The 55,944-nt window shown below is 45.5% G+C and carries 51 protein-coding genes, 21 tRNA genes, 3 rRNA genes and 2 riboswitches (2 of these 77 only partly in view); of the genes, 58 read left to right on the top strand and 17 right to left on the bottom strand.

The genetic code is table 11. From position 1 onward, the window contains the following. On the top strand, positions 1-264 hold the 3' portion of the coding sequence (locus AC0OMA_RS15685; protein ID WP_100505744.1) for an MOSC domain-containing protein. It extends 315 nt beyond the left edge of the window; only the last 264 of its 579 coding nucleotides appear in the window; its start codon lies beyond the left edge, outside the window; its stop codon occupies positions 262-264. A 5-nt stretch (positions 265-269) separates the two neighbouring features. On the opposite strand, the gene AC0OMA_RS15680 is transcribed toward AC0OMA_RS15685, so the two are convergent. Beyond that, on the bottom strand, positions 270-758 hold the full coding sequence (locus AC0OMA_RS15680) for a DinB family protein (RefSeq protein WP_003242867.1): 489 nt from the start codon (positions 756-758) through the stop codon (positions 270-272). A gap of 167 nt (positions 759-925) precedes the next feature. On the opposite strand from AC0OMA_RS15680, the gene AC0OMA_RS15675 reads away from it, so the two are divergent. From AC0OMA_RS15675 to AC0OMA_RS15665, 3 genes are read left to right on the top strand one after another with little or no spacing between them, the layout of a single operon-like run. Further along, entirely contained in the window at positions 926-1,450 is a 525-nt protein-coding gene (locus tag AC0OMA_RS15675; protein ID WP_015251368.1) for an NfeD family membrane protein, read from the top strand. 20 nt (positions 1,451-1,470) lie between these two features. Beyond that, positions 1,471-3,000, top strand: coding sequence for a flotillin lipid rafts scaffold protein FloT (gene floT / locus AC0OMA_RS15670; protein WP_015384468.1), 1,530 nt, complete (start codon positions 1,471-1,473; stop codon positions 2,998-3,000). A gap of 17 nt (positions 3,001-3,017) precedes the next feature. Beyond that, positions 3,018-3,539: an N-acetyltransferase family protein gene (locus tag AC0OMA_RS15665; RefSeq protein WP_474222243.1), complete on the top strand. Its 522-nt coding sequence runs from the start codon at positions 3,018-3,020 to the stop codon at positions 3,537-3,539. Between the two features lie 41 nt (positions 3,540-3,580). On the opposite strand, the gene thiT is transcribed toward AC0OMA_RS15665, so the two are convergent. Then, a complete protein-coding gene (thiT, locus tag AC0OMA_RS15660; RefSeq protein WP_003228966.1) occupies positions 3,581-4,159 on the bottom strand; it encodes an energy-coupled thiamine transporter ThiT in 579 nt (192 codons plus the stop codon). A gap of 99 nt (positions 4,160-4,258) precedes the next feature. Further along, positions 4,259-4,360: riboswitch (TPP riboswitch) on the bottom strand. 464 nt (positions 4,361-4,824) lie between these two features. Here thiT and AC0OMA_RS15655 point away from each other — a divergent pair. The 29 genes from AC0OMA_RS15655 (at position 4,825) to glgP (ending at position 19,729) form a co-directional block, all read left to right on the top strand. Further along, a 16S ribosomal RNA gene (locus tag AC0OMA_RS15655) occupies positions 4,825-6,374 on the top strand. A gap of 170 nt (positions 6,375-6,544) precedes the next feature. Next, positions 6,545-9,471 (top strand): 23S ribosomal RNA (locus tag AC0OMA_RS15650). A 55-nt stretch (positions 9,472-9,526) separates the two neighbouring features. Beyond that, positions 9,527-9,642 (top strand): 5S ribosomal RNA (rrf, locus tag AC0OMA_RS15645). The 16S, 23S and 5S rRNA genes sit together here with 21 tRNA genes alongside, the layout of an rRNA operon. A 22-nt stretch (positions 9,643-9,664) precedes the next feature. Further along, positions 9,665-9,740, top strand: a tRNA-Val gene (locus AC0OMA_RS15640). A gap of 32 nt (positions 9,741-9,772) precedes the next feature. Then, positions 9,773-9,848 (top strand) — tRNA-Thr (locus tag AC0OMA_RS15635). A 37-nt stretch (positions 9,849-9,885) separates the two neighbouring features. After that, positions 9,886-9,961 (top strand) — tRNA-Lys (locus tag AC0OMA_RS15630). 10 nt (positions 9,962-9,971) lie between these two features. After that, positions 9,972-10,058, top strand: a tRNA-Leu gene (locus AC0OMA_RS15625). Between the two features lie 5 nt (positions 10,059-10,063). Next, positions 10,064-10,138, top strand: a tRNA-Gly gene (locus AC0OMA_RS15620). Between the two features lie 14 nt (positions 10,139-10,152). Then, a tRNA-Leu gene (locus AC0OMA_RS15615) sits at positions 10,153-10,238 on the top strand. A 9-nt stretch (positions 10,239-10,247) separates the two neighbouring features. After that, positions 10,248-10,324: transfer RNA gene (locus AC0OMA_RS15610), tRNA-Arg, on the top strand. A gap of 15 nt (positions 10,325-10,339) precedes the next feature. Further along, a tRNA-Pro gene (locus AC0OMA_RS15605) sits at positions 10,340-10,416 on the top strand. Positions 10,417-10,421: 5 nt separating this feature from the next. Continuing rightward, positions 10,422-10,494, top strand: a tRNA-Ala gene (locus AC0OMA_RS15600). Positions 10,495-10,514: 20 nt separating this feature from the next. Then, a tRNA-Met gene (locus tag AC0OMA_RS15595) sits at positions 10,515-10,591 on the top strand. A gap of 2 nt (positions 10,592-10,593) precedes the next feature. Continuing rightward, positions 10,594-10,670 (top strand) — tRNA-Ile (locus AC0OMA_RS15590). A 6-nt stretch (positions 10,671-10,676) separates the two neighbouring features. Further along, a tRNA-Ser gene (locus tag AC0OMA_RS15585) sits at positions 10,677-10,769 on the top strand. Positions 10,770-10,786: 17 nt separating this feature from the next. Beyond that, positions 10,787-10,863 (top strand) — tRNA-Met (locus AC0OMA_RS15580). An 11-nt stretch (positions 10,864-10,874) separates the two neighbouring features. After that, positions 10,875-10,951, top strand: a tRNA-Asp gene (locus AC0OMA_RS15575). 12 nt (positions 10,952-10,963) lie between these two features. Beyond that, positions 10,964-11,039: transfer RNA gene (locus tag AC0OMA_RS15570), tRNA-Phe, on the top strand. 17 nt (positions 11,040-11,056) lie between these two features. After that, positions 11,057-11,132, top strand: a tRNA-His gene (locus AC0OMA_RS15565). Positions 11,133-11,142: 10 nt separating this feature from the next. Next, positions 11,143-11,216, top strand: a tRNA-Gly gene (locus AC0OMA_RS15560). A 15-nt stretch (positions 11,217-11,231) separates the two neighbouring features. Further along, a tRNA-Ile gene (locus AC0OMA_RS15555) sits at positions 11,232-11,308 on the top strand. 12 nt (positions 11,309-11,320) lie between these two features. Beyond that, positions 11,321-11,395 (top strand) — tRNA-Asn (locus tag AC0OMA_RS15550). Between the two features lie 3 nt (positions 11,396-11,398). Continuing rightward, a tRNA-Ser gene (locus AC0OMA_RS15545) sits at positions 11,399-11,489 on the top strand. Between the two features lie 25 nt (positions 11,490-11,514). After that, positions 11,515-11,586 (top strand) — tRNA-Glu (locus tag AC0OMA_RS15540). A 231-nt stretch (positions 11,587-11,817) separates the two neighbouring features. Continuing rightward, positions 11,818-13,701 carry a 1,4-alpha-glucan branching enzyme gene (gene glgB, locus AC0OMA_RS15535; protein ID WP_047183080.1) on the top strand — a complete coding sequence of 628 codons (1,884 nt, stop codon included), beginning with the start codon at positions 11,818-11,820 and terminating at the stop codon, positions 13,699-13,701. Further along, on the top strand, positions 13,698-14,840 hold the full coding sequence (locus AC0OMA_RS15530) for a glucose-1-phosphate adenylyltransferase (protein ID WP_003229018.1): 1,143 nt from the start codon (positions 13,698-13,700) through the stop codon (positions 14,838-14,840). Before glgB ends, AC0OMA_RS15530 begins: the two co-directional genes overlap by 4 nt. Before the next feature lie 23 nt (positions 14,841-14,863). Further along, positions 14,864-15,895 (top strand): glucose-1-phosphate adenylyltransferase subunit GlgD, encoded by a 1,032-nt coding sequence (gene glgD / locus AC0OMA_RS15525; RefSeq protein ID WP_004398841.1) that lies wholly within the window; start codon positions 14,864-14,866, stop codon positions 15,893-15,895. Further along, positions 15,892-17,346 (top strand): glycogen synthase GlgA, encoded by a 1,455-nt coding sequence (gene glgA, locus AC0OMA_RS15520; protein ID WP_474222242.1) that lies wholly within the window; start codon positions 15,892-15,894, stop codon positions 17,344-17,346. Before glgD ends, glgA begins: the two co-directional genes overlap by 4 nt. Continuing rightward, positions 17,333-19,729: a glycogen phosphorylase GlgP gene (glgP, locus tag AC0OMA_RS15515; RefSeq protein ID WP_474222241.1), complete on the top strand. Its 2,397-nt coding sequence runs from the start codon at positions 17,333-17,335 to the stop codon at positions 19,727-19,729. Before glgA ends, glgP begins: the two co-directional genes overlap by 14 nt. Before the next feature lie 29 nt (positions 19,730-19,758). On the opposite strand, the gene AC0OMA_RS15510 is transcribed toward glgP, so the two are convergent. Both AC0OMA_RS15510 and cotI read right to left on the bottom strand, forming a co-directional pair. Beyond that, positions 19,759-20,226: a TspO/MBR family protein gene (locus AC0OMA_RS15510; protein WP_474222240.1), complete on the bottom strand. Its 468-nt coding sequence runs from the start codon at positions 20,224-20,226 to the stop codon at positions 19,759-19,761. A gap of 79 nt (positions 20,227-20,305) precedes the next feature. Next, positions 20,306-21,379 (bottom strand): spore coat kinase CotI, encoded by a 1,074-nt coding sequence (cotI, locus tag AC0OMA_RS15505; RefSeq protein ID WP_080030688.1) that lies wholly within the window; start codon positions 21,377-21,379, stop codon positions 20,306-20,308. A gap of 189 nt (positions 21,380-21,568) precedes the next feature. Between cotI and cotSA the strand changes: the two genes are divergently transcribed. Genes cotSA through AC0OMA_RS15490 form a run of 3 tightly spaced genes read left to right on the top strand, consistent with a single transcriptional unit; the run spans position 21,569 to position 24,211 of the window. Then, the gene (gene cotSA, locus AC0OMA_RS15500; RefSeq protein WP_474222239.1) at positions 21,569-22,702 is read left to right on the top strand and encodes a spore coat protein CotSA; all 1,134 of its coding nucleotides are present in this window, start codon (positions 21,569-21,571) and stop codon (positions 22,700-22,702) included. A gap of 14 nt (positions 22,703-22,716) precedes the next feature. Then, positions 22,717-23,772, top strand: a complete 1,056-nt coding sequence (gene cotS, locus AC0OMA_RS15495) for a spore coat putative kinase CotS (protein WP_015384458.1) — start codon at positions 22,717-22,719, stop codon at positions 23,770-23,772. A 1-nt stretch (position 23,773) separates the two neighbouring features. Continuing rightward, entirely contained in the window at positions 23,774-24,211 is a 438-nt protein-coding gene (locus AC0OMA_RS15490) for a hypothetical protein (RefSeq protein ID WP_063335741.1), read from the top strand. Positions 24,212-24,284: 73 nt separating this feature from the next. Here the strand turns inward: AC0OMA_RS15490 and AC0OMA_RS15485 are convergent, their stop codons facing one another. The 3 genes from AC0OMA_RS15485 to AC0OMA_RS15475 are packed head-to-tail and all read right to left on the bottom strand — an operon-like array spanning position 24,285 to position 27,744. Beyond that, positions 24,285-25,508, bottom strand: coding sequence for a glycosyltransferase family 4 protein (locus AC0OMA_RS15485; RefSeq protein WP_474222238.1), 1,224 nt, complete (start codon positions 25,506-25,508; stop codon positions 24,285-24,287). A gap of 2 nt (positions 25,509-25,510) precedes the next feature. Continuing rightward, positions 25,511-26,461, bottom strand: coding sequence for an NAD-dependent epimerase/dehydratase family protein (locus AC0OMA_RS15480; RefSeq protein ID WP_063335742.1), 951 nt, complete (start codon positions 26,459-26,461; stop codon positions 25,511-25,513). Then, complete coding sequence (locus tag AC0OMA_RS15475; protein ID WP_474222237.1) at positions 26,458-27,744, bottom strand: UDP-glucose dehydrogenase family protein; 1,287 nt, start codon at positions 27,742-27,744, stop codon at positions 26,458-26,460. Before AC0OMA_RS15475 ends, AC0OMA_RS15480 begins: the two co-directional genes overlap by 4 nt. A 171-nt stretch (positions 27,745-27,915) precedes the next feature. On the opposite strand from AC0OMA_RS15475, the gene AC0OMA_RS15470 reads away from it, so the two are divergent. After that, positions 27,916-28,734 carry a UTP--glucose-1-phosphate uridylyltransferase gene (locus tag AC0OMA_RS15470; protein WP_474222236.1) on the top strand — a complete coding sequence of 273 codons (819 nt, stop codon included), beginning with the start codon at positions 27,916-27,918 and terminating at the stop codon, positions 28,732-28,734. Positions 28,735-28,742: 8 nt separating this feature from the next. On the opposite strand, the gene AC0OMA_RS15465 is transcribed toward AC0OMA_RS15470, so the two are convergent. Continuing rightward, positions 28,743-29,462, bottom strand: coding sequence for a yteA family sporulation protein (locus AC0OMA_RS15465; RefSeq protein ID WP_003229046.1), 720 nt, complete (start codon positions 29,460-29,462; stop codon positions 28,743-28,745). Between the two features lie 290 nt (positions 29,463-29,752). Here AC0OMA_RS15465 and AC0OMA_RS15460 point away from each other — a divergent pair, with 290 nt between their 5' ends. The 10 genes from AC0OMA_RS15460 (at position 29,753) to mntD (ending at position 41,392) form a co-directional block, all read left to right on the top strand. Next, positions 29,753-31,168, top strand: a complete 1,416-nt coding sequence (locus AC0OMA_RS15460) for an isochorismate synthase (RefSeq protein WP_100506412.1) — start codon at positions 29,753-29,755, stop codon at positions 31,166-31,168. Next, positions 31,165-32,907, top strand: coding sequence for a 2-succinyl-5-enolpyruvyl-6-hydroxy-3-cyclohexene-1-carboxylic-acid synthase (menD, locus tag AC0OMA_RS15455; protein ID WP_474222235.1), 1,743 nt, complete (start codon positions 31,165-31,167; stop codon positions 32,905-32,907). Before AC0OMA_RS15460 ends, menD begins: the two co-directional genes overlap by 4 nt. Continuing rightward, positions 32,895-33,719, top strand: a complete 825-nt coding sequence (menH, locus tag AC0OMA_RS15450; RefSeq protein WP_181220063.1) for a 2-succinyl-6-hydroxy-2,4-cyclohexadiene-1-carboxylate synthase — start codon at positions 32,895-32,897, stop codon at positions 33,717-33,719. The genes menD and menH overlap by 13 nt, the downstream gene beginning before the upstream one ends. 34 nt (positions 33,720-33,753) lie before the next feature. Continuing rightward, positions 33,754-34,569: a 1,4-dihydroxy-2-naphthoyl-CoA synthase gene (gene menB, locus AC0OMA_RS15445; RefSeq protein ID WP_003229054.1), complete on the top strand. Its 816-nt coding sequence runs from the start codon at positions 33,754-33,756 to the stop codon at positions 34,567-34,569. Positions 34,570-34,659: 90 nt separating this feature from the next. Beyond that, a complete protein-coding gene (locus AC0OMA_RS15440) occupies positions 34,660-36,120 on the top strand; it encodes an o-succinylbenzoate--CoA ligase (RefSeq protein ID WP_181220062.1) in 1,461 nt (486 codons plus the stop codon). Then, the gene (gene menC, locus AC0OMA_RS15435; protein ID WP_063335749.1) at positions 36,117-37,232 is read left to right on the top strand and encodes an o-succinylbenzoate synthase; all 1,116 of its coding nucleotides are present in this window, start codon (positions 36,117-36,119) and stop codon (positions 37,230-37,232) included. The genes AC0OMA_RS15440 and menC overlap by 4 nt, the downstream gene beginning before the upstream one ends. Positions 37,233-37,510: 278 nt before the next feature. Then, the gene (mntA, locus tag AC0OMA_RS15430; protein ID WP_024572069.1) at positions 37,511-38,431 is read left to right on the top strand and encodes a manganese ABC transporter substrate-binding protein/adhesin MntA; all 921 of its coding nucleotides are present in this window, start codon (positions 37,511-37,513) and stop codon (positions 38,429-38,431) included. 18 nt (positions 38,432-38,449) lie between these two features. Further along, on the top strand, positions 38,450-39,202 hold the full coding sequence (gene mntB / locus AC0OMA_RS15425; RefSeq protein ID WP_014480635.1) for a manganese ABC transporter ATP-binding protein MntB: 753 nt from the start codon (positions 38,450-38,452) through the stop codon (positions 39,200-39,202). A gap of 5 nt (positions 39,203-39,207) precedes the next feature. After that, positions 39,208-40,515 (top strand): manganese ABC transporter permease MntC, encoded by a 1,308-nt coding sequence (mntC, locus tag AC0OMA_RS15420; protein WP_322839778.1) that lies wholly within the window; start codon positions 39,208-39,210, stop codon positions 40,513-40,515. Further along, a complete protein-coding gene (mntD, locus tag AC0OMA_RS15415; protein ID WP_033884531.1) occupies positions 40,505-41,392 on the top strand; it encodes a manganese ABC transporter permease MntD in 888 nt (295 codons plus the stop codon). Before mntC ends, mntD begins: the two co-directional genes overlap by 11 nt. 18 nt (positions 41,393-41,410) lie before the next feature. Here mntD and AC0OMA_RS15410 read toward each other — a convergent pair whose 3' ends face one another. Genes AC0OMA_RS15410 through AC0OMA_RS15400 form a run of 3 tightly spaced genes read right to left on the bottom strand, consistent with a single transcriptional unit; the run spans position 41,411 to position 44,038 of the window. Further along, positions 41,411-41,569 carry a DUF1540 domain-containing protein gene (locus AC0OMA_RS15410; protein ID WP_003229069.1) on the bottom strand — a complete coding sequence of 53 codons (159 nt, stop codon included), beginning with the start codon at positions 41,567-41,569 and terminating at the stop codon, positions 41,411-41,413. 53 nt (positions 41,570-41,622) lie between these two features. After that, positions 41,623-42,663, bottom strand: a complete 1,041-nt coding sequence (locus AC0OMA_RS15405) for a cytochrome d ubiquinol oxidase subunit II (RefSeq protein ID WP_015384444.1) — start codon at positions 42,661-42,663, stop codon at positions 41,623-41,625. A 43-nt stretch (positions 42,664-42,706) separates the two neighbouring features. Beyond that, positions 42,707-44,038 carry a cytochrome ubiquinol oxidase subunit I gene (locus AC0OMA_RS15400; RefSeq protein ID WP_003229073.1) on the bottom strand — a complete coding sequence of 444 codons (1,332 nt, stop codon included), beginning with the start codon at positions 44,036-44,038 and terminating at the stop codon, positions 42,707-42,709. Positions 44,039-44,243: 205 nt separating this feature from the next. Between AC0OMA_RS15400 and AC0OMA_RS15395 the strand changes: the two genes are divergently transcribed. Both AC0OMA_RS15395 and AC0OMA_RS15390 read left to right on the top strand, forming a co-directional pair. After that, the gene (locus tag AC0OMA_RS15395) at positions 44,244-44,492 is read left to right on the top strand and encodes a type B 50S ribosomal protein L31 (RefSeq protein WP_003219346.1); all 249 of its coding nucleotides are present in this window, start codon (positions 44,244-44,246) and stop codon (positions 44,490-44,492) included. Between the two features lie 93 nt (positions 44,493-44,585). Continuing rightward, on the top strand, positions 44,586-45,149 hold the full coding sequence (locus AC0OMA_RS15390) for a beta-class carbonic anhydrase (RefSeq protein WP_014477744.1): 564 nt from the start codon (positions 44,586-44,588) through the stop codon (positions 45,147-45,149). Here AC0OMA_RS15390 and yidD read toward each other — a convergent pair. Next, complete coding sequence (gene yidD, locus AC0OMA_RS15385; protein WP_003229076.1) at positions 45,146-45,373, bottom strand: membrane protein insertion efficiency factor YidD; 228 nt, start codon at positions 45,371-45,373, stop codon at positions 45,146-45,148. The genes AC0OMA_RS15390 and yidD overlap by 4 nt on opposite strands. Before the next feature lie 128 nt (positions 45,374-45,501). Between yidD and AC0OMA_RS15380 the strand changes: the two genes are divergently transcribed. Further along, positions 45,502-45,975 (top strand): S-ribosylhomocysteine lyase, encoded by a 474-nt coding sequence (locus AC0OMA_RS15380; protein WP_003219361.1) that lies wholly within the window; start codon positions 45,502-45,504, stop codon positions 45,973-45,975. A gap of 119 nt (positions 45,976-46,094) precedes the next feature. Then, a complete protein-coding gene (locus AC0OMA_RS15375) occupies positions 46,095-46,532 on the top strand; it encodes a FixH family protein (protein WP_015384442.1) in 438 nt (145 codons plus the stop codon). On the opposite strand, the gene ytzI is transcribed toward AC0OMA_RS15375, so the two are convergent. Continuing rightward, a complete protein-coding gene (ytzI, locus tag AC0OMA_RS15370) occupies positions 46,526-46,666 on the bottom strand; it encodes a YtzI protein (RefSeq protein ID WP_003229081.1) in 141 nt (46 codons plus the stop codon). The two genes, AC0OMA_RS15375 and ytzI, sit on opposite strands and share 7 nt — an antisense overlap. 128 nt (positions 46,667-46,794) lie before the next feature. Here ytzI and AC0OMA_RS15365 point away from each other — a divergent pair, with 128 nt between their 5' ends. The 3 genes from AC0OMA_RS15365 (at position 46,795) to ytkD (ending at position 48,487) form a co-directional block, all read left to right on the top strand. After that, entirely contained in the window at positions 46,795-47,232 is a 438-nt protein-coding gene (locus AC0OMA_RS15365; protein ID WP_003229083.1) for a Dps family protein, read from the top strand. Between the two features lie 165 nt (positions 47,233-47,397). Further along, positions 47,398-47,802, top strand: a complete 405-nt coding sequence (locus AC0OMA_RS15360; protein ID WP_014477741.1) for a phage holin family protein — start codon at positions 47,398-47,400, stop codon at positions 47,800-47,802. Positions 47,803-48,010: 208 nt separating this feature from the next. Continuing rightward, positions 48,011-48,487 carry an RNA deprotection pyrophosphohydrolase gene (gene ytkD / locus AC0OMA_RS15355; RefSeq protein WP_003229087.1) on the top strand — a complete coding sequence of 159 codons (477 nt, stop codon included), beginning with the start codon at positions 48,011-48,013 and terminating at the stop codon, positions 48,485-48,487. 26 nt (positions 48,488-48,513) lie between these two features. Here ytkD and AC0OMA_RS15350 read toward each other — a convergent pair whose 3' ends face one another. Genes AC0OMA_RS15350 through AC0OMA_RS15340 form a run of 3 tightly spaced genes read right to left on the bottom strand, consistent with a single transcriptional unit; the run spans position 48,514 to position 51,100 of the window. Beyond that, positions 48,514-49,326 (bottom strand): ABC transporter permease, encoded by an 813-nt coding sequence (locus AC0OMA_RS15350; protein ID WP_015384439.1) that lies wholly within the window; start codon positions 49,324-49,326, stop codon positions 48,514-48,516. Further along, positions 49,301-50,083: an ABC transporter ATP-binding protein gene (locus tag AC0OMA_RS15345; protein ID WP_003229092.1), complete on the bottom strand. Its 783-nt coding sequence runs from the start codon at positions 50,081-50,083 to the stop codon at positions 49,301-49,303. The genes AC0OMA_RS15350 and AC0OMA_RS15345 overlap by 26 nt, the downstream gene beginning before the upstream one ends. A 12-nt stretch (positions 50,084-50,095) precedes the next feature. Beyond that, complete coding sequence (locus AC0OMA_RS15340) at positions 50,096-51,100, bottom strand: ABC transporter substrate-binding protein (protein WP_047183069.1); 1,005 nt, start codon at positions 51,098-51,100, stop codon at positions 50,096-50,098. A 151-nt stretch (positions 51,101-51,251) separates the two neighbouring features. Here AC0OMA_RS15340 and AC0OMA_RS15335 point away from each other — a divergent pair, with 151 nt between their 5' ends. Continuing rightward, on the top strand, positions 51,252-52,025 hold the full coding sequence (locus AC0OMA_RS15335) for an alpha/beta hydrolase family protein (RefSeq protein WP_003246204.1): 774 nt from the start codon (positions 51,252-51,254) through the stop codon (positions 52,023-52,025). Between the two features lie 51 nt (positions 52,026-52,076). Beyond that, positions 52,077-52,319 (top strand): DUF2584 domain-containing protein, encoded by a 243-nt coding sequence (locus AC0OMA_RS15330; protein WP_004398611.1) that lies wholly within the window; start codon positions 52,077-52,079, stop codon positions 52,317-52,319. Between the two features lie 38 nt (positions 52,320-52,357). Here the strand turns inward: AC0OMA_RS15330 and pckA are convergent, their stop codons facing one another. Continuing rightward, a complete protein-coding gene (gene pckA / locus AC0OMA_RS15325; protein ID WP_015384436.1) occupies positions 52,358-53,941 on the bottom strand; it encodes a phosphoenolpyruvate carboxykinase (ATP) in 1,584 nt (527 codons plus the stop codon). A 196-nt stretch (positions 53,942-54,137) separates the two neighbouring features. Then, positions 54,138-54,276: riboswitch (SAM riboswitch) on the top strand. Positions 54,277-54,443: 167 nt separating this feature from the next. On the opposite strand from pckA, the gene metK reads away from it, so the two are divergent. Both metK and asnB read left to right on the top strand, forming a co-directional pair. Next, the gene (gene metK / locus AC0OMA_RS15320; protein WP_003229102.1) at positions 54,444-55,646 is read left to right on the top strand and encodes a methionine adenosyltransferase; all 1,203 of its coding nucleotides are present in this window, start codon (positions 54,444-54,446) and stop codon (positions 55,644-55,646) included. A gap of 149 nt (positions 55,647-55,795) precedes the next feature. Beyond that, positions 55,796-55,944 carry the beginning of an asparagine synthase (glutamine-hydrolyzing) gene (asnB, locus tag AC0OMA_RS15315; RefSeq protein WP_046340259.1) on the top strand. 1,750 nt of this gene lie beyond the right edge of the window, so 149 of the gene's 1,899 nt are visible here — the first part of the coding sequence; it begins with the start codon at positions 55,796-55,798; its stop codon lies off the right edge, out of view.

The following is a 55,944-nucleotide window of genomic DNA, read 5'->3' as shown; positions in this document are numbered from 1 at the left end:
TTAAAAGAAGGAAGCCGGATTATTTTTCCGAGCGGAGCGGCTCTGCTGTGTGAGGGCGAAAATGATCCGTGTATCCAGCCGGGAGAAGTCATTCAGTCTTATTATCCGGACCAACCGAAGCTGGCGCCGGCTTTCGTCCGCCACGCACTGGGCATTAGAGGGATTGTCTGTATTGTGGAAAGACCTGGTGCTGTTTACACAGGTGATGAAATAGAAGTTCATTCCTATCAGCGAAAAGTCAAACGAAAAGCAGAAAGGGTCTGATGAAATCAGGCCCTTTCTATCTTTTCTTTAATTTCTTTCATTTGGCTGAGGTGCCGTTTTTCATGATGGCCGATAAAATCGATCCACTGTCTGACAGTCAGCTCTTGAAACACAGGATGCGGAAGCACTCTTTCAAAATCTTCTTCTTTCAGAGAGGCAATCGCAGCAGTCAGCTGCTCTCTTACCACATCAAGCTCACGTTTCATTTGGCTGCCTGAAATAAAATCATGCGCAGGCTCAAGATGACTCGGGGCTTTCCGTTTATTATTTCTGTCCTGTGCTACCTCAAGCGGTTTTTCTTCAATTTCTTTAATCGGAGCGTCCTTTACACGTTCCTTCAACATTTTTTGTGCGGTCATATCGATTTTTTTCAAATGGTCAAGAACTTCCCGTATGCTCCATTCTTCAGCAGAAGGCTTTTGGTTCAGCTTTTCGTCAGAAAGTCCTTTCAATTCGTTCCACGTTTCTAATCTGGCTTCATTAAAGATACTCATCATATCTCCTCCTAAAATGACATTACCATATATATAAGCAATTATCATTTATAAAGCACTTCAAATGGGTTATTTGTCTTAAAATTTTGAAACTTTTCCCGTGGTGTCTCGTATAAATGGTAACGGCAGCCGTTCATCAATGCATTGATGAAGAAAGGATGAGGAAATTGGAGTTATTTGGAGTACCTATACAAACAATTTATCTTTATACGCTTATTATTGCGGGCAGCCTTACGCTGTTATTTCTGTTTTTCGGAGATGTATTTGCAGGGCTGCCGGAAGGCATTCCGTTTCTTAATCCGACATTAGTGCTCTCATTTTTCACATGTTTTTCAGCGGGCGGATATATAGGTGAACTCGTATTGCCTCTGTCAAGCTTGCTGATTGCGCTTTTATCTTGCATCCTTTCAATCATGCTGGTGGTATTGCTTCACATCTTTGTACTGGTACCATTATCATCTGCAGAAGAATCATTGGCATATAGAGAAGATGATCTCAGAGGAAGACTCGGTAAAGTGATTACAGCTGTTCCGGTTGACGGGTTTGGTGAAGTGGTCATAGAAGGGATAGGAGGCACCATTTCAAAGTCAGCGGTCAGTTTTGATAATCAGCAGATCAGTTACGGGACAACGGTGTTAGTCGTAGATATTAACAACGGAGTTCTTTCGGTTACTCCGCATGAACCCATTTAACATAAAAGGAGGAATTTGATATGACAATGCCGATTATAATGATCATCGGAGTTGTATTCTTTTTATTAATTGCACTAATAGCTGTGTTTATTACGAAGTATCGTACAGCAGGGCCTGATGAAGCGTTAATTGTAACAGGGAGCTATCTGGGGAATAAAAATGTTCATGTCGATGAAGGCGGCAACCGTATTAAAATCGTCCGCGGCGGAGGAACCTTTGTCCTTCCCGTCTTCCAGCAGGCAGAGCCGCTAAGCTTATTATCAAGCAAACTCGATGTTTCGACACCTGAAGTCTATACAGAACAAGGAGTGCCAGTAATGGCCGATGGAACTGCGATTATTAAAATCGGCGGTTCTATAGGAGAAATCGCTACAGCGGCCGAACAATTTTTAGGGAAATCAAAAGACGACCGTGAGCAGGAAGCGCGGGAGGTTTTAGAAGGCCACCTTCGTTCCATTCTCGGCTCAATGACAGTAGAAGAAATCTATAAAAACAGAGAAAAATTCTCTCAAGAGGTGCAGCGTGTCGCTTCACAGGATCTCGCGAAAATGGGGCTTGTAATCGTCTCGTTTACCATTAAAGATGTTCGTGATAAAAACGGTTATCTTGAATCATTAGGGAAACCGAGAATTGCCCAAGTAAAACGCGATGCTGATATCGCAACAGCAGAGGCTGATAAAGAAACACGAATTAAGCGGGCAGAAGCCGATAAAGACGCAAAAAAATCAGAACTTGAACGGGCGACGGAAATCGCTGAAGCTGAAAAACTCAATCAGCTCAAAATGGCTGAATTCCGCAGAGAACAAGATACGGCAAAAGCGAATGCCGACCAAGCATATGATTTAGAGACTGCCAGAGCGCGCCAGCAAGTCACAGAGCAGGAAATGCAGGTTAAAATTATCGAACGCCAAAAACAAATAGAACTAGAAGAAAAAGAAATTCTTCGCCGTGAACGTCAATACGACTCAGAGGTAAAGAAAAAAGCCGATGCAGACCGTTATTCTGTTGAGCAGTCCGCAGCAGCAGAGAAAGCCAAACAGCTCGCGGAAGCCGATGCCAAGAAGTACAGTATTGAAGCAATGGCAAAGGCTGAGGCGGAAAAAGTAAGAATTGACGGGCTAGCAAAAGCAGAAGCGGAAAAAGCGAAAGGAGAGACAGAGGCAGAGGTTATCCGCCTGAAAGGTCTTGCAGAAGCGGAAGCAAAAGAGAAAATTGCGGCTGCCTTTGAACAGTACGGGCAGGCGGCGATTTTCGATATGATTGTCAAAATGCTTCCGGAATACGCGAAACAAGCAGCGGCACCTCTTTCAAATATTGATAAAATCACCGTTGTCGATACAGGAGGAAGCGGTGAATCAAGCGGAGCAAACAAAGTAACCAGCTATGCGACGAACTTAATGTCAAGTCTGCAAGAAAGTTTAAAAGCATCCTCAGGAATTGATGTAAAAGAAATGCTTGAGAACTTTTCAGGAAAAGGAAACGTAAAACAAAGCATTAATGAATTAACAAATGAAATCAAAGAAGCCAAAACGATCCAAAAATCAGAGTAAGGAAAGGGCAGAACCGTATGGTAACTGTACGTGAAGCGAAGTTAGAGGATATAAAGGACATTGCAAAAGTGCATGTAGACAGCTGGAGGACAACATACCACGAAATTATCCCGATTGATTATTTAAACAGCCTGAACTATAAGGAATTTGAAGACAAATGGAAAAGTCGCTCGTTAAAGGGAGTATTTGTTGCTCAGGACGAAATGGGTTCAGTATTCGGCTTTGCTTCATTTGGACCTATTCGATCTGAACAAGAAGGCTATGACGGCGAGTTATACGCTATTTATCTTGTGGAAGAGCGCCAGCGGCAAGGTGCAGGCAGGGCGCTCTTAGCAAAAGGAGCGGAGTTTTTGCTTCAACATGGTTTTTCAAGTATGTTTGTTTGGGTTATTGAGCAGAATCCCTCGATTATATTTTATCAGGCCTATTCACCTGAAAGAGTAGCGGAGGACAACTTTGAAATTGACGGAGTAAGGCTGAAAGAAGTAGGTCTTGGCTGGCCGGATCTTTCAGCTTTAAAAACACTTCTTAACAGATAACGAACAATCCCCCAGCGGAATTCGCTGGGGGATTGTCACTTTTACGCTTTGTCACTTTTAAGCAAACGGGGTGCTGTCATAAATAATAAACATAGGACAATTGCACAAATAATGAATGAAGGAACCATGTAAGTCGCATTATAAGTTAAAGAATAAATCCATACCGGCGTTCCTTTTGGAGCAAAGCTGCCGAAAAACACAGCTCCTGAAATGACATGCGCGGCATAGCGCAGCAAACTGCCGATGAAAACTGCGCTGACCACTGAAACAATCAATTTCCCTTTTGTTTTTGATACAGCGGCTTTACGGACAGAAGAAGCGAAACAGCCGCTTATGCCGATTGCTGCGAAAGCGACAATGTAATCTAACAATAGCTGTACAGGATGTTGAGCAAACAAGTTTCCGATTGCTATTTGTACTAGACCTGTCAACAAACCTGTAGTAAGACCTGCTTTGACACCCCAGCGAAACGAAATTAAAAAGATCGGAATCATCATGATGGAGACCGAGCCTCCTTGAGGCATGCTAAGAAACATTCCTGAGACAATGTCTAAAATAACGGCTGCTGCTGTCATAATGGCAATTTCAATAAGGCGAACCAGTTGCTTAGATTGATTCATATCTATCTCCTTCCATTGACAGACAACCAAAAGGACAACAAAAAAGCAGCACGCGGAAGGATGAGAAAAGTTCCACGCACTGCTTTACGATCTGCAATTCATTTGACTTTGCCACATCCCTACGCCAGCGTTAACTAACAGGTTCAAAGGGTCAGAACGAAACCGCTCACTCTCAGCTTTAATGCTCCCCTTGTGGTCATCAGTATTTAGTTCGTTTCTACTATACAAGAAAACAAAAAAAACAACAAGATCACATGACTGATGTATATGTTCTTTTAAGAAAGTTATATGATACACACGCTTTAGAAATCATGGCGAGGATTATAGTTTATTTGTTTTATAGATTTTTTAAAAAAACTATTGCAATAAATAAATACAGGTGTTATATTATTAAACGTCGCTGATGCACAGCGGACACAAACTAGATGCTTCAAAACAACTTGAAAAAAGTTGTTGACAAAAAAGAAGCTGAATGTTATATTAGTAAAGCTGCTTCATTGAGAAGTAACGAAATGATCTTTGAAAACTAAACAAGATAAAACGTACCTGTTAATTCATTTTTATAAATCGCACAGCGATGTGCGTAGTCAGTCAAACTAGGACCTGCACGACGCAGGTCACACAGGTGTCGCCGCAGGATGCGGTGAACTTAACCTGTGATCCATTTATCGGAGAGTTTGATCCTGGCTCAGGACGAACGCTGGCGGCGTGCCTAATACATGCAAGTCGAGCGGACAGATGGGAGCTTGCTCCCTGATGTTAGCGGCGGACGGGTGAGTAACACGTGGGTAACCTGCCTGTAAGACTGGGATAACTCCGGGAAACCGGGGCTAATACCGGATGCTTGTTTGAACCGCATGGTTCAAACATAAAAGGTGGCTTCGGCTACCACTTACAGATGGACCCGCGGCGCATTAGCTAGTTGGTGAGGTAACGGCTCACCAAGGCGACGATGCGTAGCCGACCTGAGAGGGTGATCGGCCACACTGGGACTGAGACACGGCCCAGACTCCTACGGGAGGCAGCAGTAGGGAATCTTCCGCAATGGACGAAAGTCTGACGGAGCAACGCCGCGTGAGTGATGAAGGTTTTCGGATCGTAAAGCTCTGTTGTTAGGGAAGAACAAGTACCGTTCAAATAGGGCGGTACCTTGACGGTACCTAACCAGAAAGCCACGGCTAACTACGTGCCAGCAGCCGCGGTAATACGTAGGTGGCAAGCGTTGTCCGGAATTATTGGGCGTAAAGGGCTCGCAGGCGGTTTCTTAAGTCTGATGTGAAAGCCCCCGGCTCAACCGGGGAGGGTCATTGGAAACTGGGGAACTTGAGTGCAGAAGAGGAGAGTGGAATTCCACGTGTAGCGGTGAAATGCGTAGAGATGTGGAGGAACACCAGTGGCGAAGGCGACTCTCTGGTCTGTAACTGACGCTGAGGAGCGAAAGCGTGGGGAGCGAACAGGATTAGATACCCTGGTAGTCCACGCCGTAAACGATGAGTGCTAAGTGTTAGGGGGTTTCCGCCCCTTAGTGCTGCAGCTAACGCATTAAGCACTCCGCCTGGGGAGTACGGTCGCAAGACTGAAACTCAAAGGAATTGACGGGGGCCCGCACAAGCGGTGGAGCATGTGGTTTAATTCGAAGCAACGCGAAGAACCTTACCAGGTCTTGACATCCTCTGGCAATCCTAGAGATAGGACGTCCCCTTCGGGGGCAGAGTGACAGGTGGTGCATGGTTGTCGTCAGCTCGTGTCGTGAGATGTTGGGTTAAGTCCCGCAACGAGCGCAACCCTTGATCTTAGTTGCCAGCATTCAGTTGGGCACTCTAAGGTGACTGCCGGTGACAAACCGGAGGAAGGTGGGGATGACGTCAAATCATCATGCCCCTTATGACCTGGGCTACACACGTGCTACAATGGACAGAACAAAGGGCAGCGAAACCGCGAGGTTAAGCCAATCCCACAAATCTGTTCTCAGTTCGGATCGCAGTCTGCAACTCGACTGCGTGAAGCTGGAATCGCTAGTAATCGCGGATCAGCATGCCGCGGTGAATACGTTCCCGGGCCTTGTACACACCGCCCGTCACACCACGAGAGTTTGTAACACCCGAAGTCGGTGAGGTAACCTTTTAGGAGCCAGCCGCCGAAGGTGGGACAGATGATTGGGGTGAAGTCGTAACAAGGTAGCCGTATCGGAAGGTGCGGCTGGATCACCTCCTTTCTAAGGATATTATACGGAATATAAGACCTTGGGTCTTATAAACAGAACGTTCCCTGTCTTGTTTAGTTTTGAAGGATCATTCCTTCGAAACGTGTTCTTTGAAAACTAGATAACAGTAGACATCACATTCAATTAGTAACACAAGATATCACATAGTGATTCTTTTTAACGGTTAAGTTAGAAAGGGCGCACGGTGGATGCCTTGGCACTAGGAGCCGATGAAGGACGGGACGAACACCGATATGCTTCGGGGAGCTGTAAGCAAGCTTTGATCCGGAGATTTCCGAATGGGGAAACCCACCACTCGTAATGGAGTGGTATCCATATCTGAATTCATAGGATATGAGAAGGCAGACCCGGGGAACTGAAACATCTAAGTACCCGGAGGAAGAGAAAGCAAATGCGATTCCCTGAGTAGCGGCGAGCGAAACGGGATCAGCCCAAACCAAGAGGCTTGCCTCTTGGGGTTGTAGGACACTCTGTACGGAGTTACAAAAGAACGAGGTAGATGAAGAGGTCTGGAAAGGCCCGCCATAGGAGGTAACAGCCCTGTAGTCAAAACTTCGTTCTCTCCTGAGTGGATCCTGAGTACGGCGGAACACGTGAAATTCCGTCGGAATCCGGGAGGACCATCTCCCAAGGCTAAATACTCCCTAGTGACCGATAGTGAACCAGTACCGTGAGGGAAAGGTGAAAAGCACCCCGGAAGGGGAGTGAAAGAGATCCTGAAACCGTGTGCCTACAAGTAGTCAGAGCCCGTTAACGGGTGATGGCGTGCCTTTTGTAGAATGAACCGGCGAGTTACGATCCCGTGCAAGGTTAAGCAGAAGATGCGGAGCCGCAGCGAAAGCGAGTCTGAATAGGGCGCATGAGTACGTGGTCGTAGACCCGAAACCAGGTGATCTACCCATGTCCAGGGTGAAGTTCAGGTAACACTGAATGGAGGCCCGAACCCACGCACGTTGAAAAGTGCGGGGATGAGGTGTGGGTAGGGGTGAAATGCCAATCGAACCTGGAGATAGCTGGTTCTCTCCGAAATAGCTTTAGGGCTAGCCTCAAGGTAAGAGTCTTGGAGGTAGAGCACTGATTGGACTAGGCGCCCTACCGGGTTACCGAATTCAGTCAAACTCCGAATGCCAATGACTTATCCTTGGGAGTCAGACTGCGAGTGATAAGATCCGTAGTCGAAAGGGAAACAGCCCAGACCGCCAGCTAAGGTCCCAAAGTATACGTTAAGTGGAAAAGGATGTGGAGTTGCTTAGACAACCAGGATGTTGGCTTAGAAGCAGCCACCATTTAAAGAGTGCGTAATAGCTCACTGGTCGAGTGACTCTGCGCCGAAAATGTACCGGGGCTAAACGTATCACCGAAGCTGCGGACTGTTCTTCGAACAGTGGTAGGAGAGCGTTCTAAGGGCTGTGAAGCCAGACCGGAAGGACTGGTGGAGCGCTTAGAAGTGAGAATGCCGGTATGAGTAGCGAAAGAGGGGTGAGAATCCCCTCCACCGAATGCCTAAGGTTTCCTGAGGAAGGCTCGTCCGCTCAGGGTTAGTCGGGACCTAAGCCGAGGCCGAAAGGCGTAGGCGATGGACAACAGGTTGATATTCCTGTACCACCTCCTCACCATTTGAGCAATGGGGGGACGCAGGAGGATAGGGTAAGCGCGGTATTGGATATCCGCGTCCAAGCAGTTAGGCTGGGAAATAGGCAAATCCGTTTCCCATAAGGCTGAGCTGTGATGGCGAGCGAAATATAGTAGCGAAGTTCCTGATTCCACACTGCCAAGAAAAGCCTCTAGCGAGGTGAGAGGTGCCCGTACCGCAAACCGACACAGGTAGGCGAGGAGAGAATCCTAAGGTGATCGAGAGAACTCTCGTTAAGGAACTCGGCAAAATGACCCCGTAACTTCGGGAGAAGGGGTGCTCTGTTAGGGTGCAAGCCCGAGAGAGCCGCAGTGAATAGGCCCAGGCGACTGTTTAGCAAAAACACAGGTCTCTGCGAAGCCGTAAGGCGAAGTATAGGGGCTGACGCCTGCCCGGTGCTGGAAGGTTAAGAGGAGCGCTTAGCGTAAGCGAAGGTGCGAATTGAAGCCCCAGTAAACGGCGGCCGTAACTATAACGGTCCTAAGGTAGCGAAATTCCTTGTCGGGTAAGTTCCGACCCGCACGAAAGGCGCAACGATCTGGGCACTGTCTCAACGAGAGACTCGGTGAAATTATAGTACCTGTGAAGATGCAGGTTACCCGCGACAGGACGGAAAGACCCCGTGGAGCTTTACTGCAGCCTGATATTGAATGTTGGTACAGCTTGTACAGGATAGGTAGGAGCCTTGGAAACCGGAGCGCCAGCTTCGGTGGAGGCATCGGTGGGATACTACCCTGGCTGTATTGACCTTCTAACCCGCCGCCCTTATCGGGCGGGGAGACAGTGTCAGGTGGGCAGTTTGACTGGGGCGGTCGCCTCCTAAAAGGTAACGGAGGCGCCCAAAGGTTCCCTCAGAATGGTTGGAAATCATTCGCAGAGTGTAAAGGCACAAGGGAGCTTGACTGCGAGACCTACAAGTCGAGCAGGGACGAAAGTCGGGCTTAGTGATCCGGTGGTTCCGCATGGAAGGGCCATCGCTCAACGGATAAAAGCTACCCCGGGGATAACAGGCTTATCTCCCCCAAGAGTCCACATCGACGGGGAGGTTTGGCACCTCGATGTCGGCTCATCGCATCCTGGGGCTGTAGTCGGTCCCAAGGGTTGGGCTGTTCGCCCATTAAAGCGGTACGCGAGCTGGGTTCAGAACGTCGTGAGACAGTTCGGTCCCTATCCGTCGCGGGCGCAGGAAATTTGAGAGGAGCTGTCCTTAGTACGAGAGGACCGGGATGGACGCACCGCTGGTGTACCAGTTGTTCTGCCAAGGGCATCGCTGGGTAGCTATGTGCGGACGGGATAAGTGCTGAAAGCATCTAAGCATGAAGCCCCCCTCAAGATGAGATTTCCCATTCCGCAAGGAAGTAAGATCCCTGAAAGATGATCAGGTTGATAGGTCTGAGGTGGAAGTGTGGCGACACATGGAGCTGACAGATACTAATCGATCGAGGACTTAACCATACTTTTGAATGATGTCACATCTGTTATCTAGTTTTGAGAGAACACTCTCAATTTGTTTGGTGGCGATAGCGAAGAGGTCACACCCGTTCCCATACCGAACACGGAAGTTAAGCTCTTCAGCGCCGATGGTAGTCGGGGGTTTCCCCCTGTGAGAGTAGGACGCCGCCAAGCAATTGCACGTTAGTGCAATTATGGAGGATTAGCTCAGCTGGGAGAGCATCTGCCTTACAAGCAGAGGGTCGGCGGTTCGAGCCCGTCATCCTCCACCATTTTTCATTATACATATCGGTTTTACATATATGCCGGTGTAGCTCAATTGGTAGAGCAACTGACTTGTAATCAGTAGGTTGGGGGTTCAAGTCCTCTTGCCGGCACCACTTTTATATGATATAATATTCAAGTCTCTTGTAAGAAGAGCCATTAGCTCAGTTGGTAGAGCATCTGACTTTTAATCAGAGGGTCGAAGGTTCGAGTCCTTCATGGCTCACCATTTACATGTTGCGGATGTGGCGGAATTGGCAGACGCGCTAGAATCAGGCTCTAGTGTCTTTACAGACGTGGGGGTTCAAGTCCCTTCATCCGCACCATTTCTGCGGAAGTAGTTCAGTGGTAGAACACCACCTTGCCAAGGTGGGGGTCGCGGGTTCGAATCCCGTCTTCCGCTCCAACTATACCATCCACGCCGGGGTGGTGGAATTGGCAGACACACAGGACTTAAAATCCTGCGGTAGGTGACTACCGTGCCGGTTCAAGTCCGGCCCTCGGCATTAAGTTTTGCGCCCGTAGCTCAATTGGATAGAGCGTTTGACTACGGATCAAAAGGTTAGGGGTTCGACTCCTCTCGGGCGCGCCATGATCTATATGAAATCGGGAAGTAGCTCAGCTTGGTAGAGCACATGGTTTGGGACCATGGGGTCGCAGGTTCGAATCCTGTCTTCCCGACCATTCTTGGGGCCTTAGCTCAGCTGGGAGAGCGCCTGCTTTGCACGCAGGAGGTCAGCGGTTCGATCCCGCTAGGCTCCACTTGGTTTCAAAAAATATTTGGCGGTGTAGCTCAGCTGGCTAGAGCGTACGGTTCATACCCGTGAGGTCGGGGGTTCGATCCCCTCCGCCGCTACCAATGGACCTTTAGCTCAGTTGGTTAGAGCAGACGGCTCATAACCGTCCGGTCGTAGGTTCGAGTCCTACAAGGTCCACCACTATACGGAGGAATACCCAAGTCTGGCTGAAGGGATCGGTCTTGAAAACCGACAGGGGTGTCAAAGCCCGCGGGGGTTCGAATCCCTCTTCCTCCGCCATACATATTCCTAATCATCGCGGGGTGGAGCAGTTCGGTAGCTCGTCGGGCTCATAACCCGAAGGTCGCAGGTTCAAATCCTGCCCCCGCAACCAAATTTTAAAATGGTCCGGTAGTTCAGTTGGTTAGAATGCCTGCCTGTCACGCAGGAGGTCGCGGGTTCGAGTCCCGTCCGGACCGCCATTTAAATACTTAGGCTCGGTAGCTCAGTTGGTAGAGCAACGGACTGAAAATCCGTGTGTCGGCGGTTCGATTCCGTCCCGAGCCACCATTTATCATTATATTTTGGCGGTTGTGGCGAAGTGGTTAACGCACCAGATTGTGGCTCTGGCATTCGTGGGTTCGATTCCCATCAATCGCCCCAAATAAAAATTGCGGGTGTAGTTTAGTGGTAAAACCTCAGCCTTCCAAGCTGATGTCGTGGGTTCGATTCCCATCACCCGCTCCATTTCTATATCGTCATGGGCCTGTAGCTCAGCTGGTTAGAGCGCACGCCTGATAAGCGTGAGGTCGATGGTTCGAGTCCATTCAGGCCCACCATGACTTTTGTATTCCACAGTAGCTCAGTGGTAGAGCTATCGGCTGTTAACCGATCGGTCGCAGGTTCGAATCCTGCCTGTGGAGCCAAATGGAGAAGTACTCAAGTGGCTGAAGAGGCGCCCCTGCTAAGGGTGTAGGTCGTGTAAGCGGCGCGAGGGTTCAAATCCCTCCTTCTCCGCCATATGATTACAGATATAATAATTATCGGCCCGTTGGTCAAGCGGTTAAGACACCGCCCTTTCACGGCGGTAACACGGGTTCGAATCCCGTACGGGTCATCCAGAAGCCTTGCATATCCTGCAAGGTTTTTTTGTTTTCTAAATCATGATATGTCTTAGATTTTGTTCTTTATTTTAAAAACAGACTACAAAAATCTCCATATATTTCGTTTTTCTTCAGAAAATGAAGTTAATTGTCTATAAGTATAAGCGCTTTCAGGAAAGGGCTTTTTTTTATTTCTTCGAATAAATACTATAAATGAAAACTATGATGTCAGAAAGGATGATTACATGGCCGCTGCCAGCCCGACAGCACATGATGTTTATCTTTTTCACGAAGGCAGTCTGTTTAAAAGCTATCAGCTGTTTGGCTCGCATTACCGTGAGCTGAATGGCAAAAGCGGATATGAATTCTGTGTGTGGGCGCCTCATGCGTCGGAAGTACGAGTGGCTGGAGATTTTAACAGCTGGTCTGGAGAAGAGCATGTGATGCACAGAGTGAATGATAATGGCATTTGGACGTTATTTATTCCAGGTATAGGAGAAAAGGAACGATATAAATATGAAATCGTGACGAATAACGGTGAGATCAGGCTGAAGGCAGATCCATACGCTATTTATTCAGAAGTCAGACCAAACACAGCGTCACTTACTTACAATTTGGAAGGGTATAGCTGGCAAGATCAAAAATGGCAAAAAAAACAGAAGGCTAAGATGCTGTATGAAAAACCTGTTTTCATTTATGAACTGCATCTTGGGTCTTGGAAGAAGCATTCTGATGGCAGGCATTATTCCTATAAAGAATTAAGTCAGACGCTTATCCCTTATATCAAGGAGCATGGGTTTACCCATATTGAACTGCTTCCGGTGTATGAGCATCCATATGATCGTTCATGGGGGTACCAAGGAACGGGGTATTACAGCCCGACAAGCAGGTTTGGCACGCCGCATGATCTGATGAAGTTTGTTGATGAATGTCATCAACAAAATATCGGAGTCATTTTGGATTGGGTCCCCGGACATTTTTGTAAAGATGCACATGGACTCTATATGTTTGATGGAGAACCGCTTTATGAATACAAAGAAGAACGTGATCGGGAGAACTGGTTATGGGGCACGGCAAACTTTGACCTGGGAAAACCGGAAGTTCATAGTTTTTTAATTTCGAATGCGTTGTACTGGGCGGAATTCTATCATATAGATGGATTTAGGGTTGATGCAGTGGCTAATATCTTGTATTGGCCAAATCAGGATGAACGCCACACGAATCCATATGCTGTTGATTTTTTAAAAAAACTCAATCAAACCATGAGAGAGGCATATCCCCATGTGATGATGATTGCGGAAGATTCTACAGAATGGCCTCAAGTGACAGGTGCCGTTGAGGAAGGGGGGCTTGGTTTTCATTATAAATGGAATATGGGATGGATGAATGACGTACTGAAATACATGGAGACGCCGCCCGAAGAAAGGCGGCATTGTCATCAGCTTATCTCTTTTTCATTACTATATGCGTTTAGTGAGCATTTTGTATTGCCGTTTTCTCATGATGAAGTCGTATACGGAAAAAAATCACTTCTTAATAAAATGCCTGGCGACTACTGGCAGAAATTTGCCCAGTATCGGCTTTTGCTGGGCTATATGACAGTGCATCCCGGAAAGAAATTGATCTTTATGGGATCAGAGTTTGCCCAATTTGATGAATGGAAAGATACAGAACAGCTTGATTGGTTTTTGGACTCCTTCCCCATGCATCAGAAAGCCAGCGTTTTTACGCAAGATCTTCTCCGCTTTTACCAAAAAAGCAAAATCCTTTATGAGCATGACCATCGTGCACAATCGTTTGAATGGATTGATGTCCATAATGACGAACAATCAATCTTTTCTTTTATTCGTTATGGCAAAAAGCACGGTGAGGCGCTTGTCATCATTTGTAATTTTACACCCGTGGTCTATCATCAATATGATGTTGGAGTTCCTTTTTTTACTCAATACATTGAAGTGCTTAACAGTGACAGTGAAACATATGGAGGCTCAGGGCAAATCAACAAAAAGCCGTTATCGGCTAAAAAGGGAGCACTTCATCATAAACCGTGTTATATCACGATGACCATCCCCCCTTACGGCATCTCGATTTTACGGGCGGTTAAAAAAAGAGGAGAGATAAAAAGATGAAAAAACAATGTGTAGCCATGCTCCTTGCCGGCGGGAAGGGCAGCCGTCTCAGCGGATTAACAAAAAATATGGCCAAACCGGCTGTATCTTTCGGGGGAAAATACAGGATTATTGATTTTACCCTAAGCAACTGTTCTAATTCAGGCATAGACACAGTCGGGATTTTAACGCAATATCAGCCGCTTGAGCTGAATTCCTATATTGGGATCGGCAGTGCATGGGACCTGGATAGATATAATGGCGGCGTGACGGTTTTACCCCCTTATGCCGAGTCATCAGAAGTCAAATGGTATAAAGGGACGGCAAGCGCCATTTATGAAAATCTCAATTATTTGAATCAGTATGATCCTGAGTATGTACTGATTTTATCAGGAGATCACATATACAAAATGGACTACGGCAAAATGCTTGATTATCACATTGAAAAGAAAGCAGATGTGACCATCTCTGTCATCGAAGTGGGCTGGGAGGAAGCAAGCCGGTTCGGCATCATGAAGGCCAATCCAGATGGGACGATCACACATTTTGATGAAAAGCCCAAATTCCCTAAGAGCAATCTTGCCTCAATGGGAATTTATATATTCAATTGGCCGCTTTTGAAACAGTATCTTGAGATGGACGATCAAAACCCTTATTCTAGCCACGACTTCGGCAAAGACATTATTCCTCTGCTTTTGGAGGAGAAAAAGAAGCTTTCTGCTTATCCGTTCAAGGGATATTGGAAGGATGTCGGAACGGTGCAGAGCTTGTGGGAAGCCAATATGGATTTGTTAAAAGAGGACTCGGAGCTGAAGCTGTTTGAACGCAAATGGAAAATTTACTCCGTCAATCCAAATCAGCCTCCGCAATTTATTTCATCTGATGCGCAGGTTCAAGACTCGCTTGTGAACGAAGGTTGTGTTGTATATGGAAATGTGTCTCACTCCGTTCTTTTTCAAGGTGTGACTGTCGGTAAGCATACGACTGTTACATCATCCGTCATAATGCCGGATGTGACGATTGGGGAGCATGTAGTCATTGAAAATGCCATCGTTCCTAATGGGATGGTGCTGCCGGATGGCGCAGTGATTCGCTCCGAAAAAGACATTGAAGAGGTGCTGCTCGTTTCAGAGGAATTTGTAGAAAAAGAATTGATTTAATTACTGAAGAGGGGGCAGAGTCAGTGTTCAATAATCAAATGTTAGGTGTTATAGATGAAACCACATATAAGCATTCTCTTCAGGATTTAACAGCACAGCGGTCGCTCGGGGCGATCCCTTTTGCCGGCAGGTACCGTCTGATTGATTTTATGCTTTCCAACATGGTGAATGCGGATATTAGGAGTGTTGCAATTTTTCCGAAGTATCGTTACCGTTCGCTCATGGATCACCTTGGAGCGGGTAAGGAATGGGATTTGCACCGGAAAAAGGACGGCCTCTTTTTTTTCCCGTCTCCCCATCTTCATCACGAATACGATGAATTCGGGTCCTTTCGCCAGTTTTCGGACCATCTAGATTACTTCCACAGAAGCACGCAGCAATATGCTGTTATCTCCAACAGCCATACCGTATGCAACATTCAATTTCAATATGTGCTGAAACGCCATCAGGAGGTTGGCTGCGACGTCACCGAGGTATTTCAGGACGGCCAGTCGCTGCAAATCTATATCATGTCAACAACGCTTTTAAAGGATCTGATCTACGGACATAGCGAAAAAGGCTATAAAACCATTCAGGAGGCTGTTGAAAAGGAATCTTCCGCCCTGACCATTTGCCCATATGAATATTCAGGTTATGCCGCTGTCATTGATTCGGTGGAAAAATATTATACCCACAGTATGGAGCTCATTCAGCCTCGTTTTTGGCAGCAGGTGTTTTTGCCGCAGCAGCCGATCTATACAAAAGTGAAGGATGAGCCGCCTACGAAATACGGAAAGCACAGCACTGTCAAAAACTCTTTGGTGGCAAACGGCTGTGTGCTTGAAGGAGAGGTTGAAAACTGCATTTTGTTCAGGGCGGTCCATGTCGGAAAGGGTACGAAGCTGAAAAACTGTATTATTATGCAAAAAACGCAGATTGGCGAGGATTGTCTTCTTGAGCAGGTCATTTCGGATAAGGACGTTAAAATCGGCAAGGCGACGGAAGCTGCAGGAACAGCTGAGCAGCCGCTTGTATTAAGAAAAGGTTTGGTGCAAGGAGAGCTGATGAATTCTTGAAGATATTATTTGCTGTGTCAGAATGCACCCCATTTGTTAAATCAGGAGGTCTTGCCGATGTAGCAGGTGCTCTGCCAAAGGCACTTGCACGATTAGGCAATGAAGTAGCTGTGATGCTGCCGAAGTACAGCCAAATACCTGAACCGTGGAAAAAGCGTATGAAAAAAAAGGCTGAGTGTACGGTAGCTGTCGGCTGGCGTCAGCAATATTGCGGAATTGAACATATGGCCAAAGATGATGTGAATTATTACTTCATCGACAATGAGTACTATTTCAACAGGGATTCGTTGTACGGGCATTATGATGACGGTGAGCGGTTTGCCTTTTTTTCAAGAGCTGTGCTGGAGGCTGCCAAAGTTGTGAATGTTCCAGCCGATATTGTTCATACTCACGATTGGCATACAGCGATGGTCAATTATTTGCTGAAAGAGGAGTACAGAAAACATCCTTTTTATGAACGGATGAAAAGCGTGCTCACGATTCACAACCTGCAGTTTCAAGGCATATTCCCTCCTGATGTCACACATGACTTGCTGGGTCTTGAGATGGATCATTTTCATTATGAAAGGTTAGAATGCAACGGATTTGTTAATTTTATGAAGGGGGGCATCATTGCGGCTGATCATGTGACAACTGTGAGCCCCACTTACAGAAATGAAATATTGACTCCGTATTATGGTGAGCAGTTGGAACAGGTTTTGCAATATAGGGAAAATGATGTAACCGGCATATTAAATGGCATTGATGATACGTTCTATCAGCCGAAAAGCGATCCTTATATAGAGGCGCAATACGATTCAGGGGATCTTGCATGCAAGTTGGAAAACAAAACGAAGCTTCAGCGGCGGATGGGGCTTCCAGAGAAAAACGATATTCCGCTGATCAGTATGGTGACAAGGCTCACTAAACAAAAGGGGCTTGATCTTGTCCGCAGAATTATGCACGAACTTCTTGAGGAGCAAGACATACAGCTGGTTGTGCTGGGCACAGGAGAACGTGAATTTGAAGATTATTTCCGGTATGCAGAATTTGCTTTTCATGAGAAGTGCCGGGCTTATATCGGGTTTGATGAGCCGCTAGCTCATCAAATTTATGCGGGCTCTGATATGTTTTTAATGCCGTCGAAATTTGAGCCGTGCGGTTTGGGGCAGCTCATTGCTCTTCAATATGGCGCCATTCCGATTGTCAGGGAAACGGGGGGTCTATACGACACTGTTCGTGCCTATCAGGAGGAAGAGGGAACGGGCAATGGCTTTACGTTTTCCGCCTTTAATGCGCATGATCTGAAATTTACGATTGAACGAGCGCTGTCGTTTTATCGCCAACAGGATGTATGGAAGAGCATCGTGAAGACCGCAATGAATGCAGATTACAGCTGGGGGAAGTCGGCTAAAGAGTATCAGCGTATTTTCGAGCAGGTGACAAGGAGTGGACGGGATGTTCTCGAGTAAAGAACGCTTTGCAGACTTATTTTTAAAGCGTCTGGAAATGACGTGCGGAAAAAGCTTTAAAGATTCTGCCAAGCTGGATCAATATAAAACGTTGGGCAATATGGTCAGAGAGTATATCAGCGCTGATTGGATCGAGACGAATGAAAAAAGTAGATCAAATTCCGGGAAGCAGACATATTATTTATCAATCGAATTTCTGCTCGGTCAGCTCCTTGAGCAAAACTTAATGAATCTTGGTGTTCGTGATGTTGTAGAAGCTGGTTTAAAGGAAATCGGCATCAATTTAGAGGAGATCCTTCAGATAGAGAACGATGCAGGTCTCGGCAACGGCGGGCTTGGCCGCTTGGCTGCTTGCTTTTTAGATTCGCTTGCTTCGTTGAACCTGCCTGGGCACGGCATGGGCATACGTTATAAGCATGGTTTGTTTGAGCAAAAAATTGTAGACGGGCATCAAGTGGAGCTGCCTGAGCAATGGCTGAAAAACGGGAACGTATGGGAAGTAAGGAATGCAGATCAAGCAGTGGACGTGCCGTTTTGGGGCGAAGTCTATATGACAGAAAAAAGCGGGCGCCTGCATTTTCGCCACGAACAAGCGACAATTGTTACCGCTGTTCCTTATGATATCCCGATCATCGGCTATGAAACGGGCACTGTCAACACGTTAAGGCTTTGGAACGCCGAGCCCTATGCGCATTATCACGGCGGTAATATTTTGTCTTATAAGCGGGAAACAGAAGCGGTTTCTGAATTCTTATATCCCGATGACACCCATGATGAGGGGAAAATTTTACGGTTGAAGCAGCAGTATTTTTTAGTATGCGCAAGCTTAAAAAGCATTGTGAACAATTACCGTAAAACACATAAATCTTTATCCGGCCTGCATAAAAAAGTGAGCATTCATATTAATGACACTCACCCTGCGCTTGCGGTGCCCGAGCTGATGCGGATTTTGCTCGATGAAGAGAACATGAGCTGGGAAGAAGCTTGGCATATCACTGTACATACGATTTCTTATACAAATCATACAACATTGTCAGAAGCGCTCGAGAAATGGCCGATTCATTTGTTTAAGCCGCTGCTCCCGCGAATGTACATGATTATTGAAGAGATCAATGAGAGGTTTTGCCGTGCAGTTTGGGAAAAGTATCCGGGAGACTGGAAAAGGATAGAGGACATGGCGATTACAGCGCATGGTGTTGTCAAAATGGCTCATCTGGCCATAGTAGGCAGCTACAGTGTAAATGGCGTTGCAAAAATTCATTCCGATATATTAAAGGAAAGGGAGATGCGCGACTTTCACTTGCTGTTCCCGAATCGTTTTAACAATAAGACGAATGGAATTGCCCACAGGCGCTGGCTGTTAAAAGCGAATCCAGGCTTGTCTGCCATCATTACAGAGGCGATCGGCGATGAATGGGTCAAACAGCCGGAATCACTGATCCGTTTAGAACCGTACGCCTCTGATCCTGCATTTATTGAACAGTTTCAAAACAACAAAAGCAAGAAAAAACAAGAGCTTGCCGATTTGATTTTTTGCACGGCCGGGGTGGTTGTGAACCCTGACAGCATATTTGATGTACAGGTGAAACGGCTCCATGCATATAAACGGCAGCTGCTGAATGTTCTTCACATTATGTATTTGTATAACCGCCTCAAGGAGGACGCTGGGTTTTCAATCTACCCGCAAACCTTTATTTTCGGGGCAAAGGCTTCACCAAGCTATTATTATGCCAAGAAAATCATTAAGCTGATCCATTCTGTCGCAGAAAAAGTCAATTATGATCCGGCGGTCAAACAGCTGATCAAAGTTGTTTTTTTAGAAAATTATAGAGTTTCTATGGCTGAGCGAATTTTTCCGGCATCAGACGTAAGTGAGCAAATTTCAACCGCAAGCAAGGAAGCGTCTGGTACAGGGAATATGAAGTTTATGATGAACGGGGCTTTGACCATCGGCACGCATGACGGCGCAAATATCGAGATCCTTGAGCGGGTGGGCCCTGACTGTATTTACACGTTCGGCTTAAAGGCGGATGAGGTTCTATCGTATCAGGAAAACGGCGGCTATAGATCGAGGGAATATTATCAGCATGACAGGAGAATCAGGCAGGTAGCGGATCAGCTGATCAATGGTTTTTTTGAAGGAGAAGCAGATGAATTTGAATCGATCTTTGACTCGCTGCTTCCGCATAATGATGAGTATTTTGTGCTGAAGGATTTCAGCTCATATGCAGATGCGCAGGAGCGAATTCAAGCTGATTATCGAGAGCGAAGGAAATGGTCTGAGCGTTCTATTGTAAACATTGCTCATTCTGGATATTTCTCCAGCGACCGCACGATCCGGGAATATGCGAAGGACATTTGGGGCATCAAGCCGATGATGTGAAAAAGCCGCTGTATAAGCGGCTTTTTTGTTCACAGATTCATTGAATTGATTGTAAAGGATAAGAACGTCGCAAATGCACTCCATAAAAAATAAGGCAAAAGAAGATAGCTTGCGGCTCTGCTGTATTTTTTGGCAATGATCAGTAATACGATTGCTGTGATGGCGACAAGCAGGCAGTCAAGCGATGCAGCCAGCAGATTTTTTTGCGTAAACTGGAAATAGCTGAATGCTTGATTGAGCACGTAATTTATCAAAAGTGTAAACCAAAAGCTTTTCGCACCTTTAAATGAAAACGCAACATATACAATGGCTGCTGAAAGGGAGATCAGGGCAAACAGGATGGCCCAAATGATGCCGATCGCAGTTCCGCTTGGTGTCCAGTCCGGTTTTTTCAATGAATTGTACCATTCTTGGTCCACAGGAAACAGGTAGCCTGCGGCTGAAAACAGCGCATATGTAATCACAAAAACGGCTAAAGCGCCGACAATCTTTTTCATATTTGCAACCTCCGCATGTATTTATTTACCCTTTATCTTATAAAGATCAAACCCCCGATATGCGGGGGAAATGATGGTCTTAAATAAGCTGCTGCAATGCGTTTGCTTTAATGCGTTCATATTCAAAAGCTGATTCTAATTCTTCCTTCGGTAAAGCAGACTTGCGGACGTATTTTTCGCGAATGACATCGTAAAGCTCGTAAGGAAAAAGCATATCAATAAACATGACTTGTTTTTGTTCTTCAGTTAATGGGGCTCTGGATTCGTATGCGTTCAGCATGACATGAAATGTTTCTTCATCCCATACGCCCGTCGTATCCAAAAGCGGAATAATCATTTTGCGCAAATCGCGAATAGGCAGATCAAATGAAACGGTATCTAAGTCAATGACCCAAATCTGTTCATTTTCCCCTAAGAGTGTATTTCCGGTTCCGTAATCCTGGTGGCAAAGGTTAGGGCTTTTTTTCAGCTGTTCAGTCCATGGAACATAGGTCGACTGCAAAAGCCGGTCTTTGATGCGCAGCCCGTCTTCAATAAAGCCATCTATCTCCTGAAGATAAAGCTGTGAGAAAGGATCTTCTTTTTCCGCCTCCGCCATCAGCTTCCACGTTTCCATCTGTTTGCACCGTTTCGTATAGTGATTCGGCCAGCGACCTAATTTGGTAAATACGGGAACGCCATTTGGCGGCTGATATCCGACGGACGCTGTATGAAAATCAGCAAGGCCTTTCATGATAAACTCCAAGTCCTGCTTTACAGTCAGCTCAAACGGTCTTCCTTCGATCCAGTCATATACGACAAATAGAAATGAGCCGTGCTTGGAATATAGGCTGCCTTTTTTGTTTGGGAGTATGCCAGGAACATTCATGCCTTTTTTCGCCAAATAGTCCTGCGCGAAAATGGAAAACAACGCTTTCTTTTCTGGCCTGTGTATTCGTTTTAGACAAACTGCGCCGGAGTCTGTGTGGACCTTCCAGACAAGCGCCATCTGGTTTCCCTGAATGACGTCTATTTTTTCAGTCTGCACATCCCATCCTTGAAGCACATTTTCAGCCAGCTCCGTTAATTTTTTTGCATCTTCTGCTGATAAAGGAAGCTCTGATGAATTCCCCTCCTCAATGACTTCATGGTTTTCTGCCATTAAAGGACACATCCTTACCTGTTTTACTCCTACCTTATGAATCAAAAGGAAAAAATGATTGAGTTATTTGACTATATTTAATAGATGAATCTGGTTGTTTACCCGTTTTGTTTTTAGGGCAGTCCCATTCCGCACAAGTTGGTTGTTCAGCCGTATCATGATTCTAACTAGTTAAAAATCATGCAGGAATGGAGGCTATGTATGAAAATAGCACTGATCGCCACAGAGAAGCTTCCTGTCCCATCGGTTCGAGGAGGCGCCATTCAAATCTACCTCGAAGCGGTTGCCCCTTTAATTGCCAAAAAACATGAGGTGACTGTGTTTTCTATTAAAGATCCGAATCTCGCTGATAGAGAGAAGGTAGACGGTGTCCATTATGTGCATTTGGATGAAGACCGTTATGAAGAAGCCGTTGGAGCAGAGCTGAAAAAGAGCCGTTTTAATCTTGTGCATGTTTGTAATCGCCCAAGCTGGGTTCCGAAATTGAAGAAACAGGCGCCGGATGCTGTTTTTATTTTAAGCGTTCACAATGAAATGTTCGCTTACGATAAAATCAGCCAGGCGGAAGGCGAGATTTGCATCGACTCCGTAGCGCAGATTGTTACGGTCAGCGATTATATCGGACAGACGATCACAAGCCGTTTTCCGTCAGCACGATCAAAAACAAAAACGGTGTATTCCGGTGTGGATTTAAAAACGTACCACCCTCGCTGGACGAATGAAGGGCAGCGGGCTCGCGAAGAGATGCGAAGCGAGCTGGGGCTTCACGGCAAAAAAATCGTCTTGTTTGTTGGCCGGCTTAGCAAAGTCAAAGGCCCGCACATATTATTGCAGGCTTTGCCGGACATCATTGAGGAGCACCCCGATGTCATGATGGTGTTTATCGGGTCAAAATGGTTCGGAGATAATGAATTAAATAACTATGTCAAACATCTTCATACCCTTGGTGCGATGCAAAAGGATCATGTCACATTTATTCAATTTGTGAAGCCAAAGGACATTCCGCGCCTTTATACCATGTCAGATGTATTTGTATGCTCTTCGCAATGGCAGGAGCCTTTAGCAAGGGTGCATTATGAAGCGATGGCTGCGGGACTTCCTATTATTACAAGCAATCGGGGAGGCAATCCAGAGGTCATAGAGGAAGGGAAAAACGGCTACATCATTCATGACTTTGAAAATCCTAAACAATATGCCGAACATATCAATGATTTGCTGAGCAGCTCGGAAAAGCGGGAACGGCTTGGGAAATACAGCCGCCGTGAGGCAGAAAGCAATTTTGGCTGGCAGAGGGTGGCTGAAAATCTGCTCAGCGTCTATGAAAAGAACAGATAGAAGGGGTGAACAGAGTGTACCAAAAAGAGCATGAAGAACAGATTGTGTCCGAAATTCTCAGCTATTATCCTTTTCATATTGACAATGTGGCGCTGAAATCGAACAAAAGCGGGCGCAAAATCTGGGAAATACAAACTGATCATGGCCCAAAGCTGCTAAAAGAAGCGCAAATGAAACCGGAGCGGATGCTTTTTATCACTCAGGCACATGCCCATTTACAAGAGAAAGGGCTGCCGATAGCACCGATTCATCAAACAAAAAATGGCGGTAGCTGCTTGGGCACGGATCAGGTTTCTTACAGCTTATATGACAAAGTGACAGGAAAAGAAATGATTTACTATGATGCAGAGCAAATGAAAAAAGTCATGTCGTTTGTCGGTCATTTTCATCATGACTCAAAAGGATATGTTTGCACAGATGAAAGCAAGAAGAGAAGCCGGTTGGGAAAATGGCACAAATTGTACCGTTGGAAGCTGCAGGAACTGGAGGGGAATATGCAGATCGCAGCATCCTATCCTGATGACGTATTTTCGCAAACTTTCTTAAAACATGCTGATAAAATGCTGGCAAGAGGAAAAGAAGCTCTTCAGGCGCTTGATGACTCAGAATACGAAACCTGGACAAAAGAAACGCTCGAGCATGGCGGATTCTGTTTTCAGGATTTTACATTGGCACGTTTGACAGAGATCGAAGGGGAGCCTTTTTTAAAGGAGCTTCACTCGATTACCTACGATTTGCCGTCAAGAGACCTTCGTATTCTGCTGAATAAAGTGATGGTTAAGCTTTCTGTATGGGATACTGATTTCATGGTTGCACTGCTCGCGTCCTACGACGCAGTGTATCCGCTCACAGAAAAACAGTACGAGGTACTTTGGATTGATCTCGCGTTTCCGCATTTGTTTTGTGCAATCGGGCACAAATATTATTTGAAGCAAAAGAAAACGTGGTCAGATGAGAAGTATAACTGGGCGCTGCAAAACATGATTTCTGTTGAAGAATCTAAAGATTCGTTTTTGGATAAACTGCCGGAACTGTATAAAAAGATAAAAGCGTATCGGGAGGCGAATTGACATGAGGTCATCGAGACAAAAAGCTTCTATTTCTAAACTGGATCTCGACCAATTCGTATTTACACCGCCTGGACCAATGGGATGGCAGGCTCATGACTCAATCTCAGCTGAGAAGGAAGAAGAGGAGAAGCATTTAGATGTGGGCAGCATTCGAGAGCTCCCTCACATCAATGCACCGAAAGAATATCAAGAAGAAACGAAGGAAAAGGAAACAGATCACAAAATCGTCGATGATGAAGAAGAAACAAAATTCGAAACCACTCTAGAGCCTGAGGAGGAGCATGATTCGAAACGCTCAGTGCCCCCATATGAAGAAGAGGATGAAGATGAAGATGAAGAACCAGACTTAGCGGAAGAAGCTAAAGTGGAAATCATCATTCTTCCAAGTGAATCTAAACCAGCTCCATGGTTTTCTCAAACCGTAAAGCGCAAGGCATAAAGTCACATTTATGCCTTTTTTCATGTTTTCTGCAGCAAAAAAACAGCCCGTTTTGCAACACGAGCTGTAGGTTTTATGTTTTTGCTTTCACAAAAAGCTGATTGATAGATGATAAATCAAAATTTTGCGTCAGAAAAGGCGGCGGAAATTGTTTGTTTTTCGGGGTCAGAACGGATTGGTAAACAGTATTGAGCCTTTTGGCCGCATGGGTAAAGGTAAATAAAGCTTCTACATGCTTTCGGGCGTTTTTTGTCATTTTGTTCATTAATTCTTGATCTGTAAAGGCTCTGTCAATTGCTTTTGCAAATGAAGAAGGTTTGTTGTATCTGTCGATGACAAGACCGGTGACTTCGTCTTTTACGACTTCTCCGTTTCCGCCCCGGTTTGTGGTAATTAAGGGCGTGCCGGCCGCCATTGCTTCATAATTCACACGGGCGAGGGGTTCGTTCCACTGAGAGCTGCACACAAATACATCTGCCATCAGAAATAGGTTTGGGATGTCGTCTGCGGGAATGAATTTTGTAAAGATTATGTGGTCTCTGTATGGCAGGGCCAGCGTGCGCAGATAGGTTACATATTGGTTTTCGCTGTCATCGCTGAACCACTTCCCGCCTGCTATGACCAGTACTGCATCAGGGTGCTGCTGCAAAATCCTTCTCATGCTGTGAATGAGAAGGTGAGGTCCTTTTGTCGGGCTTAAGCGGCCGGCGAATAAAATAACTTTTTTATCTTCAATACCGTATTTTTTCCGGTATGTTTTTCTGACAGCCGAGCCTTTCATCGTCCAGACGGGCGGATAAGAGTTTAAATCAACGCCGGAATACACAACTTTTGTGATGTCCTCGGCTTCAGGGAAACGTTCAATGACGGTTTGTTTAATAAATTCGCTCACAGTTGTGATCATGGAGACATTGTCGAGTACTTCTTTTCCTTGCGCGAAGGTCATCTTTTTTTCAGAAAACATTTCGTTATGCAGGCTCAGAACGATCTTGCTGTTTGGTGAGGCTTTTTTATATAAAGAGACATTTAAAGGCCTATTGAACACATGAATGAGGTCAAAGGAAGAGGCTCGCAGCTCTTCGGCTACCGCCTCGCGGTAATGTTCTTTTGGCAGATGGATATAATGTACGCCGTCTTTTGTTTCTCTTTTTGGGAGAGATGGATCTTCTATTGAAAAAATGGTTAGGTCGTACCTGCTGCTGAAATAGGGCGTGACACCGTCAATCATCATTTGAATAGCGCCGCCGCGTACTGCGGGCGCCGGCAGCTTTTCTGTACAGATAAAGGCAAGCTTCATTTTTATTCCCCCTGATACAGCGACGATAAATAGGCGATTTCGTTGGTCAAGCCATCCTTTAAGGATGTGGCGGGATTATAATGCAATAGCTGTTTTGCTTTTGAAATATCCGCCCACGTGTTGCTCGGTTCCCCTGCTATTTTGTCCGAAAAGTGCAGTGTTGCTTTTCTACCGGAAATATCCTCAATAAGGGAGACAACCTTTAAGACTGAGGCACGCTCTGCGCCGCCGATATTTACTGTTTCACCAATAAGGTGGGGTTTCCCAAGAACAGCGGTGATGCCTTTGACACAGTCGCTGATATAAGTGAAATCTCTTGACTGCTGCCCATCACCGAAGATGGTAAGCGGCTTTTGCTGAAGGTGCTGTTTAATGAGTCGGTGAAAAGCCATATCCGGCCGTTGTCTTGGCCCGTATACGGTAAAAAAACGGAGAATCACAATTGGAATGCCAAAGCTCTGTTGATACACATGGCAAAGCTTTTCTCCCGTAAGCTTTGTTACCCCGTACGGAGATAAAGGAGAAAGCGACGTGTTTTCGCTGACTTTTCCTTGTTTTTCGCCATAGACGGAAGAGGTGGATGCAAAGACGAACGTTTGAATAGAATGTTCCCGGCACGCCTCGAGGAGCCTTTGGAGCGCTTGGATATTATGTGCGGCATATGGGTGAAAATGATTGCCCCAGCTTGAGCGGACACCAGGTATGGCCGCCAAATGAAAGATGACGTCCACTCCTTCTAGTAAGGGAGCAAGATCCGCTGTCAGCAGATTTTCCTTTATGAACGTAAATCGCTTTTCCGGCAGCAGGTTTTTAAGGTTTTTTAGTTTCAAGGAAAATGGAGTAGGACCGATAAAGTCATCGATTCCGATAATGTTATGTTTCTTATCTTTTAGTAATTCTTCGCAGAGGTGGGAGCCGATAAAGCCCGCTGCTCCTGTGACGAGTATTTTCATGGACGGCCAACTCCCGTACAGATCAGGCCGCAAGCCTCGATCAGTTCTTTTTTCAGTACGTTGCGCCCGTCAATCACAAGACGCCCTTTCATGATAACTGCAGCCTTTTTCCAATCAAACGCTAAAAACTCAGGCCATTCTGTCGCCAAAAATAAAAAGTCACTCTCTTCGATCGCATCAAAAGCTTGAGAATGCTGAGTTACATGTTGCCGCAAATGTTCTGGAAGTACAGCTTCAGGATCATATGCATGAACATCACATCCCAGCTCCGCCAGCCTTTCCATCAGTCTGACAGCCTGAGAATTCCTGATGTCATCGGTATTCGGTTTGAAGGAAATGCCGAGTACAGCCGCTTTCTTGCCTTGAAGTGTTTTGAAGAATGACTGTATTTTTTTGATATACAGGCCGAGCTGGGTGTCATTAATGTGCTGCACGGCCCGGAGCAGGAAGGTCTCCGTGTTTTTTTCCTGGGCAGCAAATTGCAGCGCCTGCAGATCCTTTGGAAAACAAGAGCCTCCGTATCCGATGCCTGCCTGCAAAAAGTGCTCCCCGATCCTTGGGTCTAGACCGATAGCGCGGGAAATATCTGAGATATCTGATTGATAGGCTTCACATATGCGGGCCATTTCGTTAATGAACGAAATTTTGGCCGCTAAAAAGAAATTGTTGGCATATTTGATCAGCTCTGCTCCCGCTAAGCTTGTAACGATAAAAGGGGTATCAATGTGTTTGTAAATGGATTTGACGATGGCTGCCGATACGTGATCTTCTTCCTGAACACCGATGACTGTTTTGTCAGGATGCAGCATGTCATATAAGGCATTGCCTTCCCGCAGAAACTCCGGATTGGATACGATATTAAAGAGGTTTTTAGACACTCCGGAGGCAATCAGCTGTTTTGCTATGTTTTCATTTGTCCCGGGGGGAACAGTGCTTTTCGTAATGATGGTTTTATACGATCGGATCGCCTTGCTTAAATCACCGATGACGGACTCCAGGGCTTTCGTATCAGCTGATCCGTCCGAACGCGGCGGAGTTCCGACTGCGATAAAAATAACGGGACATTCCTCCATGCTCGATTTCACTTCAGAAGAAAACGAGAGATTGCCGCAACGAAGTATTGCATCTGAAAGCCCAGGCTCGTAAAAGGGAATGACTCCTTTTTTCAGCTGCTCGATTTTTTTGACGTCTTTGTCTGTGCATATCATGTCATGTCCGATGGATGCCAGTGCCGCTGATAGGGTTAAACCGACATACCCGGCGCCAACCACACAAATTTTCATCACCTGAGCTCCTTTACAAGATTACTGGTCATATATCAATATCCTATTAAAAAAGGGCTGGTTCGTGATTCCGCTTTCTGCCCAGTTGCTCCCGCCTAATTTCAGATGTACAAACATCGGGATGCGCTCTTGGAATATCATGTAATAAACATGAGCTGAGGGGAAAATAACATGATAAAAAAAGCGATCATTCCTGCAGGCGGATTCGGCACGAGAAATCTGCCAGTGACGAAGGTGATTCCGAAAGAAATGTTTCCAGTAGGATCTAAGCCTGTGATTCATTATCTTGTTGAAGAATTAAAGGAGTCAGGCATTGAGGACATTTTGATGGTTGTATCGAGCCATAAAAATCTGATTGTCGACTATTTTGATTCCTCTTTGGCACTTGAGGCTTTTTTGGCCTCTAAGAATAAACATCATTTGCTTAGTGAGCATCCCATTCCGGATATACGGATTCACTATGTGCGCCAGCCTTATGCAAAGGGTCTTGGCGACGCTATTTCTTTCGGAAAGCAATTTGCAGGCAAAGAGCCTTTTGCCGTCGTTTTGCCAGATGATCTGATTTTTTCCGCCAATCAGCCGGCTTTAGGACAGCTGATTGAAGCGTATACGAAATATCAGTCCAGTGTGATCGGCTTAAAAGAAACAAAAACGGAGGATTTACATCATTACGGTGTGATTAAAGGGGAGCCTGTTGAAAAAGGGATTTATCGCATACAGGATATTGTGGAAAAGCCTAAACAAAACCCTCCGTCTCATTTTGCCGCAGCAGGGCGTTATATTTTCACACCGGATATTTTTAATGAGCTGGAGGCATTAGAAGCTGATAGCGGAGGAGAAGTGCAGGTAACGGATGCGATAAAAGCTTCGCTCGGGGCATGTACTGTATACGGGAAATTGCTAGAGGGCGAGCGGTATGATATTGGCCTGCAAAAGGATTATCTGAAGCTGATTTCCGATATGCTGAAAACGGAAAAGAACCCCCAATAATCGGGGGTTCAATCAGCGTGGAGATCGCCGAATGTGGTCATGATTCCCTCTTCGTCAAGTTCTTCTTCATAGCGCTCATGGGCTCTGCTTTGATAAACGGTAATTTCTTTTCCAGTGATATCTGTAGCGATGAAATTTTCGTAAGACTCCGTATTGCCGATATTCTCTTCGGCATTCATCGTCATATCATCATAGCTGAGCGGAGGGTTTTCCATATCCTGCGGCGTTTGTGAGTTACCATATTTTTCGACATCCTGATAGGAATCCTCACTGTCATATGGCGCTCTGATTTCTTCATCATCATCAAATTCAAATTGCCCGAATGGTGTTTCTTCTTCAATCGGACGGTCTTTGGAAACCACGTCCTGTGACGAATACTCCGCGAGGGTTGTGGCAGTCGGAAGCGCTTCAAGTCGTTCGAAAGGGATTTCCTTTCCGCTGACTTCACAAATGCCATACGTACCGTTTTCTATCGCCTTCAATGAATGCTCAATGTCCCGAAGGTGCTCTCTCTCATGCAAGTCTAGAGCGATGTCTTTCTCACGCTCGTAAAGTTCTGTCGCCTGATCGCCGGGATGGTTGTCGTATGCCGAAAGCTCACCCCACGAATCATAAGGAAAGGCTGAGTTAAGCTGAAAATGGTCATTGTCTTTGAAACGGTTTAAGATATCTTTTTTCGTTTGTTCCAGTTCATTTTTTAAATGCTGAAGCTGTTCTTTCGTAAGCAACTGTGATCGCCTCGTTTCTCTGTGATGCATACCTTTAGTATGAACAGATCGCCTGAGAACTTTCATAAATGCCGGGTGGAGGAATATAGGAGGTTTTCCTTTTATGGTAAGCGGATACAACCTTTGCTATCAGTGGAGAAAGAAATTTAAGCTTTGTTTCTTTTTCATTTCTGAAATTAGGTTTATAATAGGTAAGGCAGGCCATTTGGACTGCATGATCTGTGTTTGACACAAAGGAGACACAGGTGTATGGTATTAAAAGCATTTTAAGGATTATGGAGGAATGTCTCATGGTGACAACGGTGCAGCGTACGTTCCGAAAGGAAGTTCTACATGCATTACATAAAGCCAAAGAAGTCAACCATGCTGTCTTAATAAGCTATTCGAGACAAATCGAGTCTCTTGACCCTCTATCATTTTTCAATTACGGAGCAAAAAAATATACAGGCAATCGATTTTTTTGGTCAGATCCTGAAAGTGAATTGACAATAGTCGGTCTTGGCAAAGAAGCGGTTTTCCAGACAAATCAAAAAAACAGCGAGCGGTATCGTGAGGTTTTTGAACAATGGGAGCGCTTTAAAAAGACGGCTTTTCATATTTATGAAGAAGAAAAGCTGCAGCATTCTGCAGTGGGACCTGTGTTATTCGGAGGATTTTCTTTTGACCCTTGCGAAGAAAGAGGTTCACAATGGGACCATTTCTCGGAAGGGGATTTCTTTGTGCCTGCGCTTATGCTGACGATGACTGCTGAAGGCCCGTTCTTAACAGTTAACAGATGGGTAAGCGGAGGAGAAGACGCAGAAGCTGTTTTAGAAGGCTTAAAAGCTTTTGCAACGGAATTTATGGTTCCCGATTTCAAGCAAGAAGATCAGGCTGTGATTGCAGCAGCCGAAGAGCTGGATAAGGATGATTGGCTGAAAGCAATCGAAACGGCCACAAGCCAAATTAAAGAGAAACAATATGATAAGGTTGTTCTTGCCCGAGAGCTGCTGCTCACGTTTGACGGTCCAATCCAAATTGAACCGGTGCTTAAAACGCTTCTGGACGATCAGCAGACAAGCTATGTTTTTGCAATTGAACAAGATGGCAAAACCTTTGTCGGCGCGTCTCCGGAAAGACTGATCAAAAGAGACGGCGGCACTGTCATGTCTTCCTGTCTGGCAGGCTCCATTAAACGAGGCGTGAATGAAGAAGACGACCGCCGGATAGGCCTTGAATTATTAAACGATGAGAAAAACCTGCTTGAGCATGATATTGTGGTAGGTATGATTCATAATGCTTTTGTATCAAGCTGTTCAGAGGTTGAAAAGCCTGATGGACCTGTTTTGTACAAAACAAAAAGCGTTCAGCACCTGTTTACGCCGATTGTCGGACAGCTGCGCGAGTCTGCTTCAATTTTTGACTTAATTGAGAAGCTGCATCCCACTCCGGCGCTTGGGGGAGCACCTCAGGAAAAAGCTGTTGACGTGATCAGGGAGATTGAACCGATGTCTCGCGGCTGGTATGCGGCCCCTATCGGCTGGATTGACAGCCAGGATAACGGGGAATTCGCGGTAGCCATTCGTTCAGGGCTCATCGAAGGAAGCACAGCAAGGCTGTTTGCCGGGTGCGGTATTGTGGAAGACTCGGAACCAATCTCGGAATATGAAGAAACACAGATTAAATTGAAGCCGATGATCTCTGCATTAGGAGGTGAGAGGCGTTGACAGTCAACCCGATTACTCATTACATCGGAAGTTTTATTGATGAATTCGCCCTTTCCGGAATTACGGACGCTGTCGTTTGTCCGGGCTCAAGATCCACACCGCTGGCTGTTCTTTGTGCTGCGCATCCCGATATCAGCGTCCATGTCCAAATTGATGAAAGATCTGCCGGATTTTTTGCCTTAGGTTTGGCAAAAGCGAAGCAGCGTCCCGTACTATTGATCTGTACATCTGGAACAGCCGCGGCCAACTTTTATCCGGCTGTGGTTGAAGCCCATTATTCAAGGGTGCCTATTATTGTGTTAACTGCTGATCGGCCTCATGAGCTGCGCGAAGTAGGCGCACCGCAGGCTATTAATCAGCACTTCTTATTCGGTAACTTTGTTAAGTTTTTCACAGACTCTGCTCTTCCTGAAGAGTCTCCGCAAATGCTGAGATACATCCGAACGCTGGCAAGCCGCGCTGCCGGAGAAGCACAAAAGCGCCCAATGGGGCCTGTCCATGTGAATGTGCCGCTGCGCGAACCGCTGATGCCGGATCTTTCAGATGAGCCGTTTGGAAGAATGAGAACAGGCCGTCATGTGTCTGTGAAAACAGGTACGCAGTCTGTTGACCGCGAGTCCCTGTCTGATGTGGCTGAGATGCTCGCGGAGGCTGAAAAAGGAATGATTGTCTGCGGAGAGCTCCATAGTGATGCGGATAAGGAAAACATTATTGAGCTGTCAAAAGCGCTTCAGTATCCAATTTTAGCGGATCCGCTGTCTAATCTGCGGAATGGTGTTCATGATAAAAGCACTGTTATTGATGCGTATGATTCGTTTTTAAAAGATGATGAGCTGAAGCGGAAACTTCGTCCTGATGTTGTCATTCGGTTTGGACCGATGCCTGTTTCAAAACCGGTTTTCTTATGGCTTAAAGATGATCCGGCGATTCAGCAAATCGTGATTGACGAGGATGGAGGGTGGAGAGACCCGACACAGGCAAGCGCGCATATGATTCATTGTAATGCGTCTGTTTTTGCTGAGGAGATCATGGCAGGCCTTACTGCTGCCACCAGATCCTCAGAGTGGCTGGAAAAGTGGCAGTTTGTCAATGGGCGGTTCCGCGAGCACCTGCAAACAATCAGCAGTGAAGATGTTTCGTTTGAAGGCAATCTCTATCGAATCCTTCAGCATCTTGTGCCTGAAAACAGCTCGCTGTTTGTAGGCAACAGCATGCCGATCAGGGATGTTGATACGTTTTTTGAAAAGCAGGACCGCCCTTTCCGGATTTATTCAAACCGGGGAGCAAACGGGATAGACGGTGTCGTCTCCTCTGCCATGGGGGTATGTGAAGGAACAAAAGCGCCTGTTACCCTTGTGATTGGAGATTTATCTTTTTATCACGATTTAAACGGCCTGCTGGCGGCCAAAAAGCTGGGTATTCCTCTTACTGTGATTCTTGTCAATAATGACGGAGGAGGGATTTTCTCCTTTTTGCCGCAGGCTTCTGAGAAGACACACTTTGAAGATTTGTTCGGCACACCGACAGGGCTCGATTTCAAGCATGCGGCTGCACTTTACGGCGGAACGTATTCATGCCCGGCTTCTTGGGATGAATTCAAAACAGCTTACGCGCCGCAGGCAGACAAGCCCGGACTCCATTTGATTGAAATCAAAACGGATCGCCAATCAAGAGTCCAGCTTCATCGCGATATGCTGAATGAGGCTGTGCGGGAAGTGAAAAAACAATGGGAACTGTAAACATAACGGTATCAGATGGTGTCCGATATGCAGTGGCAGACGAAGGGCCGAATGCTTCCGAAGCCGTCGTCTGTCTGCATGGGTTTACCGGCAGCAAACAATCATGGACTTTTCTTGATGAGATGCTGCCTGATTCCCGCTTGATCAAAATTGATTGTTTAGGGCATGGGGAAACCGATGCCCCGCTGAATGGGAAAAGATACAGCACAAGCCGGCAAGTTTCTGACCTTGCCGAGATTTTTGATCAATTAAAACTTCACAAAGTGAAATTGATTGGGTATTCTATGGGAGGAAGGCTTGCTTACTCTTTTGCGATGACATATCCCGAGCGGGTATCGGCACTTGTGCTTGAAAGCACGACGCCGGGGCTCAAAACACTTGGGGAACGGCGGGAACGAATCATGCGGGACCGGAAGCTTGCTGATTTTATTTTACGAGACGGGCTCAAAGCATTTGTTGCGTATTGGGAGAATATCCCTTTGTTTTCATCTCAGCAGAGGCTGGCTGAAGATATTCGGCACAGGATACGATCGGGCCGTCTGCGGAACAATAAGATTGGGCTTGCGAACAGTTTAACCGGCATGGGCACCGGTTCACAGCCTTCCTTGTGGAACCGTGTAGAGGAAATAGATGTTCCTGTGCTTCTGATCTGCGGGGAGTGGGACGAAAAATTTTGCGCCATCAATCAAGAGGTGCATAAGATGCTTCCTTCTAGTAGAATAGAGATTGTTCCAAAAGCAGGACATACGGTCCATGTGGAACAGCCGCGATTGTTTGGTAAAATAGTGATTGAGTTTTTGACAAGCATCTGACTCATTCACATAGAGAATAAAAGGAGGTCATCATATGGCTGAATGGAAAACAAAACGGACATACGATGAGATATTGTATGAAACGTATAATGGCATTGCAAAAATAACAATCAACCGACCTGAGGTACATAATGCGTTTACCCCTAAAACGGTTGCTGAAATGATTGATGCGTTTGCTGACGCAAGAGACGACCAAAACGTTGGGGTTATCGTGCTTGCCGGTGCAGGGGACAAAGCATTTTGTTCTGGCGGAGACCAAAAAGTGCGCGGCCACGGTGGATATGTAGGAGACGACCAGATCCCGCGTCTTAACGTATTGGATCTTCAGCGTTTAATCCGCGTCATCCCGAAACCGGTTGTTGCGATGGTGTCCGGATATGCGATCGGCGGAGGCCATGTGCTTCACATCGTATGTGACTTGACAATTGCTGCGGACAACGCAATTTTCGGACAAACAGGACCTAAAGTGGGAAGCTTCGATGCAGGTTACGGTTCTGGCTACCTGGCTCGAATTGTAGGACATAAAAAAGCACGTGAAATCTGGTACCTATGCCGTCAGTACAACGCACAGGAAGCACTGGACATGGGTCTTGTCAACACAGTCGTTCCTTTGGAACAGCTTGAAGAAGAAACGATTAAATGGTGTGAAGAAATGCTTGAAAAAAGCCCGACCGCACTGCGCTTTCTTAAAGCTGCGTTTAACGCGGACACAGACGGACTTGCTGGAATTCAGCAGTTTGCAGGGGATGCTACCCTTCTTTACTACACAACAGATGAAGCAAAAGAAGGCCGTGATTCCTTTAAGGAAAAACGCAAACCTGATTTCGGACAGTTCCCTCGTTTCCCGTGATCAGCAATACTTAGTAAACCAACAGCTTGAGACTTTGCGGTCCAAGCTGTTTTCTTTTCAATACAGACATTTTACCTCGGAGATGATGACATGCTGACAGAACAGCCCAACTGGCTCATGCAGCGGGCACAGCTGACACCTGAGAGAATCGCTCTCATCTATAGAGACCAAACCGTGACATTTGCAGAATTATTTGCCGCGTCTAAGCGAATGGCGGCACAGCTTGCCGCTCATTCGGTTCGGAAAGGGGATACTGCGGCTATTTTGCTCCAAAATCGTGCAGAAATGGTATACGCCGTTCACGCTTGTTTTTTGCTTGGTGTTAAGGCGGTGCTTTTGAATACGAAGCTGTCAACACATGAAAGGCTGTTTCAGCTGGAGGATTCCGGATCCGGCTTTTTACTGACAGATTCAAGCTTTGACAAGAAAGAGTATGAACACATCGTTCAAACGATTGATGTGGATGAATTGATGAAAGAAGCAGCAGAGGAAATTGAGATCCAAGCTTATATGCAAATGGATGCAACGGCAACGCTGATGTATACGTCGGGTACGACAGGAAAGCCCAAGGGAGTTCAGCAAACGTTCGGAAACCACTATTTCAGTGCGGTGTCGTCCGCGCTTAATTTGGGTATAACAGAACAAGACCGCTGGCTTATCGCATTGCCGCTCTTTCATATCAGCGGCTTGTCCGCATTATTCAAATCTGTGATCTATGGAATGACTGTCGTGCTTCACCAGCGTTTTTCCGTAAGTGATGTGCTGGATTCTATCAACAGGCATGAAGTGACAATGATCTCTGCGGTGCAGACAATGCTAGCCAGTCTTTTGGAAGAAACAAGCCGCTGCCCTGAATCCATCAGATGCATTCTTCTCGGCGGCGGCCCTGCACCGCTGCCATTGCTTGAGGAATGCCGTGAGAAAGGATTCCCTGTCTTTCAGTCATATGGAATGACAGAAACATGCTCACAAATTGTTACCCTGTCACCGGAATTCAGTATGGAAAAGCTCGGATCTGCGGGGAAACCGCTGTTTTCATGTGAAATCAAAATAGAGCGGGACGGACAGGTATGTGAACCGTTTGTACACGGTGAAATCATGGTCAAAGGCCCGAATGTCATGAAAAGCTATTTTAACCGGGAAAGCGCAAACGAAGCCTCCTTTCAAAATGGCTGGCTGAAAACAGGTGATCTTGGTTATTTGGACAGCGAAGGCTTTTTATATGTATTAGACAGACGTTCAGATCTGATCATATCCGGCGGAGAAAACATTTATCCGGCCGAAGTGGAGTCAGTGCTGCTTTCACACCCCGCTGTGGCCGAAGCCGGGGTTTCAGGGGCTGAGGACAAAAAATGGGGGAAAGTGCCTCACGCCTATCTTGTCCTTCACAAGCCTGTGAGCGCAGAAGAATTGACTGACTACTGCAAAGAACGCTTGGCGAAGTATAAAATTCCGGCAAAATTCTTTGTGCTTGACCGCCTGCCGCGCAATGCGTCTAATAAGCTCTTGCGAAATCAGCTGAAGGATGCGCGTAAAGGAGAACTGCTATGATCGAAATAGAAAAAATCACGCTTTACCATTTGAGCATGAATTTAAAGAAACCGTTTAAAAACAGTATCGAAACGCTTCAAGAGCGTAAATTTCTGATCGTGGAAGCCATTGATACATCAGGTGTCACAGGCTGGGGAGAGGTTTCTGCTTTCTCTTCGCCTTGGTACACCGAGGAAACCATTGGAACATGTTTGCATATGCTAAAAGATTTTTTTATCCCAAATGTCGTCGGCCGTGAATTCAATCACCCTTCAGAAGTGCCGGACAGCCTGGCGCGTTATAAAGGAAACCGTATGGCAAAAGCGGGACTTGAATCGGCTGTATGGGATATCTATGCCAAAAAGAAGGGCGTATCCCTTGCTGAGGCATTGGGCGGTACAAGAGATAAAATCCCTGCCGGGGTGGTAGTCGGCCTGGCGCCTCTTGACGATATGCTGAAGGAAATTGAGAGCTATCAAAAAGAAGGTTATCAAAGAATAAAAATTAAAATTCAGCCTGGGCAGGATGTGGAATTGGTCAAGGCCATCCGCAGCCGATTCCCAAATATTCCGCTTATGGCCGATGCCAATTCCTCCTACGAATTGAAGGATATCAGCCGTTTAAAGGAGCTTGATGACTACCATTTAATGATGATTGAGCAGCCCCTTCAATCCGACGATATCGTTGACCACCGCCACCTGCAGAAACATTTGAAAACGGCTATTTGCCTTGATGAGAGCATTTGTTCAGTTGATGATGCGAGACGGGCGATTGAGCTAGGAAGCTGCAAAATTATTAATATAAAACCTTCTCGTGTCGGCGGCTTAACAGAAGCCTTAAAAATTCATGATTTATGCAAAGAGCATCATATGCAGGTTTGGTGCGGCGGAATGCTGGAAACAGGTATATCAAGAGCGCAGAACGTGGCGCTTGCTTCACTGCCTCAATTCACAATACCTGGCGATATATCTTCATCCTCACGCTATTGGGATGAAGATATTGTAACTCCTGATATTCGTATTGATAATGGATTTATTTCTGTGTCAAAACAGCCTGGTTTAGGGGTTGAGGTAAACCAAGACATTATGCGAAAATATGTGACCAAAATGGATGTTTTCACACAGCATGGTTAAGAAAAAAGCATTTTGCTATTTTGAATAAATGACACTGTGCTGTTACAGTAAAAGTGTTCGTTGAATACATCCCTTCTCGTTTGGACCGGCTGCTGACCCAGCCGGTTTTTTATGTAAATTAGCTTGACAAAAATGGCCAAACGCGATAATTTTGCACAAGGGAAACTTTTTGTCCCGTGTAAATAAAACATGCTTTTGGCTAATTTAATGTCGCATGTCTAAGAACTGACAACATAAGATAAAACAATCGGACATTGATGGCAAAGAGGAGGAGAAATATGAGACGAGGGCTGATGGCAGCAGTACTTTTTGCGACCTTTGCTTTAACGGGATGCGGAACGGATTCAGCCGGAAAAAGCGCTGATCAGCAATTACAAGTGACAGCGACAACATCTCAAATTGCCGATGCAGCAGAAAACATCGGAGGTAAGCATGTAAAAGTCACCTCTTTAATGGGACCGGGGGTTGATCCGCACCTTTACAAAGCTTCCCAAGGTGACACGAAAAAATTAATGTCTGCCGATGTTGTTCTGTACAGCGGGTTGCATTTGGAAGGGAAAATGGAGGATGTCCTTCAAAAAATCGGCGAACAAAAACAATCGGCGGCAGTAGCTGAGGCCATTCCGAAAAATAAGCTTATTCCCGCGGGGGAAGGCAAGACGTTTGATCCCCACGTTTGGTTCAGCATTCCGTTATGGATCTATGCGGTGGATGAAATTGAAGCGCAATTCAGCAAAGCAATGCCTCAGCACGCAGATGCCTTTCGGAAAAATGCCAAAGAGTACAAAGAAGATTTGCAATATTTAGATAAGTGGTCGCGTAAGGAGATCGCACATATTCCGGAGAAAAGCCGTGTGCTTGTGACTGCTCATGATGCGTTTGCGTACTTTGGGAATGAGTATGGATTTAAGGTAAAAGGCCTGCAGGGACTCAGCACAGATTCGGACTATGGATTAAGGGATGTTCAGGAGCTGGTTGATCTTCTGACAGACAAACAAATAAAAGCTGTGTTCGTAGAAAGCAGTGTATCTGAAAAATCAATCAATGCAGTGGTGGAAGGCGCTAAAGAAAAAGGCCATACAGTCACAATCGGCGGTCAGCTTTATTCGGATGCCATGGGTGAAAAGGGCACAAAAGAAGGCACATACGAAGGAATGTTCCGCCACAATATCAACACGATTACTAAAGCGCTTAAATAAAGAAAAGAGGTGAAGGATATGTTCCCTGTTGAGCTTGATAATGTGACGGTTGCTTATCATAAAAAGCCTGTACTGCAGGACATTTCGCTGCAGGTGCCGGAAGGAAAACTTATTGGCATTATCGGCCCAAACGGCGCGGGAAAATCAACCTTGATCAAAACGATTCTCGGTCTTGTGCCCCGAGCTTCCGGAGACATCTCTATTTACGGCAAAGACTATAAGGATCAGCGGACCAGAATCGGATATGTTCCGCAGCGCGGCTCGGTTGACTGGGATTTCCCCACAAGTGCGCTCGATGTCGTCCTAATGGGAAGATACGGGAGAATCGGTTTATTAAAGAGGCCAAAGAAAGCGGATGTGGAGATGGCGAAGGCCGCATTAGCAAAAGTCGGGATGCTTGATTATGCGAAGAGGCAGATCAGCCAGCTGTCAGGCGGCCAGCAGCAGCGAGTGTTTCTTGCCCGGGCACTCTGCCAGAACGCTGACATTTATTTTATGGATGAACCGTTTGCAGGTGTCGATGCAGCGACGGAGCGCGCGATTATGACGCTGTTGGCAGAACTCAAAGAAAAAGGAAAAACCGTGCTTGTCGTCCATCATGATCTGCAGACCGCCGAGGATTATTTCGATTGGATCTTACTGCTTCATTTAAGAAAAATCGCTTTCGGACCGGCGGAAAACGTTTTTACGATCGAAAACCTGCAAAAAACATATGGAGGAAGGCTTACGTTTTTAAAAGATAAAGTGCTGGCAGAAGGACATAAGGAGTGAGCGCAATGTTTGAAAGTTTGTGGCTGCAGCTCCAGCATCCGAATACACAGTGGGTGCTGGCCGGTACGCTTTTGCTCGGGACAGCAAGCGGTGTTTTGGGCAGCTTTGTGCTGCTGAGAAAGCAAAGTTTAATCGGCGATGCGATGGCCCATTCAGCTCTGCCGGGAGTGTGTCTCGCTTTTCTGTTCACCGGGCAAAAATCACTGCCTTTCTTTTTACTGGGTGCGGCGCTCGCCGGACTGCTCGGAACGTTTTGTATTCAGCTGATTCCGCGGCTTTCAAAAACAAAGGAGGACTCGGCGATCGGGATTGTTCTTTCTGTGTTTTTTGGCGTCGGGATCATTCTGCTGACATATATTCAGCAACAGGGGGCGGGAAGCCAAAGCGGGCTTGATTCTTTTTTATTCGGCCAGGCTGCTTCATTGGTCAGGCAGGATATCATCCTTATAGCAGGAATATCCGCTGTTCTACTGCTCCTTTGTATTGTTTTCTTTAAGGAATTTACATTGATTACTTTTGATCTCGCGTTTGCAAAGGGATTAGGAATCCCGGTGCGTTTTTTAAACGGGCTTTTGGCTTGTCTGATTGTCTGTGCTGTCGTCATTGGGCTTCAGACTGTTGGTGTGATATTAATGGCGGCTATGCTGATTACACCTGCCATAGCTGCGAGATATTGGACCGAACGATTAACCGGGATGATCGTCATTGCCGGGATTACAGGCGGGGGCAGCGGAGTGGCCGGAACCCTGCTTAGCACCACGATGAAGGGAATGGCGACAGGGCCATTAATGATCTTATCTGCAACGCTGCTCTTTCTTTTTTCAATGATTTGTGCGCCTAAGCGGGGATTGGCTGCTAAAGCCATAAGGCTGATGAGGCTGCGGCGCAGAACAAGCAGGGAGCAAGTGCTTTTGGCGATTTATGAACAGTATGAAAAGAATAATCTTTGTGTAAATGTTGAAAGTGTAAGAAAGAAAAGACGCCTATCCTCTTCATTATGCCTTAAGGCATTAAATGACTTGGAACAAGAGAGGTGCATTGAGCGTATCGAAAATGGGATTTGGCAAATCACAAGCAAAGGGGTAGAAAAAGGCTATCACACAGCTTTGAAGCAGCGGATGTATGAAGTGTATCTCATGCATGAAATGGAACTTGCCAATATAGAATCCGATCAAGACTGCTTTGACCCGGACCGTTTACCGAGAGAAACGAGAGAGCGGCTTTATTCACTCTTAAAGCTGTATGGACGGATGCCTGAGCGTCGAAAAGCGTCTCATGATGCCGAGAAGGGACAGATCGCAAATGAGTTTTGAAGCATGGATTATAGCTACCGGTGTATTAGTCGGTGTAAGCTGCGGATTGATCGGCACATTTCTTGTGCTGAGAAGCATGGCGATGCTGGCCGACGCAATCAGTCATACAGTGTTGCTTGGCATTGTCGGCGCTTTTCTAGTGACGGGAAGTCTCGACGGGATTTCTATGTTTATCGGCGCAGCCGCAACCGGTCTATTAACGGCTTTCTTGGTTCAGCTTCTTCATAGCAAGGGGGTTCAATCAGATGCTGCCATAGGCGTTGTGTTTACATCTTTATTTGCAATCGGGGTTATTTTGCTTTCTGTGTATGGAGCGAATGTCCATCTCGATATTGAGCACTCGCTAATGGGAGAAATCGCTTTTGTGCCGTGGAATACGGTGACGGTATTCGGGGTTGATATTGGGCCGAAAGCGTTTTGGATGCTGGCATCTGTTCTGGTTTTAAACGTAGTGTTGATCAGTGTGTGCTATAAGGAGTTTAAAATCGCTTCGTTTGATCCTCAAATGGCTTTAGCCTTGGGAATACCGGTTTTGCTCATTCATTACGTGCAAATGGGCATGCTGTCCCTAACGACTGTTGCTTCCTTTGATTCGGTGGGTGCCGTATTGGTTGTGGCCATGCTGATTGTTCCGCCTGCTGCGGCACATTTGCTGACAGACCGGCTTCTTTATATGCTGATTCTCAGCGCGTTGATTGGCGGGCTGTCGGCGGTCATGGGCTATTTCTTCGCAACGTGGCTTAATGTTTCGATTTCAGGAGCGATGGCGGCCATGACAGGTGTATGTTATGCAAGCGCCTTTTTGTTTTCACCTGCAAACGGGGTCATAACTAAAAAGCTGAGAACACTCAACATGCAAAAAGAAAGAGCTGGCTGATGCAGCTCTTTCTTTTAATTATAAATCATGCGGCTTAAACGTTTTGCAGTCTGTTTCCCGGCTGTTTTCAGCCGTTTCACCAGTATGGCTGACAACATAAATGGCATCAGCGGTGCATTTGTTACCTTTGCCCCAATAAGAACAGTTGTTGACCTCACATAGAATTTTCTGCTCCATGCCATCCCCTCCTTATAAAGGTTCTGGATTAGTATAGCCGGCTGGCTTGCCCTCTATTCCTCCTGGCGGATATAGCGTTTATCTCGCATAAACATTTTCCAGAAGAAAAAGAAGCCCGGAAATAGAATGATAAATGCAACGATATACGTTGCAAACAGCGCTCTGAACGTTGCTGGCTCTGTGAAGCCTGACATGACTGTCACATCGGGATAAATCATATACGGAAGATGCGCCCGCCCGTACGCGTAGCTTGCGAGAAAATACTGTATCCCAATCGCAACAAGTGCAAGCCGCGGTTTTCCGATGTTTTGCCCAAAGCTCTTATTAGGCAGAAAAAGAGCGATTCCAGCAATGACAAATGTAATGAACGATGCAATAATCCAAGTAAAATCATTCAGCATTCCGCTGTACAGCCAGTTTGCTTCATTCCGCATTGTCACCATAATGCATACAGCAAACAACAGTGAAATCGGGCCGGTAATCAGGGCGCTTTTTCTGTAGGCTCGGTACGCATCCTGTTCCTCTGCCACATTTGAAACATCTGCAAGCAGCAGCGAGGACAAAAATAAGGTGCTTAAAATCGCAAACCCGATAAATGAATAGGCGTTGGGGCTTGAAAAGATTTTAGACATATTTAAGTTATAGATTCCATCCGTTTTTTCTATAAACCCTCCGTGTGTCACAGGAAGCACCAAAATTAAAATAGCAGGAATGATAAAGCCGGAGATGCCGGAAATATATCTTAGCGTTTTCCGCTCCTTTGCTGTATTTGAAAAAACGAGAAATCCGCTTCGAATCGCTAAAAGCAGCAAAATCATGCTTCCGGGAATTAATAAAACGGTTCCGAGCACAAATGTCGCGCCGGGGAAAAAACTGAAAAGCGCCACGACGATGGCTACTATAAAGACGTTTGTGACCTCCCAAGTCGGGGACAAAAAGCGATTCGCAATATCGGTGGCCTTCATATGCTCCTTATTTAAATAGATCATAGACCAAAATCCCGCTCCAAAATCCATTGTCGCCATGACGGCGTAAATAAACACAAAGCCCCAGATAATTGAGATGGCGATCAGAGCGTCAGTTGAAATCTCCATTTGTACGATCTTCCTTCCATTTGGTTTCCTGTTTGCGGAGCCATTACGACTCCGCTGTATTTAAATCTTCGTCAACCGGGTGCTTGCGGAAATAATACAGCAGCACGTAGACAACAGCTGCGCCTAACACGGCATAAACAAATGTGAAAAATAAGAACAGCACCCCGATCGAGCCAGTCGTTGTTACGACATCTGACGTTTTCAGCAGATGATAGATGACCCAAGGCTGCCTCCCCGTACATGCGAAAATCCAGCCGAATTCAATGCCGATGAGACTAAAAGGGCCTGCTGTCATGAAAATGACCAAAAGCCACGTTGGGAAACGGTCTTTCTTGAGCACCTTTCTCCAGACCACTCCGATAATGGAATAAAGAATAAGCAGCATGCCTACACCGACCATCGCATTAAACAGCGTGTGAATGAAAAGCGGCGGCCATTCATCTCTCGGAAATGCATTTAATCCCTTTACAACAGTGTCAAAACGGTTCGCTGCCAAAAAGCTTAAAGCCCATGGAATCTCGATTGCCCATTTTACTTTTTCTTCATTCGGGTCGGTAAAACCGCCGATAGCGAGCGGGGCGTGGGATCTTGTTTCAAACAGGCCTTCCGCACCGGCTAATTTTTCGGGCTGGTATTCGTACAGCATTTGTGCAGATTCGTGTCCGTTCAAAGCGGTCAGCAACGAAAAAATACCGCCGATCGTCAGTGCGAGCAAAAGGGCTTTCCGGTGAAAGCGATAGACCTTTTCCTTTTTCCTCGTCCGGATCATTTTATACGCCGCAACAGAAGCCACGATAAACGCACCGGTCATAAACGCGGACAGCACGACATGGCCGGCAGTGATAAAAAAGCTAGGATTAAAAAACGCAGCCCACGGGTCAACATCTGTAATTTTTCCGTTTAAAATTTTAAAACCGGCGGGCGTACCTTCAAAAGCGTGAACATTCGTAATCAGAACAGCTGATGCTGCTGCCCCGACTAACACAAAGAAAACAGCAACAATCCTCATTGCAGGTGACAAACGGTCTGCAGCGTATACATAAATCGACATGAATAGGGCTTCAACAAAAAAAGCATAGATTTCAATTTGAAATGGCAGGGACATCACCCGGCCGATGACTTCCATAAATCCCGGCCATAAAAGCGCGAGCTGAGTGCCCGCGATCGTTCCGGTCGGTATGGCGACCCCCAGCAAAACGGCTTGTGCTTTCGTCCATCTTTTCGCCATGATCGCATAATGGTCATCTTTCGTTTTTTGATAGATCAATTCCGCCACTAAAATCATGAGCGGGAGACCGACTCCAAGTGTTGCGAAAATGATATGAAAGCCCATAGTCGTGCCAAAGAGGCTTCTTGCCAAAACTAAATCATCCACAATCGTAAACCACCTTTCTAAAAAGACGTTCTGTATGTATTTTGGGTTTATTATTTGCTTCCTCGGTTAGATTATTCTTCCTATTCTTAAATGCCATGAGGTTTACGATGCGAAAACAGAGGGAAGGATATAAGAAGATTGACAAAACGTTTGTAAGGTTATAAAATAAAACGTAATTATTACGATTTATTGAAAGGAGATTCACATGAAAGAAGGAATTCATCCGAAGAACCACAAAGTGATATTTCAGGATGTCAACAGCGGCTACCGTTTTCTCAGCACCTCTACTAAAACATCTAATGAAACAGCAGAGTGGGAAGACGGCAACACATATCCTGTCATTAAAGTAGAGGTAAGTTCTGACACGCATCCGTTTTATACAGGCCGCCAGAAATTCAATGAAAAAGGCGGACGAGTTGAGCAGTTCAAAAAACGCTATAACATGGGGAAATAAGGCAGACCAGAGGGTTTGTCTTTTTTTATTATGACGAATAAACAAGGGTTGTGATATATTGAAGAGTAAAAAGAATAGAAAGGGACAACGAACATGAGTCTTCTAAATGATATTCTTGAATTTAACAAGACATTTACTGAACAAAGAGAGTATGAAAAGTATCAAACATCAAAATTTCCAGATAAAAAAATGGCGATTCTTTCTTGCATGGACACTCGTCTGGTTGAACTGCTGCCGCATGCGATGAATTTGCGAAACGGTGATGTGAAAATCATTAAAAGTGCCGGTGCGCTTGTGACACACCCATTCGGAAGCATCATGAGAAGTTTACTCGTCGCAGTGTACGAGCTGAATGCAGATGAGGTGTGTGTGATCGGGCATCACGATTGCGGCATGAGCAAAATCAGCAGCAAAAGCATGCTTGAAAAAATCAAAGCAAGAGGGATTCCGGAAGAACGCATCGAAACAATAAAGTACTCCGGTGTAGACTTTGATCAATGGTTTAAAAGTTTTGATTCAGTGGAAGCGAGTGTGAAAGACAGCGTAGACGTTATTAAACATCACCCGCTGTTCCCTGAAAACGTTCCGGTCCATGGCTTAGTCATTGATCCTAAAACCGGAAAACTGGATCTAATCGTAAACGGCTATAACAATTAATGTTTTTGTTTCTTTTCAGGAACGGGATCGACTCCTCCCGGATGGAACGGGTGGCATTTCAAAATCCGTTTGATTGTCAGCCATCCGCCTTTTAAAGCGCCATGCGTTTTAATCGCTTCGATTCCATATTGGGAACAGGTCGGATAAAAGCGGCATGTTGGCGGTGTCAGGGGCGAGATGAATTTTTGATATCCTCTGATCAGAGCGATGAATAGGGTTTTCATGTTTCTTCAGCAACCTTTCTGATGCAAGTATAAGAAAAAAAACACAGATTGAAAAGTTAATCAATAATTCTTATCGGAAAAGTATGTTATAATGAAATTACATTTTAAAAAAAGGGGAGAGTGCCATTATGCCTTCAGTAGAAAGTTTTGAGCTTGATCATAATGCGGTTGTTGCTCCATATGTAAGACATTGCGGCGTGCATAAAGTAGGAACAGACGGCGTTGTAAATAAATTTGACATTCGTTTTTGCCAGCCAAATAAACAGGCGATGAAGCCTGACACCATTCACACACTCGAGCATTTGCTCGCGTTTACGATTCGTTCTCACGCTGAGAAATACGATCATTTTGATATCATTGATATTTCTCCAATGGGCTGCCAGACAGGCTATTATCTAGTTGTGAGCGGAGAGCCGACATCAGCGGAAATCGTTGATCTGCTTGAAGACACAATGAAGGAAGCGGTAGAGATTACAGAAATACCAGCTGCGAATGAAAAGCAGTGCGGCCAAGCGAAGCTTCATGATCTGGAAGGCGCTAAACGTTTAATGCGTTTCTGGCTTTCACAGGATAAAGAAGAATTGCTAAAAGTATTTGGCTAAAATAGAAAGGACCTTTTTGCGCTTAAGCAAAAAGGTCTTTTTTGTGACGTCTCATATTTTGTGTACCATTTGCTGTAAGCGTTTGCTACTATTTAGGTAAACGATGAAAGGGTGATGGCATGAAAAAGATGTTGGTTGTTCTGCTTTTTTCTGCTTTTTTGCTTAACGGATGTGGATCTGGTGAAAGTAAAGCAAATACAGATGAGACGCCCGAGGTTTTGGATGTCAAGCTGACCGGGCCTGAAAAAGTAAATCCCGGAGAAAGCGCTGCTTATGAAGCAGCCGTAACATATGGTGATGAAGCTGTGACGGATGCCGATGAAGTAGAGTTTGAAGTATGGAAAGAAGGGGAAAAAGACGCAAGCCAAATGTTTAAGGCGAAACAAGAAAAAGGCGTATACCGATTGGAAACGACGTTTAAGGAAGATGGTGTATACACTGTCCAATCCCATGTCACAGCAAAAAAACAGCATAGCATGCCGACCTTAAAAGTCCAAGTCGGAGACGCCGATGCTGCCAGCAATCAGTCAGAAGAGGAGCATTCACATCATCATTGATTGTGTGAATCAGAGTGATTTTCTTGTGGCGGATCAATGGTATGCTTTACATTATAGGCTTTTACAGTCGTCCAAATGGTTACAAGCAAAACAGCCAGCACAATCAAAATACTTATCGTAATGAGAAGCGTCATGACATTCCACCTCCCGTTTTTTAACAATTGTAGCATAATAGTAGAAATCGTGACAGATAAGGGTAAAAAAGAGGTTTTAGCGTACGATATTAAGGGTATACATAGTCATATAACAAGGAGGAGATACCATGTCAGAACAATTGATTCAAGCAGTGAACAAACAAGTAGCCAACTGGACGGTCATGTATGTGAAACTACATAATTATCACTGGTATGTGAAAGGAAAAGATTTCTTCACGCTTCATGAAAAGTTTGAGGAGCTGTACAACGAAACGGCAACTTATATTGATGACTTAGCAGAACGTCTTTTGGCGCTGAACGGAAAACCGATTGCAACAATGAAGGAATCCTTAGAAACGGCTTCTGTCAAAGAAGCGGCTGGAAATGAAACAGCTGAACAAATGGTTCAAAGCGTATATGATGATTTCACAGTCATCGCGGAAGAGCTGAAAAACGGCATGGATTTAGCTGATGAAGTCGGTGACGAAACAACAGGGGACATGCTTCTTGCGATCCATCAAAATATTGAAAAACATAACTGGATGCTAAAAGCTTACCTAGGTTAAGTCCAAAAATAGAACGGCCGGATGTCTTAAAAAAGACGTCCGGCTTTTCTTTTTGTATCTGAAAAATAGGCGACAACCAGTCCATTTTTCTGAAAAATCCAATCCGTTCGGCTTGTTTTCCATAGAATATCGTAAGGCCGTTTCTGTGAAAGGATGTTGGGATAAATGGATAGAGACTTTGGCATCTTTTCGTTTTTAGCAGTCAGCGTTTCAGCAGCGGGTTTTTTCTTTGGAGGTTTTCAGTATTCATTTCTGATTTTGCTCTCTCTGATGGCAATTGAATTTATCAGTACGACTTTGAAGGAAACCATTATTCATAAACTGTCATTTATAAAGGTATTTGCCCGGCTTGTCAAAAAATTAGTCACGCTGGCTCTGATCTCTGTATGCCACTTTTTTGATCAGCTGCTGAATACAGAGGGATCAATTCGTGACTTGGCTATTATGTTTTATATTCTTTATGAATCTGTGCAAATTGTTGTGACAGCCAGCTCTCTTGGCATACCGGTTCCTCAGATGCTTGTCGATCTTTTAGAAACGTTAAAAAATAAATTTAAGCGCAAACCGTAACTTTTCCCTGTTCGCGGGTCATAATAAAGCCCAGAGCGTCGGTCGCACTTTCCGGCAAAAGCTATCGCAAAAAACTGTACGAGCTAGTCTGCATGCAGAACCTGACGGCGTGCTGGGTTTCCCTTATTTTTTGATAAAAGGCTTCCGAAGAAACGTAACTGTGGTATGATGTATGGAAGATAGCTAGGAACGGATTTGAGGGATAAACATGTACGAGTTTAAAGATTATTATCAGAATACTGTTCAGCTTTCCTTTGACGATCAGCCTTTCTCGGACAGCCCGAAGCATGTCTGGGTGATTTGCCGTTTTGGCGGCAAATGGCTTTTAACAGAACATGAGGACAGAGGCTATGAGTTTCCAGGCGGGAAAGTAGAGCCGATGGAGTGCGCAGAAGAGGCTGCGCTCCGGGAAGTAAAGGAAGAGACGGGCGCGAGAGTCAAAAGCCTCAAGTATCTCGGACAGTATAAAGTTCTCGGAAAAGAAAAAGTGATTGTAAAAAATATATATTTTGCAGATATAGAAAAGCTTGAAAAGCAAGCTGATTACTTTGAAACGAAAGGCCCGGTTTTGTTTCACGAGCTTCCGGAGAACCTTTCCCGCAATAAAAAATTCAGCTTTATTATGAAGGATTCCGTACTTCCGATCAGTTTGAAAAAACTGAAAGAATCTGGATGGATTGAATAAAAAACCCGGCACATATGCCGGGTTTTTTATGTCCTCCCCTTCGTCCATTTCTTTTCCAGCAGCTCGACGCCCTGATACATCAGAGTGGCGAAGATGGCGATGATCAGCAGGCTTAAGAAGACGAGTGTAAAATTGAAGACTTGGAATCCGTAAATAATCATATATCCTAATCCGACCTTCGAAACGAGGAATTCCCCTACAATGACGCCAACCCATGATAAGCCGACGTTCACTTTTAGTGTTGAAATAATCGCGGGGGAGGATGCAGGCAGTATGACTTCTTTAAAAATAACCCACTTTTTTGCGCCGAATGTTTGCATGACTTTCGTATAGTTTTCGTCGACCTCCTGGAAGGCGGTGTAGACAACGATGGTTGTGATAATGACGCTGATGATGGCTCCCATCGCAATGATGCTGATAAAACTGGGGCCGAGCGCGACAATCAGGATTGGGCCCAGGGCCACCTTCGGCATTGCATTCAAAATCACAAGATACGGATCTAAAATTCTGGCAAGTCGGTTAGACCACCATAACAAAGCGGCGAGGCACGTGCCCATAAACGTCCCAAGCAAAAAGCCAAGCACCGTTTCAAATAAAGTGACGCCGATGTGTGACAGTAAAGAACCGTCACCAAGTTTCTCCAGCAATAATCGCCATACAGCTGATGGAGAGCTGAAGATCAGCGGATCGATCCAGCCCTGCCTGCTGGAGATTTCCCAGCCCGAGAAAAAGAGAATAAATATGGCAAGCTGAAAGGAATGGACCTTCCACTTTTCCTTTTTCTGTTTGAATTGATACTGCTCGTGAAGCAGATCAATGGTTTCTTTGCTGTTTCTCAAGAGAATTCAGCTCCTTCCATATCGTTTGAAACAGTGTCTGGAAGGAAGGTTCCTGACGGGCGTCAAAAGGCAACATCGCAGCCAATTCCTTGGGAATGGTAAAAATCTGATGGATGGTGCCCGGCTGATTTGAAAATAAAAAGATCGTATCGCTCATCGCTATCGCTTCCCCTATATCATGAGTGACAAGCACTGCTGTTTTTTGATATTCCTTTAATGTGCGGAATACCAGGTTTTCCAAAGACAACTTTGTCTGAAAATCAAGCGCGGAAAATGGCTCATCCAGCAAAAGCAGACTAGGGTTAGGCGCAAGTGTTCTTGCAAGCGCAGCCCGCTGGCGCATCCCGCCTGACAGCTCTTTCGGATATTTTTTCTCCACATCTATGAGGCCGAACTCCGGCAATAGACCCAGTGCAGCGGCTTTGCTTTCTTCTGTCAGCGTGTCGGCGATTTTTAAACCGAGAAGCACATTTTCCTCGATAGATTTCCAGGGAAATAAGTAATCCTGCTGAAGCATATAGCCAATATTATGTTCTTTTTGATTCGGCTCACGGCCTTCAATCAGAACTCTGCCTTCTGATGGCTCAATCAAACCGGCAATAATGGAAAGCAGTGTTGTTTTTCCGCAGCCGCTTGGGCCGAGAAATGAGATGAAATCACCTTTTTCGGCATCGAAATGAATATCCCGCACAGCCGTTGTTTTTTCTTTAATAGAAAAATAAGTATGGGTTACATGGTCGACATGTAAGAAAGACATAGATGGCGCCTCCTATTTCTCCGAGGTGACTTTTTCAGCAATTTCTTTATTTACAAGCTGATTGTATGGAATGTGCTTCGGCAGTTCTCCCGATTGATCCATAATGGTTTGGAGAAGCTCCCATTCTTTTTCGTTAAGCAGAGGGTCTGGCGAATATGAATGCTGTTTTTTATAGCGTTCAATGGATGTTTCGATGACGTCTGGGTCGGTATCATCAAATTCATCTTTAATGGCATCTGTGATGTCCTTCGCAGAATGATTTTCAACCCACTGCTGCGCCTTATAAATGGCTTTTGTAAACTTGACGGCTGTGTCTTCATTTTTCTTCAAATAGCTTTGTTTCGCCATAAAAGTCGTATAAGGAACCTCTCCTGATTCTTCTCCGAATGAAGCCACGATATGGCCGATGCCTTTTTTCTCAAAGAGAGAAGCCTGCGGTTCAAAGAGTTGTACATACTCACCGGTTCCAGAAGCAAACGCATTGGCAATATTGGCGAAGTCTATGTTCTGGATGAGGTCTATATCCTTATGCGGGTCAATCTTATGTTTGTTCAGCACATACTCGCCGACCATTTGCGGCATGCCGCCTTTTCGCTGGCCGAGAAACGTTTTTCCTTTCAGCTGATCCCAGTCGAAGTGTTCAACATCTTCTCTCGCGACAAGAAACGTTCCGTCTGTCTGAGTCAGCTGGGCGAAATTAATGACGGGATCTTTAGCCCCTTGCGCTTCGACATAAATAGATGTTTCTGACCCGACAAGCGCGATGTCGGAGCCGTTGGAAAGAAGCGATGTCATCGTTTTGTCTCCGCCCCAGGTCGTATTCACATCGACATCAAGCCCTTCTTCCTTAAAAAAACCTTTAGACTCAGCAACATATAAAGGTGCGTAAAAAATTGAATGGGTCACTTCAGCTACTTTGACTTTGGTGAGCGTTTCTTCCTGCTTGCAAGCCGCCAGGGCGAACATCAGAAAGATACTGCCGACACAGGCGAAGCCCAGCCTTAACCATCTGTTCACATAGACAACCTCCTTATTTCGCATCAAGTTAATATCCTTTTTTGCTTTACATATCGTATGATGGGTATAAAAATGTGTGAATGCCTAATCAGGTTCTCCGGATGTAATTTTGGAGTAAGGAAAGCATATAGAAAAAAAGGAGGCGGCTGTTTTGATTGTAGAGAAAAGAAGATTTCCGTCGCCAAGCCAGCATGTGCGTTTGTATACGATCTGCTATCTGTCAAATGGATTACGGGTTAAGGGGCTTCTGGCTGAGCCGGCGGAACCGGGACAATATGACGGATTTTTATATTTGCGCGGCGGGATTAAAAGCGTGGGCATGGTTCGGCCGGGCCGGATTATCCAGTTTGCATCCCAAGGGTTTGTGGTGTTTGCTCCTTTTTACAGAGGAAATCAAGGAGGAGAAGGCAATGAGGATTTTGCAGGAGAAGACAGGGAGGATGCATTTTCTGCTTTTCGCCTGCTTCAGCAGCACCCAAATGTCAAGAAGGACAGAATTCATATCTTCGGTTTTTCCCGCGGCGGAATTATGGGAATGCTCACTGCGATCGAAATGGGCGGGCAGGCAGCTTCATTTGTTTCCTGGGGAGGCGTCAGTGATATGATTCTTACATACGAGGAGCGGCAGGATTTGCGGCGGATGATGAAAAGAGTCATCGGCGGAACACCGAAAAAGGTGCCTGAGGAATATCAATGGAGGACACCGTTTGACCAAGTAAACAAAATTCAGGCTCCCGTGCTGTTAATCCATGGAGAAAAAGACCAAAATGTTTCGATTCAGCATTCCTATTTATTAGAAGAGAAGCTAAAACAACTGCATAAGCCGGTGGAGACGTGGTACTACAGTACATTCACACATTATTTCCCGCCAAAAGAAAACCGGCGTATCGTGCGGCAGCTCACACAATGGATGAAAAACCGCTGACAGTGAAATATGTTATGATAAAGAAAAAAGAGAACGAAAGGGGATTTCACTTTGGGAATGCCTGTTGAATTTAATACACTGATTGTGACAAAAGGAAAAGAAGTTCGCATAGATGAGAATATATTCACGTTAGAGAAGGACGGATACCGAGTATATCCGATGGAGATTCCAATGGATGTACGCAAAACAAAGTTTGGCGAAAAGTCAGGCACCGCTGAAGTGCAGAAGCTTCAATGGGAAGAAGGCCGTACCATCATTACATACAAGCTGACTTCTTTGCATTCCGTCAATTAAAACAAGCCAAGAGCATAATTGCTCTTGGCTTTTGTTTTTTATACGAGAGGGCCGCCTGCCTGGGCGATGGCATCGGTATGTGTGAACTTTTTAAAGTTCTCTTTGAATTCATTTGCAAGGTAGACTGCTTTTTCTTTGTATTCTTCCTTGTTGGTCCACGTGTTTTCAGGCTGAAGGATATGATCAGGAACGCCAGGAACATGTGCCGGAATGTGCAGGCCGAAAATATCGTCAGTTATCATTTCAGCATCCTCTAATTTACCTTCAATCGCTGCTTTGACCATTGCTCTAGTGTAAGAAAGCTTCATTCGTTCGCCTGTGCCGTAACCGCCCCCGGTCCAGCCGGTATTGACTAAGAAAACGTCTGCGCCGTGTTCATCGATCTTTTTGCCGAGCATTTCAGCATAGACGTGAGCAGGAAGCGGCAGGAACGGTGAGCCGAAGCATGTAGAGAACGTCGTTTCAGGAGACGTTACACCACGTTCGGTTCCGGCAAGCTTACTCGTGTAACCGCTCAAGAAATGGTACATGGCCTGCTCCTTCGTCAGTTTGCTGATCGGAGGCAGGACTCCGAAGGCATCAGCCGTCAAAAATACAATGGCTGACGGATGGCCGGCCATGCTTGGAGTCACGATGTTATCAATCATATGAATCGGGTAAGCTGCCCGCGTGTTTTCAGTATAGAAGGAATCATCATAATTGGCTTCGCGTGTATCTTCATCAACAACGACATTTTCGAGAACAGACCCGAAGCGGATCGCGTTAAAGATTTGCGGCTCCTTTTCCTCGCTTAAATGAATGCACTTAGCGTAGCACCCGCCTTCAATATTAAAGACGCCTGTATCAGACCAGCCATGTTCATCGTCACCGATCAGCTTGCGGTCAGCATCTGCCGACAGGGTGGTCTTGCCTGTTCCTGACAGTCCGAAGAAAAGGGCGACATCGCCTTTTTCACCGACATTGGCGGAGCAGTGCATAGATAAAATATCTCTTTCAGGCAGCAGGAAATTCATAATGGAGAAAATGGACTTCTTCATTTCACCGGCATACTCAGTTCCGCCGATTAAGATCGTCCGCTTTTCAAAAGAGACAATAATAAACGTTTCGGAATGAGTGCCGTCTGTTTTTGGATCCGCTTTGAAATGCGGAGCAGAAAGAATGGTGAACGGCTGCTCAACTGTTTTCTTATCATTTCCTTCCGGACGGATAAACAGCTGCCGCGCAAATAAATTGTGCCATGCGAACTCATTTACGACAGTGATCGGCAGCCTGTATTTCTCGTCTGCTCCGGCAAATCCTTCGAAAACAAACAGTTCATCTCGCTCCTTTAAATAGCTGACAACTTTCGTATACAGCCGCTCAAACGCTTCTTCTGAAATCGGCTGATTCACCGGGCCCCAATCGATCTTATTTTTCGTGCTTTCTTCCTCCACGATGAATTTATCTTTAGGTGAGCGTCCTGTGTAAGCGCCTGTTGTCGCGCGAACAGCACCTGTGGATGTTAAAATGCCTTCGTTTCGGGAGAGGACTTTTTCTGTTAGCTGTGCTGCTGATAAATTATGACGCACATTTGGACATGTTAATAAGGCTTGTAAATCAGCGGTCAAATCAACTGAGTTCATATGAAACCTTCCTTTATCGTTTTTTGTGTTTTGCTAATTGTGAATTAGTATAACATATATTTTCAAATAGTCTATACTATTTATTATTTTTTGTGTGTGCATTTCCATTGTTTTCCCTCAATATAGGTGCCTATTTCTTCTGAATCATATTGACATTGCAAACCCTTTTACGATAAGATATTTCATTGAGCGGATACTCTTATCCCGAGCTGGCGGAGGGACAGGCCCTATGAAGCCCAGCAACCGGTTTCTCTGTTATTTATTATGTTCAACTGAGTGAGACAACCAAGGTGCTAACCTGTTGCAAGGTTGTATGATTCCTTGAGCGATAAGAGTGAAAGGCACAAAGACCAAACCCTTTCCTCGATGGAAAAGGTTTTTTTATTTCATAAATATGCCAATTAACATTCTCTAATATAACTGTACATTGTATAAGAGGGAGCGAGTTCCGTATCATATATACAAGGTCTTTCGGGAGGCCTTGTGCAGGAGGAAGCAAATCATGAGTAAAAATCGTCGTTTATTTACATCAGAATCTGTTACGGAGGGGCATCCGGATAAAATCTGTGACCAGATTTCTGACAGCATTTTAGATGAAATTTTAAAGAAAGACCCTAACGCGCGTGTTGCTTGTGAAACATCTGTGACAACAGGTTTGGTTCTTGTAAGCGGAGAGATCACAACTTCTACGTATGTTGACATTCCGAAAACGGTTCGCCAAACCATTAAAGAAATCGGATACACACGTGCAAAATACGGATTTGATGCGGAAACTTGTGCGGTTTTAACATCAATTGATGAGCAGTCTGCTGATATCGCGATGGGTGTCGACCAAGCGCTTGAAGCCCGTGAAGGCACAATGAGCGACGAAGAAATTGAAGCGATTGGTGCGGGTGACCAAGGATTAATGTTCGGTTATGCGTGCAACGAAACGAAAGAGCTTATGCCTCTTCCAATTTCACTTGCCCATAAATTAGCCCGCCGCCTAAGTGAAGTCCGTAAAGAAGATATTCTTCCGTACCTTCGCCCTGACGGCAAAACACAGGTAACGGTTGAGTACGATGAAAATAACAAACCAGTCCGCATTGACGCGATTGTGATTTCCACTCAGCATCACCCTGAAATTACACTTGAGCAAATTCAGCGCAACATTAAAGAACATGTAATCAATCCGGTTGTTCCTGAAGAGCTGATTGATGAAGAAACAAAATATTTCATCAACCCTACAGGACGTTTCGTAATCGGAGGGCCTCAAGGGGATGCGGGACTTACAGGACGCAAAATCATCGTTGATACGTACGGCGGCTATGCACGCCACGGCGGAGGCGCGTTCTCAGGTAAGGACGCGACGAAGGTAGACCGTTCTGCAGCTTATGCGGCAAGATACGTTGCGAAAAACATCGTTGCGGCTGAGCTTGCTGATTCTTGCGAAGTACAGCTTGCTTACGCGATCGGTGTTGCACAGCCTGTGTCAATCTCAATCAACACATTCGGTTCCGGAAAAGCTTCTGAGGAAAAATTGATTGAAGTTGTTCGCAATAACTTTGATTTACGACCTGCCGGCATTATCAAAATGCTTGATTTGCGCCGTCCGATCTACAAACAAACTGCTGCGTACGGCCACTTTGGACGTCACGATGTTGACCTTCCTTGGGAGCGCACAGACAAAGCGGAGCAGCTGCGTAAAGAAGCGTTAGGAGAATAATTTTATAGCCGCTTACTGGTTAAGCGGCTTTCCCTTTTTTATCGTTGTATTCATGTTTATTTTTTTACATAACTGTGAAACCAAATACTATTCACAGCGTCTATAAATAGGGGTTCAATGATGACAATTTTAATTATGGAGGCAATACTATGTGTGGATTTGTCGGGGTTTTTAACAAGCATCCGTTAGCTCAAACCGCTGATCAAGAAGAACTAATCAAACAAATGAACCAAATGATCGTTCACCGCGGTCCTGACAGTGATGGATATTTCCATGATGAGCACGTCGGCTTCGGATT

It is taken from the genome of Bacillus sp. AMCV2, from assembly GCF_056033925.1.
The sequence above is the reverse complement of the archived record's forward strand: the minus strand, read 5'-3'. Positions and strand labels throughout refer to the sequence as shown.

Excerpts from the sequence above, each read along its gene's own strand:
- AC0OMA_RS15680 (WP_003242867.1), bottom strand. The coding sequence starts at position 758 with ATGAGTATCTTTAATGAAGCCAGATTAGAAACGTGGAACGAATTGAAA.
- floT (WP_015384468.1), top strand. The coding sequence starts at position 1,471 with ATGACAATGCCGATTATAATGATCATCGGAGTTGTATTCTTTTTATTA.
- AC0OMA_RS15665 (WP_474222243.1), top strand. The coding sequence starts at position 3,018 with ATGGTAACTGTACGTGAAGCGAAGTTAGAGGATATAAAGGACATTGCA.
- thiT (WP_003228966.1), bottom strand. The coding sequence starts at position 4,159 with ATGAATCAATCTAAGCAACTGGTTCGCCTTATTGAAATTGCCATTATG.
- glgB (WP_047183080.1), top strand. The coding sequence starts at position 11,818 with ATGGCCGCTGCCAGCCCGACAGCACATGATGTTTATCTTTTTCACGAA.
- AC0OMA_RS15530 (WP_003229018.1), top strand. The coding sequence starts at position 13,698 with ATGAAAAAACAATGTGTAGCCATGCTCCTTGCCGGCGGGAAGGGCAGC.
- glgP (WP_474222241.1), top strand. The coding sequence starts at position 17,333 with ATGTTCTCGAGTAAAGAACGCTTTGCAGACTTATTTTTAAAGCGTCTG.
- AC0OMA_RS15510 (WP_474222240.1), bottom strand. The coding sequence starts at position 20,226 with ATGAAAAAGATTGTCGGCGCTTTAGCCGTTTTTGTGATTACATATGCG.
- cotI (WP_080030688.1), bottom strand. The coding sequence starts at position 21,379 with ATGTGTCCTTTAATGGCAGAAAACCATGAAGTCATTGAGGAGGGGAAT.
- cotSA (WP_474222239.1), top strand. The coding sequence starts at position 21,569 with ATGAAAATAGCACTGATCGCCACAGAGAAGCTTCCTGTCCCATCGGTT.
- AC0OMA_RS15490 (WP_063335741.1), top strand. The coding sequence starts at position 23,774 with ATGAGGTCATCGAGACAAAAAGCTTCTATTTCTAAACTGGATCTCGAC.
- AC0OMA_RS15485 (WP_474222238.1), bottom strand. The coding sequence starts at position 25,508 with ATGAAGCTTGCCTTTATCTGTACAGAAAAGCTGCCGGCGCCCGCAGTA.
- AC0OMA_RS15480 (WP_063335742.1), bottom strand. The coding sequence starts at position 26,461 with ATGAAAATACTCGTCACAGGAGCAGCGGGCTTTATCGGCTCCCACCTC.
- AC0OMA_RS15475 (WP_474222237.1), bottom strand. The coding sequence starts at position 27,744 with ATGAAAATTTGTGTGGTTGGCGCCGGGTATGTCGGTTTAACCCTATCA.
- AC0OMA_RS15470 (WP_474222236.1), top strand. The coding sequence starts at position 27,916 with ATGATAAAAAAAGCGATCATTCCTGCAGGCGGATTCGGCACGAGAAAT.
- AC0OMA_RS15460 (WP_100506412.1), top strand. The coding sequence starts at position 29,753 with ATGGTGACAACGGTGCAGCGTACGTTCCGAAAGGAAGTTCTACATGCA.
- menH (WP_181220063.1), top strand. The coding sequence starts at position 32,895 with ATGGGAACTGTAAACATAACGGTATCAGATGGTGTCCGATATGCAGTG.
- menB (WP_003229054.1), top strand. The coding sequence starts at position 33,754 with ATGGCTGAATGGAAAACAAAACGGACATACGATGAGATATTGTATGAA.
- AC0OMA_RS15440 (WP_181220062.1), top strand. The coding sequence starts at position 34,660 with ATGCTGACAGAACAGCCCAACTGGCTCATGCAGCGGGCACAGCTGACA.
- menC (WP_063335749.1), top strand. The coding sequence starts at position 36,117 with ATGATCGAAATAGAAAAAATCACGCTTTACCATTTGAGCATGAATTTA.
- mntA (WP_024572069.1), top strand. The coding sequence starts at position 37,511 with ATGAGACGAGGGCTGATGGCAGCAGTACTTTTTGCGACCTTTGCTTTA.
- mntB (WP_014480635.1), top strand. The coding sequence starts at position 38,450 with ATGTTCCCTGTTGAGCTTGATAATGTGACGGTTGCTTATCATAAAAAG.
- mntC (WP_322839778.1), top strand. The coding sequence starts at position 39,208 with ATGTTTGAAAGTTTGTGGCTGCAGCTCCAGCATCCGAATACACAGTGG.
- mntD (WP_033884531.1), top strand. The coding sequence starts at position 40,505 with ATGAGTTTTGAAGCATGGATTATAGCTACCGGTGTATTAGTCGGTGTA.
- AC0OMA_RS15410 (WP_003229069.1), bottom strand. The coding sequence starts at position 41,569 with ATGGAGCAGAAAATTCTATGTGAGGTCAACAACTGTTCTTATTGGGGC.
- AC0OMA_RS15405 (WP_015384444.1), bottom strand. The coding sequence starts at position 42,663 with ATGGAGATTTCAACTGACGCTCTGATCGCCATCTCAATTATCTGGGGC.
- AC0OMA_RS15395 (WP_003219346.1), top strand. The coding sequence starts at position 44,244 with ATGAAAGAAGGAATTCATCCGAAGAACCACAAAGTGATATTTCAGGAT.
- AC0OMA_RS15390 (WP_014477744.1), top strand. The coding sequence starts at position 44,586 with ATGAGTCTTCTAAATGATATTCTTGAATTTAACAAGACATTTACTGAA.
- yidD (WP_003229076.1), bottom strand. The coding sequence starts at position 45,373 with ATGAAAACCCTATTCATCGCTCTGATCAGAGGATATCAAAAATTCATC.
- AC0OMA_RS15380 (WP_003219361.1), top strand. The coding sequence starts at position 45,502 with ATGCCTTCAGTAGAAAGTTTTGAGCTTGATCATAATGCGGTTGTTGCT.
- AC0OMA_RS15375 (WP_015384442.1), top strand. The coding sequence starts at position 46,095 with ATGAAAAAGATGTTGGTTGTTCTGCTTTTTTCTGCTTTTTTGCTTAAC.
- ytzI (WP_003229081.1), bottom strand. The coding sequence starts at position 46,666 with ATGACGCTTCTCATTACGATAAGTATTTTGATTGTGCTGGCTGTTTTG.
- AC0OMA_RS15365 (WP_003229083.1), top strand. The coding sequence starts at position 46,795 with ATGTCAGAACAATTGATTCAAGCAGTGAACAAACAAGTAGCCAACTGG.
- AC0OMA_RS15360 (WP_014477741.1), top strand. The coding sequence starts at position 47,398 with ATGGATAGAGACTTTGGCATCTTTTCGTTTTTAGCAGTCAGCGTTTCA.
- ytkD (WP_003229087.1), top strand. The coding sequence starts at position 48,011 with ATGTACGAGTTTAAAGATTATTATCAGAATACTGTTCAGCTTTCCTTT.
- AC0OMA_RS15345 (WP_003229092.1), bottom strand. The coding sequence starts at position 50,083 with ATGTCTTTCTTACATGTCGACCATGTAACCCATACTTATTTTTCTATT.
- pckA (WP_015384436.1), bottom strand. The coding sequence starts at position 53,941 with ATGAACTCAGTTGATTTGACCGCTGATTTACAAGCCTTATTAACATGT.
- metK (WP_003229102.1), top strand. The coding sequence starts at position 54,444 with ATGAGTAAAAATCGTCGTTTATTTACATCAGAATCTGTTACGGAGGGG.